The organism is Micromonospora sp. NPDC005197 (assembly GCF_040608295.1).
Lineage (GTDB): Bacteria > Actinomycetota > Actinomycetes > Mycobacteriales > Micromonosporaceae > Micromonospora.
Map to the genome: position 1 here is coordinate 1 of NZ_JBEXHY010000030.1, position 56,778 is coordinate 56,778.

51 protein-coding genes are annotated in these 56,778 nt (G+C 71.4%); 25 read left to right on the forward strand and 26 right to left on the reverse strand.

Annotation, left to right across the window (positions count from 1 at the left end; translation table 11 throughout):
- On the reverse strand, positions 1–1,350 hold a 1,350-nt coding region (gene eccB / locus ABZU46_RS13245), incomplete at its 3' end, for a type VII secretion protein EccB (protein ID WP_354857141.1).
- 128 nt (positions 1,351–1,478) lie between these two features.
- On the opposite strand from eccB, the gene ABZU46_RS13250 reads away from it, so the two are divergent.
- Positions 1,479–2,192, forward strand: a complete 714-nt coding sequence (locus tag ABZU46_RS13250; protein ID WP_354857144.1) for a spermidine synthase — start codon at positions 1,479–1,481, stop codon at positions 2,190–2,192.
- A 96-nt stretch (positions 2,193–2,288) separates the two neighbouring features.
- Positions 2,289–2,465, forward strand: a complete 177-nt coding sequence (locus tag ABZU46_RS13255) for a hypothetical protein (protein WP_354857146.1) — start codon at positions 2,289–2,291, stop codon at positions 2,463–2,465.
- Positions 2,466–2,477: 12 nt separating this feature from the next.
- Here the strand turns inward: ABZU46_RS13255 and ABZU46_RS13260 are convergent, their stop codons facing one another.
- Entirely contained in the window at positions 2,478–4,280 is a 1,803-nt protein-coding gene (locus ABZU46_RS13260) for an acyl-CoA dehydrogenase (protein WP_354857149.1), read from the reverse strand.
- 143 nt (positions 4,281–4,423) lie between these two features.
- Here ABZU46_RS13260 and ABZU46_RS13265 point away from each other — a divergent pair, with 143 nt between their 5' ends.
- The 5 genes from ABZU46_RS13265 (at position 4,424) to ABZU46_RS13285 (ending at position 7,780) form a co-directional block, all read left to right on the forward strand.
- On the forward strand, positions 4,424–4,834 hold the full coding sequence (locus tag ABZU46_RS13265) for an MmcQ/YjbR family DNA-binding protein (protein WP_354857150.1): 411 nt from the start codon (positions 4,424–4,426) through the stop codon (positions 4,832–4,834).
- A gap of 113 nt (positions 4,835–4,947) precedes the next feature.
- On the forward strand, positions 4,948–5,985 hold the full coding sequence (locus ABZU46_RS13270; RefSeq protein ID WP_354857152.1) for an L-dopachrome tautomerase-related protein: 1,038 nt from the start codon (positions 4,948–4,950) through the stop codon (positions 5,983–5,985).
- Between the two features lie 50 nt (positions 5,986–6,035).
- Complete coding sequence (locus ABZU46_RS13275; protein WP_354857155.1) at positions 6,036–6,641, forward strand: DUF4291 domain-containing protein; 606 nt, start codon at positions 6,036–6,038, stop codon at positions 6,639–6,641.
- A 23-nt stretch (positions 6,642–6,664) separates the two neighbouring features.
- Positions 6,665–7,045, forward strand: coding sequence for a VOC family protein (locus ABZU46_RS13280; protein ID WP_354857157.1), 381 nt, complete (start codon positions 6,665–6,667; stop codon positions 7,043–7,045).
- A gap of 39 nt (positions 7,046–7,084) precedes the next feature.
- Entirely contained in the window at positions 7,085–7,780 is a 696-nt protein-coding gene (locus tag ABZU46_RS13285; protein ID WP_354857159.1) for an alpha/beta hydrolase, read from the forward strand.
- 41 nt (positions 7,781–7,821) lie between these two features.
- Here the strand turns inward: ABZU46_RS13285 and ABZU46_RS13290 are convergent, their stop codons facing one another.
- The 3 genes from ABZU46_RS13290 to ABZU46_RS13300 are packed head-to-tail and all read right to left on the reverse strand — an operon-like array spanning position 7,822 to position 11,324.
- Positions 7,822–9,078 (reverse strand): MFS transporter, encoded by a 1,257-nt coding sequence (locus ABZU46_RS13290; RefSeq protein ID WP_354857162.1) that lies wholly within the window; start codon positions 9,076–9,078, stop codon positions 7,822–7,824.
- Positions 9,075–9,671, reverse strand: a complete 597-nt coding sequence (locus ABZU46_RS13295; protein ID WP_354857163.1) for a helix-turn-helix domain-containing protein — start codon at positions 9,669–9,671, stop codon at positions 9,075–9,077. The genes ABZU46_RS13290 and ABZU46_RS13295 overlap by 4 nt, the downstream gene beginning before the upstream one ends.
- 60 nt (positions 9,672–9,731) lie before the next feature.
- Positions 9,732–11,324: an LLM class flavin-dependent oxidoreductase gene (locus ABZU46_RS13300; protein WP_354857166.1), complete on the reverse strand. Its 1,593-nt coding sequence runs from the start codon at positions 11,322–11,324 to the stop codon at positions 9,732–9,734.
- Positions 11,325–11,439: 115 nt separating this feature from the next.
- Between ABZU46_RS13300 and ABZU46_RS13305 the strand changes: the two genes are divergently transcribed.
- The gene (locus ABZU46_RS13305) at positions 11,440–12,033 is read left to right on the forward strand and encodes a MarR family winged helix-turn-helix transcriptional regulator (RefSeq protein ID WP_354857169.1); all 594 of its coding nucleotides are present in this window, start codon (positions 11,440–11,442) and stop codon (positions 12,031–12,033) included.
- 109 nt (positions 12,034–12,142) lie between these two features.
- Here the strand turns inward: ABZU46_RS13305 and ABZU46_RS13310 are convergent, their stop codons facing one another.
- Together ABZU46_RS13310 and ABZU46_RS13315 are read right to left on the reverse strand one after the other, a co-directional pair.
- Positions 12,143–13,651: a phosphoesterase gene (locus ABZU46_RS13310; RefSeq protein WP_354857172.1), complete on the reverse strand. Its 1,509-nt coding sequence runs from the start codon at positions 13,649–13,651 to the stop codon at positions 12,143–12,145.
- A 176-nt stretch (positions 13,652–13,827) separates the two neighbouring features.
- Positions 13,828–14,313: a hypothetical protein gene (locus ABZU46_RS13315; RefSeq protein WP_354857173.1), complete on the reverse strand. Its 486-nt coding sequence runs from the start codon at positions 14,311–14,313 to the stop codon at positions 13,828–13,830.
- On the opposite strand from ABZU46_RS13315, the gene ABZU46_RS13320 reads away from it, so the two are divergent.
- Entirely contained in the window at positions 14,314–14,949 is a 636-nt protein-coding gene (locus tag ABZU46_RS13320) for a helix-turn-helix transcriptional regulator (RefSeq protein ID WP_354857175.1), read from the forward strand.
- 49 nt (positions 14,950–14,998) lie between these two features.
- Entirely contained in the window at positions 14,999–15,388 is a 390-nt protein-coding gene (locus ABZU46_RS13325; RefSeq protein ID WP_354857177.1) for a VOC family protein, read from the forward strand.
- A gap of 25 nt (positions 15,389–15,413) precedes the next feature.
- Here the strand turns inward: ABZU46_RS13325 and ABZU46_RS13330 are convergent, their stop codons facing one another.
- The gene (locus tag ABZU46_RS13330) at positions 15,414–15,809 is read right to left on the reverse strand and encodes a helix-turn-helix domain-containing protein (RefSeq protein WP_354857180.1); all 396 of its coding nucleotides are present in this window, start codon (positions 15,807–15,809) and stop codon (positions 15,414–15,416) included.
- Positions 15,810–15,896: 87 nt separating this feature from the next.
- Here ABZU46_RS13330 and ABZU46_RS13335 point away from each other — a divergent pair, with 87 nt between their 5' ends.
- The 6 genes from ABZU46_RS13335 (at position 15,897) to ABZU46_RS13360 (ending at position 21,781) form a co-directional block, all read left to right on the forward strand.
- Positions 15,897–16,754, forward strand: coding sequence for an SDR family oxidoreductase (locus ABZU46_RS13335; protein WP_354857181.1), 858 nt, complete (start codon positions 15,897–15,899; stop codon positions 16,752–16,754).
- A 391-nt stretch (positions 16,755–17,145) separates the two neighbouring features.
- The gene (locus tag ABZU46_RS13340; protein WP_354857183.1) at positions 17,146–18,093 is read left to right on the forward strand and encodes an ion transporter; all 948 of its coding nucleotides are present in this window, start codon (positions 17,146–17,148) and stop codon (positions 18,091–18,093) included.
- Between the two features lie 79 nt (positions 18,094–18,172).
- Positions 18,173–19,342, forward strand: coding sequence for an acyl-CoA dehydrogenase family protein (locus ABZU46_RS13345; RefSeq protein WP_354857185.1), 1,170 nt, complete (start codon positions 18,173–18,175; stop codon positions 19,340–19,342).
- Positions 19,342–20,187, forward strand: a complete 846-nt coding sequence (locus ABZU46_RS13350) for a PhnD/SsuA/transferrin family substrate-binding protein (RefSeq protein ID WP_354857187.1) — start codon at positions 19,342–19,344, stop codon at positions 20,185–20,187. Before ABZU46_RS13345 ends, ABZU46_RS13350 begins: the two co-directional genes overlap by 1 nt.
- Positions 20,184–21,389 carry a ferritin-like domain-containing protein gene (locus tag ABZU46_RS13355; protein WP_354857190.1) on the forward strand — a complete coding sequence of 402 codons (1,206 nt, stop codon included), beginning with the start codon at positions 20,184–20,186 and terminating at the stop codon, positions 21,387–21,389. Before ABZU46_RS13350 ends, ABZU46_RS13355 begins: the two co-directional genes overlap by 4 nt.
- Positions 21,390–21,427: 38 nt before the next feature.
- Complete coding sequence (locus tag ABZU46_RS13360) at positions 21,428–21,781, forward strand: TraR/DksA C4-type zinc finger protein (protein ID WP_354857192.1); 354 nt, start codon at positions 21,428–21,430, stop codon at positions 21,779–21,781.
- Between the two features lie 54 nt (positions 21,782–21,835).
- On the opposite strand, the gene ABZU46_RS13365 is transcribed toward ABZU46_RS13360, so the two are convergent.
- Together ABZU46_RS13365 and ABZU46_RS13370 are read right to left on the reverse strand one after the other, a co-directional pair.
- Positions 21,836–23,242 carry an NAD(P)-binding domain-containing protein gene (locus ABZU46_RS13365; protein WP_354857195.1) on the reverse strand — a complete coding sequence of 469 codons (1,407 nt, stop codon included), beginning with the start codon at positions 23,240–23,242 and terminating at the stop codon, positions 21,836–21,838.
- Positions 23,243–23,256: 14 nt separating this feature from the next.
- Positions 23,257–23,754, reverse strand: coding sequence for an N-acetyltransferase family protein (locus ABZU46_RS13370; protein WP_354857198.1), 498 nt, complete (start codon positions 23,752–23,754; stop codon positions 23,257–23,259).
- Positions 23,755–23,852: 98 nt separating this feature from the next.
- Between ABZU46_RS13370 and ABZU46_RS13375 the strand changes: the two genes are divergently transcribed.
- The 5 genes from ABZU46_RS13375 to ABZU46_RS13395 all read left to right on the forward strand — a co-directional run bounded on the left by ABZU46_RS13375 (position 23,853) and on the right by ABZU46_RS13395 (position 28,364).
- Entirely contained in the window at positions 23,853–24,236 is a 384-nt protein-coding gene (locus ABZU46_RS13375; protein WP_354857201.1) for a metalloregulator ArsR/SmtB family transcription factor, read from the forward strand.
- The gene (gene arsB, locus ABZU46_RS13380; protein WP_354857203.1) at positions 24,227–25,333 is read left to right on the forward strand and encodes an ACR3 family arsenite efflux transporter; all 1,107 of its coding nucleotides are present in this window, start codon (positions 24,227–24,229) and stop codon (positions 25,331–25,333) included. The genes ABZU46_RS13375 and arsB overlap by 10 nt, the downstream gene beginning before the upstream one ends.
- Positions 25,330–25,737, forward strand: coding sequence for an arsenate reductase ArsC (locus tag ABZU46_RS13385; protein WP_354857206.1), 408 nt, complete (start codon positions 25,330–25,332; stop codon positions 25,735–25,737). The genes arsB and ABZU46_RS13385 overlap by 4 nt, the downstream gene beginning before the upstream one ends.
- 501 nt (positions 25,738–26,238) lie before the next feature.
- Entirely contained in the window at positions 26,239–27,633 is a 1,395-nt protein-coding gene (locus ABZU46_RS13390) for an enolase C-terminal domain-like protein (RefSeq protein ID WP_354857208.1), read from the forward strand.
- An 8-nt stretch (positions 27,634–27,641) separates the two neighbouring features.
- Entirely contained in the window at positions 27,642–28,364 is a 723-nt protein-coding gene (locus tag ABZU46_RS13395) for a FadR/GntR family transcriptional regulator (RefSeq protein ID WP_354857210.1), read from the forward strand.
- A 73-nt stretch (positions 28,365–28,437) separates the two neighbouring features.
- On the opposite strand, the gene ABZU46_RS13400 is transcribed toward ABZU46_RS13395, so the two are convergent.
- Genes ABZU46_RS13400 through ABZU46_RS13410 form a run of 3 tightly spaced genes read right to left on the reverse strand, consistent with a single transcriptional unit; the run spans position 28,438 to position 31,353 of the window.
- On the reverse strand, positions 28,438–29,253 hold the full coding sequence (locus ABZU46_RS13400) for an ATP-binding cassette domain-containing protein (RefSeq protein ID WP_354857211.1): 816 nt from the start codon (positions 29,251–29,253) through the stop codon (positions 28,438–28,440).
- Complete coding sequence (locus ABZU46_RS13405) at positions 29,253–30,305, reverse strand: ABC transporter substrate-binding protein (protein ID WP_354857214.1); 1,053 nt, start codon at positions 30,303–30,305, stop codon at positions 29,253–29,255. The genes ABZU46_RS13400 and ABZU46_RS13405 overlap by 1 nt, the downstream gene beginning before the upstream one ends.
- A gap of 40 nt (positions 30,306–30,345) precedes the next feature.
- On the reverse strand, positions 30,346–31,353 hold the full coding sequence (locus ABZU46_RS13410; RefSeq protein WP_354857216.1) for an ABC transporter permease: 1,008 nt from the start codon (positions 31,351–31,353) through the stop codon (positions 30,346–30,348).
- A 736-nt stretch (positions 31,354–32,089) separates the two neighbouring features.
- On the opposite strand from ABZU46_RS13410, the gene ABZU46_RS13415 reads away from it, so the two are divergent.
- Complete coding sequence (locus tag ABZU46_RS13415; RefSeq protein WP_354857219.1) at positions 32,090–33,520, forward strand: endo-1,4-beta-xylanase; 1,431 nt, start codon at positions 32,090–32,092, stop codon at positions 33,518–33,520.
- A 323-nt stretch (positions 33,521–33,843) separates the two neighbouring features.
- Here the strand turns inward: ABZU46_RS13415 and ABZU46_RS13420 are convergent, their stop codons facing one another.
- From ABZU46_RS13420 to ABZU46_RS13440, 5 genes are all read right to left on the reverse strand, one after another.
- Positions 33,844–34,095, reverse strand: coding sequence for a hypothetical protein (locus ABZU46_RS13420; protein WP_354857220.1), 252 nt, complete (start codon positions 34,093–34,095; stop codon positions 33,844–33,846).
- Between the two features lie 151 nt (positions 34,096–34,246).
- The gene (locus ABZU46_RS13425; protein WP_354857222.1) at positions 34,247–35,395 is read right to left on the reverse strand and encodes a serine hydrolase domain-containing protein; all 1,149 of its coding nucleotides are present in this window, start codon (positions 35,393–35,395) and stop codon (positions 34,247–34,249) included.
- Between the two features lie 3 nt (positions 35,396–35,398).
- The gene (locus ABZU46_RS13430; protein ID WP_354857223.1) at positions 35,399–36,223 is read right to left on the reverse strand and encodes a carbohydrate ABC transporter permease; all 825 of its coding nucleotides are present in this window, start codon (positions 36,221–36,223) and stop codon (positions 35,399–35,401) included.
- Positions 36,220–37,191, reverse strand: coding sequence for a sugar ABC transporter permease (locus tag ABZU46_RS13435; RefSeq protein WP_354857226.1), 972 nt, complete (start codon positions 37,189–37,191; stop codon positions 36,220–36,222). The genes ABZU46_RS13430 and ABZU46_RS13435 overlap by 4 nt, the downstream gene beginning before the upstream one ends.
- The gene (locus ABZU46_RS13440; protein WP_354857228.1) at positions 37,188–38,543 is read right to left on the reverse strand and encodes an extracellular solute-binding protein; all 1,356 of its coding nucleotides are present in this window, start codon (positions 38,541–38,543) and stop codon (positions 37,188–37,190) included. Before ABZU46_RS13440 ends, ABZU46_RS13435 begins: the two co-directional genes overlap by 4 nt.
- Before the next feature lie 372 nt (positions 38,544–38,915).
- Between ABZU46_RS13440 and ABZU46_RS13445 the strand changes: the two genes are divergently transcribed.
- Together ABZU46_RS13445 and ABZU46_RS13450 are read left to right on the forward strand one after the other, a co-directional pair.
- Positions 38,916–39,941, forward strand: a complete 1,026-nt coding sequence (locus ABZU46_RS13445) for a LacI family DNA-binding transcriptional regulator (protein WP_354857230.1) — start codon at positions 38,916–38,918, stop codon at positions 39,939–39,941.
- The gene (locus ABZU46_RS13450; protein ID WP_354857232.1) at positions 39,868–40,968 is read left to right on the forward strand and encodes a family 43 glycosylhydrolase; all 1,101 of its coding nucleotides are present in this window, start codon (positions 39,868–39,870) and stop codon (positions 40,966–40,968) included. The genes ABZU46_RS13445 and ABZU46_RS13450 overlap by 74 nt, the downstream gene beginning before the upstream one ends.
- A 130-nt stretch (positions 40,969–41,098) precedes the next feature.
- Here the strand turns inward: ABZU46_RS13450 and ABZU46_RS13455 are convergent, their stop codons facing one another.
- The 8 genes from ABZU46_RS13455 to ABZU46_RS13490 all read right to left on the reverse strand — a co-directional run bounded on the left by ABZU46_RS13455 (position 41,099) and on the right by ABZU46_RS13490 (position 52,614).
- Positions 41,099–42,778, reverse strand: coding sequence for a ricin-type beta-trefoil lectin domain protein (locus tag ABZU46_RS13455; RefSeq protein ID WP_354857234.1), 1,680 nt, complete (start codon positions 42,776–42,778; stop codon positions 41,099–41,101).
- Positions 42,779–42,994: 216 nt separating this feature from the next.
- The gene (locus tag ABZU46_RS13460; RefSeq protein WP_354857237.1) at positions 42,995–44,365 is read right to left on the reverse strand and encodes an RICIN domain-containing protein; all 1,371 of its coding nucleotides are present in this window, start codon (positions 44,363–44,365) and stop codon (positions 42,995–42,997) included.
- A gap of 170 nt (positions 44,366–44,535) precedes the next feature.
- Positions 44,536–46,932: an RICIN domain-containing protein gene (locus tag ABZU46_RS13465; protein WP_354857240.1), complete on the reverse strand. Its 2,397-nt coding sequence runs from the start codon at positions 46,930–46,932 to the stop codon at positions 44,536–44,538.
- Between the two features lie 106 nt (positions 46,933–47,038).
- Positions 47,039–47,890 carry a sugar phosphate isomerase/epimerase family protein gene (locus ABZU46_RS13470; protein WP_354857241.1) on the reverse strand — a complete coding sequence of 284 codons (852 nt, stop codon included), beginning with the start codon at positions 47,888–47,890 and terminating at the stop codon, positions 47,039–47,041.
- A 7-nt stretch (positions 47,891–47,897) separates the two neighbouring features.
- Complete coding sequence (locus ABZU46_RS13475; RefSeq protein ID WP_354857243.1) at positions 47,898–49,082, reverse strand: substrate-binding domain-containing protein; 1,185 nt, start codon at positions 49,080–49,082, stop codon at positions 47,898–47,900.
- Between the two features lie 10 nt (positions 49,083–49,092).
- Positions 49,093–50,070, reverse strand: a complete 978-nt coding sequence (locus tag ABZU46_RS13480; RefSeq protein ID WP_354857244.1) for an ABC transporter permease — start codon at positions 50,068–50,070, stop codon at positions 49,093–49,095.
- A 2-nt stretch (positions 50,071–50,072) separates the two neighbouring features.
- Positions 50,073–51,047, reverse strand: a complete 975-nt coding sequence (locus ABZU46_RS13485; RefSeq protein WP_354857246.1) for an ABC transporter permease — start codon at positions 51,045–51,047, stop codon at positions 50,073–50,075.
- Positions 51,048–51,102: 55 nt separating this feature from the next.
- Positions 51,103–52,614, reverse strand: coding sequence for a sugar ABC transporter ATP-binding protein (locus ABZU46_RS13490; RefSeq protein WP_354857248.1), 1,512 nt, complete (start codon positions 52,612–52,614; stop codon positions 51,103–51,105).
- Between the two features lie 523 nt (positions 52,615–53,137).
- Here ABZU46_RS13490 and ABZU46_RS13495 point away from each other — a divergent pair.
- Positions 53,138–56,689, forward strand: a complete 3,552-nt coding sequence (locus ABZU46_RS13495; protein ID WP_354857251.1) for a ThuA domain-containing protein — start codon at positions 53,138–53,140, stop codon at positions 56,687–56,689.
- Positions 56,690–56,778 lie beyond the last annotated feature (89 nt).

The window sequence follows — 56,778 nt, forward strand, 5'->3', positions numbered from 1 at the left end:
GGCCGCGGCCGGGTCCAGGGTGGCGCCGGCCGGCACGAGGCTGACCAGGCCGGCGGGCAGCCGCACCGGTCGCACGTCGCGGTAGCCGAGCATCGCCAGCACCTCCCGGTCGGCCAGCACGTACCGCCGGCCCAGGTCGGTGACCACGGACACCGCGCCTCCGGACGCGCCGGGCGCCGCGGCGGCCTCGACCACCGCGCCGCCACCCGGCTGCACCACCACGTGGTCGGCCAGCGCCGCGCCGCCGCTCGACGCGGTCCGTGGGACGGCCGCCAGGTCCGGCAGCCGTACGCCCCGCAGCACCTCGCCGGTGCCGCCGTCGTCCCCGACCCGGGCGCAGATCGCCGCGTCGTCGGAGCTGACGAGCGGGGGCGGCACGGGCGGCGGCGCGGTCGGGCCGCTCGGGGCGAGATCGGGCAACGTGGGCAGCGCGGCGAACCGGCCCAGCGTCATCGGTTCCGACTCCCCCTGCCCGGTGCGGGCCAGCAGCAGCCCGGCCTGCAACTCGGTGATCCCGGCCAGCCCGTCGTCGAGCGCCACCGCGTACTGCCGGCCGCCGCCGGAGTTGCGCACCAGGTAGACCTGACCGATCGTGGCGCCCGGCACGCGGGTGGCGGGTCGACCCTCGCCGGGCAGCGCCAGCGGGGCCAGATCGACGCCTGCGGGAAGCGCGTTGAGCAGGGCCGGCGCGACCGGCACCGCCCGCGTCCGGGTGGTCGCCAGCGCGGCCAGCACCCGGTTGGGATCGCGGACCAGGTACCGGCGCTGGTGCCACACGAGGTGCAGGCCGCCGTCCGGGTGGCGCAGCAGCAGCGCGTCGTCGCCCAGCGGCCGACCGCCGTCGGGATCGGTGCCGATCAGCAGCGCGGAGCGGGGGTCCTCGCCGCCGGCCGTCGAGCAGACCGTCCAGGCCGACGTCGCCAGCCGGCCCGGAGCGGGCAGCGAGTCCGGCGCGTCGGCGATGCCCAGGGGCAGGCCGCGCGGCACGTCGTCGATCGAGCGTCGGGAGACCAGCACGGTCTTCGACCGGTCCGCGCCGACGATCAGCAACGCCGACGCGTAGTTGAGCACCGGGTGCAGCTTCTGCTCCCGGTAGACGAACCGGGCGCCGGACTCCTTCTCCACGATCACCGCGCCGGGGTCGCGCCACCCCTTGCCACCGCCGGCGAACAGGCCGTAGAGCGCCGAACCCCCGAGCCCGATCGCCGCGACGAGGACGCTGGCCAGGCCCGCGCCCGCCAGCCGCCGAAACGGTGACTGGGCGGGGTCGGTCTCCCGCATCACCAGTGCGGCGACCGCCCGCTGGACGCTGAACTGGTAGGAGTGCAGCTGATCCTGCCGCGACGGCATGAGGTCCCTTCCGCTGGTTCGACCGGGCCACAGGATATGCGCTGCGTCGATGTCCCGTGGACCCTGCGTGGCGGGCCCGGCCCCGACCGGTACCATCCGGGGACGAATCCGGCGGCGAGAGGGCACCCGTGGGCGCGCGTTTCGAGGAGCTGGCCTGGCGGGAGACCCCGATCGGCGCGATCAGCCTGCGGCGGCGCCGCGATCCGGCGCTGCAGGTCGAGGTGTACGAGGTCAAGCTCGACGACGAGTACCTGATGTCCAGCCTCTTCCCCGTCGCCGAGATCGAGCTGGCCCGGCTGGGCCTGGCCGAACTGACCGGCGACGCCCTCGACGTGGTGGTCGGCGGCCTCGGGCTGGGCTACACCGCGTGCACCGCGCTGGCCGACCCACGGGTGCGAACACTCCTCGTGGTGGAGGCCATCGAGGACGTCATCGACTGGCACCGGCGGGGACTGCTGCCGTTCGCGGCCGGGCTCGCCGAGGACCCCCGGACCCGGTTCGCGCGAGCCGACTTCTTCGCCGCCGTGGCCGGTGACGACGGGTTCGACGCCGAGACGCCCGGACGTCGGTACGACGCCGTCCTGCTCGACGTCGACCACTCGCCGCGCAACGTCCTGCACCCGAGCCACGCCCCCTTCTACGCGCCGGACGGGCTACGCCGACTCGCCGCGCTGCTGCGACCGGAGGGCGTCTTCGCGCTGTGGTCGGACGACCCGCCGGACGACGAGTTCGTCGCGGCGCTCACGGAGGTGTTCGCGACCGCGCGGGCTCATGTCGTGCCGTTCGCCAACCCGCTGACCGGCGGCCAGTCCGCCAACACGGTCTACGTCGCCCGCCGCTGACTCCGCCTGGGGATGGCGTTTGAGGTTGGCGGAATCGGGGACGTGGAGCCCGGGGTCGCCGCATCTCGCGCCGCGGCCGGGTTACGGGAGGTCGCGATGCGTGCCCTGCTCTGGGTCGTCGGTGTGGTCGCCGGCGTGCTGATTCTGCTCGGGCTGATCCTCGAAGCGGTCCGCTGGCTGATCATCATCGGTCTGATCGCGCTGGTGATCGTGATCGTCCTGGGCGTGGTCAAGGGACGGCAGGCCATGCACCACCAGACCCGCCGACGGTGACGCCGGGGCCGTTCAGAACCAGTCGGCGCGCATGTCGAGCGTGGTCCGGTCGAGGCTGTCCAGCAGGTCGAACTGCGGGCCCGTCCGGGGCAGCTCGGCCGTGAAGAAGTAGCGGGCGGCCTGCCGCTTACCGGCGTGGAAGGCGTCGCCACCCTCCTGGGGCGGCAGCGCCAGCACCTGCTCCAGCCACATCCACGCGATCACCACGTGCCCGACCGCCTCCAGGTAGACGCTGGCGTTGGCCAGGGCGAGCACCGGATCACCGCCGGACCAGAGCCGGCGGGTGACCGCGACGACCCGATCCACCGCGCCGGCCAGCCGGTCGGCCAGCTCGGCCGCCTCGCCCCCGGCCCGGCGGCCCCGGCTGACGGTGTCGCCCATCCTCTCGGCCAGCAGGAGCAGGCCCGCGCCGTCGCGCATGGTCATCTTGCGCCCCAGCAGGTCCAGCGCCTGGATGCCGTGGGTGCCCTCGTGGATCGGGTTGAGCCGGTTGTCCCGGTAGTGCTGCTCCACGTCGTGGTCGCGGGTGTAGCCGGCGCCGCCGAGCACCTGGATCGCCAGGTCGTTGGCGACCAGGCACCACTGCGACGGCCAACTCTTGGTGATCGGGGTGAGCACGTCCAGCAGCAGGTGCGCCCGCTCGCGGTCGGTCTGCTCCGGGGCGGTCTGCTCCTCGTCAAGCAGCCGGGCGCAGTAGAGCACCAGGGCCAGGGCACCCTCCACGTAGCTCTTCTGCGCCAGCAGCATCCGCCGTACGTCCGGGTGGTCGATGATCGGCACCTGCGGCGCCGCCGGGTCCTTCGCGTCGACCGGCCGGCCCTGCGGCCGCTCGCGGGCGTACGCCAGGCTCTTGAGATAGCCGGTGTAGCCCAGCGCCATGGCACCGGCGCCGACACCGATCCGGGCCCCGTTCATCATGTGGAACATCTGGGCGAGCCCCTGGTGCGGCACGCCGACCAGATGGCCGACGGCGCCGGAGCGACCGGCCGGGGTGTGGCCGCCGTCGCCGAAGCTGAGCAGGGTGTTGGTGGTCCCCCGGAAGCCCATCTTGTGGTTGAGCCCGGCGAGTACCACGTCGTTGCGGTCGCCGAGCGATCCGTCCGGCTCGACGAGCACCTTGGGCACGATGAACAGCGAGATGCCCTTCACCCCGGGCGGCCCGCCGGGAATCCGCGCCAGCACCAGGTGGACGATGTTCTCGGCCAGCTCGTGATCACCGCCGGAGATCCACATCTTGGTGCCGAAGAGCCGGTACGTCCCGTCCGGCTGGGGCTCGGCCCGGGTGGTGATGTCGGCCAGCGAGCTGCCCGCGTGCGGCTCGGACAGGCACATGGTGCCGAAGAACCGGCCCTCCAGCATGGGTCGGACGTACGTGTCGACCTGCTCGGCGCTGCCGTGCGCCAACAACAGCTTCGCGTTGCCCAGGGTCAGCATCGGGTACGCCGAGGTGGCCACGTTGGCCGCCTGGAACCAGGCGAAGCAGGCGGCGGCGACGGCCTGCGGCAGTTGCAGGCCACCGACCGAGGCGTCCAACCCGGCCGTGAGCAGACCCGTCTCGGCGAAGCTGTCCAACGCCGCGCGCACCTGCGGGATCAGCCGCACCCGCTGCCCGTCGAACGTCGGTTCGGCAAGGTCGGCGGCCCGGTTGTGCGAGGCGAACTGCTCGGTGGCCACCCGCTCGGCGAGGTCCAGCGCGTCGTCGAAGGTCTCCCGGGAGTGCTCGGCGTAGCGAGAGCGCTCGGCGAGTTGCGACACCCGCAACCAGTCGTGCAGCAGGAAGTCCAGGTCACGGCGGGAGAGCAGGGTGGACGGCACGGAACTCCTCGGCGGGGCTCGGGTGTGTCGGTTCGGGGGCGGCGGCCCGGCGTCGCCCCGACCCATCCTGACCGATCCGCCGGGAGCACACCACCGCCCGCCGGCGGGCGTCAATGTCGTACCCGCCGAATAGGGTCCTGCCCGTGACCGCACCCGGAGACGTCGACCCCGAGGTTCTCGACCGGCTGCGCCCGATCTGCCGCGGATTGCCGGAGACCTACGAGGAGCCGGCCTGGGTGGGCACCCGTTGGCGGATCCGCCGGCGCACCTTCGCCCACGTGCTCACCGTCGACCCCGACCGTCAGGCGGTGCACGCGCGCGCCGCCGCGCTCGACCGGCCGGCCTGCCTGTTGGTCTTCCGGTCGCCGCTCGACGAGATCGCCGGTCTGCTGAGCGTCGGGCACCCCTTCTACAAGCCGGACTGGAGCCCGAACGTGCTGGGCATGATCCTGGACGAGGACACGGACTGGGACGAGGTCGGCGAGCTGCTCACCGAGAGCTACTGCGTGCAGGCGCCCAAACGGCTCGCCGCGCTGGTCGACCGGCCCGGCTGAGCGCACCCGGCGAGGCCGGGCGTTTCGCCCGGACCGGCTCGGGGATACCGCGCCAACGGTGGCGGATCATCGACGGGAATCGGCGACGCCGCCCGTCGCGCGAGGAGCGGCCCATGTCCAGGCTTGGGACCGAGGAGGATCCTCGGTTGACACCCGTGCTCGTCGAGGATCGGGTGTGCACGGGTGTGACCACCCTGCGGGGGCGGGTCTTCCTGAGCTACCCGTCGGCGGACGGGCCGGGCGTGCAGGTGGCGGAGGCGCTGCCGGACGGCGGTCGCAACCCGTACCCGGACGCCGCGTGGAACGAGCCGGACCAACCGCCGGACGGAGCGTTCGTGCACGTCAACGGGTTGCGGGCCGGCCCGGACGGCCGACTGTGGATCATCGATTCGGGGTCGCCGCAGCTTGGCGGGGAGCAGGTGCCCGGCGGCGCGCGGCTGATCGCCGTCGACGTCGACGCTGACCGGGTGGACCGGGTCTACCACCTCGACGACGCGGTGCGTCCGCGCAGCTACGTCGACGACGTCCGGTTTCACGGCGGCACCGCGTACCTCACCGACGCCGGCACGCCCGGCCTCATCGTGCTGGACCTCGACTCGGGCCGGTGCCGACGGGTGTTGGACGGGCACCCGAGCACGGTGGGCGGGCGCGTGGTCGCCGACGGCCGGGCGCTGCGGGATCCCGGCGGCGCCGAGGTGTGCCTGAACGCCGACCAGCTGGAGGTGTCGCCGGACGGTCGGTGGCTGTACTACCAGCCCGCCTCGGGTGGGATGTCCCGGATCGGCACCCGCTGGCTGGACGACCCGACGCTGTCCGCCGAGGAGTTGGCCCGGCGGGTCGAGCCCTGGTGGGACACGCCCAGCACCGGTGGCACGGCCATCGACGCGCTCGGCACCATCTACGTCAGCGATGTGGAGCGACGTCGCGTGCTCGCCCTGGGGCCGGACCGCAGCGTCCGTACGCTCGTCGCCGACCAGCGCCTGGCCTGGGTGGACGCGATGTGGCTCGACGCCGAGGGTCACCTCTGGCTGCCGGCGGCCCAGCTGCACCTGACCGCCGGGCTCAACGGCGGCCACTCGGCCGTCGACTATCCGGTCCGGATCTACCGGATGCCGGTCGACGCCGGTCCGCCCCCGCGCGACCACGCCTGACGGCGGTATTCCTGTGGAGCGGTCGAGGCCCGATCGGTGAGAATCGGGGCGTGTCCGTTCCCGCCCGTCAGATCCGCGCTCGCCATTCGGCCGACACGATCACCGTGTACCAGGCGTACCCCCCGGAGGTCGCGCTGCCGGCCGTGGCCGCCGGCCGCTTCGTGGCCCCCTTCAAGCGGGACCGCATGACCTGGATCAAGCCGTCGTTCCGGTGGATGATGTACCGCTGCGGCTGGGCCACCAAGCCCGGCCAGGAGCGCGTGCTGTCGATCGACATCGCGCGGGAGGGCTTCGAGTGGGCGCTGGCGCACGCCTGTCTGAGCCACTACGACCGGGACGTGCACGGTGACCGGGCGACCTGGTCGCGGCAGCTGAAGAGCAGCCCGGTACGGGTGCAGTGGGACCCGGAACGGACGGTGCGGATGGCCGCGCTGCCCCATCGGTCGCTGCAGGTCGGGTTGTCCGGTGCGGCGGTCGCCCGGTACGTCGACGACTGGATCGTGGCCGTCACGGACATCACCCCAACCGTCCACCGTGTACGGGAGCTGGTGCGGGCAGGCGATGAGCGAGCGGCGACGGACCACCTGCCGGTCGAGAGTCCCTACCCGCTACCGGCTCAGATCGCCGCTCGCCTCGGCGCGACGGGCGGTGGGTGAGAGTCCTCGATATCCTGCCTCGCATGCATCGAAGCCGTGTGTACGCGTTGCTGATCGACGCGCCCGAGGCGGAGGCCGCGCGGGCGGCGGAGTTCTGGTCGGCGGCACTCGGCGTCGGCACCCGGTCCCATCCGGCCGAGCCGCAGTTCGTCGGTCTGCACGAGGCGTTGCCGGGCCTGGTCACCGCCGTCCAGGCCGTCGACGACGCGCCGCGCTACCACCTCGACATCGAGACCGACGACGTGGCGGCCGAGACCGCTCGGCTGGTCGGCCTGGGCGCCACCGAGGTGTCGCAGTGGTTGGAGTGTCGGATTCTGCGGGCGCCCGGCGGGCACCTGCTCTGTGTGCTGCCGGTCGAGAGCCCACCTGAGGTGTTCGACGCCCAGTCCCGGACCTGGTCGTGACGCGCCGGGCCGTCAGAGGTCGGCGCTAGGGTGCCGGACATGGCGAATGTGATGTTGGTGGCGGGCGCGTGGCTGGGGTCGTGGGCGTGGGACGAGGTGGTGCCGGGGCTGCGGGCCGCCGGCCACCAGACCTGTCCCCTGACCCTCTCCGGTCTCGCCGAGAGGCCTGGCGTGCCCGCCGGGCAGCAGACCCATGTGCAGGACATCGTCGGCGAGATCGAGCGGCGCGACCTGCGCGACGTGGTGCTGGTCGGGCACAGCTACGCGGGCATCCCGGTGGGTCAGGCCGCCGCGCGGATCGGCGACCGGTTGACCCGGGTGGTCTACGTCGACGCGGAGGTGCCGGTCGACGGCGGGTCGTTCGCGTCCGGCTGGTGGCAGGGTCAGGCGGCGTTCGAGTCGGTGCTCGCCGACAACGGCGGCGACTGGCGGCCGCCCGACGCGGCCGAGTTCGACGGCCAGGGGCTCACCGACGAGCAGGTCGCGCGGCTGCTCAAGGGCGCCACCCCGCACCCGGGCGCCACGCTGACCGAACCGGCCGTGCTGGCCCGTCCGCTGGGCGAGCTGCCGACGACGTACGTCAAGTGTCTGCTCGACGGACCGGAGCCCAACGACACCGTGTCCGCGCTGCTGACCAGCGAGCACTGGCGGCTGGTCACGATGGCCACCGGCCACTGGCCGATGTTCTCCCAACCCGCCGAGCTGGCGCGGTTGCTGGTGGCGGAGATCGGCTGACCGCGCGGGCGACGACGGTCTCGGCGGGCCGGCCCGGCAGGTCAGGTCGCGGGGTCGTCGAGGGTGGTGATGTGGCGTACCGGGGACGCGAGCAGCCACAGGACGGCGAGCACGCCGCCCACTCCGGCGACGACCAGGGCCGGCCGCAGCCCGAGGGTGGTGCCCAGCGCGCCGCCGACCAGCGCGCCGAGCGGCCGGATGCCGTAGTTGACGGCGCTGTACGCGCCGGCCCGGCGACCGCGCGCGTCGTCGGGTGTGACGGCGGTGAGCAGGGCGTTGAGGTTGACGTCCATCAGCATCACGCCGACGCTGGAGACCATCTCGATGGCCGCCAGCATGGCCACCTTCGCCCAGGTCGGGCCGGCGATCAGCGCCGTCAACGCCAGCGGCGCGGGAAAGACCACAACGCCGATCATCGCGGTACGGCCCAACCCGATGGCCCGCGACAGGCGAGGCGCCAGGGCCGCGCCGGCCAGTCCGCCGAGCGCGCCGATGCCGAACGCGACGCCGATGGCGCCGGCCGACAGGCCGAGTTCACGGTTGGCGTAGAGCACCAGCAGCGCCGCGGCGATGAAGGTGAAGAAGTTGACGGTGGTGGTGCAGCCGAGCGCGGCGCGCAGCACCGGGTGGCGCAGCACCAGCACCAGGCCCTCGCGGACCAGGCCGAGGGTGGACGTCCGCCGTGGCGGCGGAGGCGACTCGGTGACCGGGATGCGCCGCAGCAGCAGCGCGGAGGCCAGGAAGGACACCGCGTCGACGAGGACCGCCACCGGCGCGCTGAGCGCCTGGACGAGCCCACCGCCGACGGCCGGGCCGGCGATGAACGAGAGGGACCGGCTCACGCTGAGTTTGCTGTTCGCGTCCACGTACGCCGACCGCGGCACCAGGGCGACGAAGAACGCCTGCTGTCCCAGGGTGAACACCACCGCCCCGGCGCCGCTGAGCAGCGCCACCAGGTAGAGCTGGGTGAGGGTGATCGCGCCGAACAGGTAGGCCACGGGCAGGCTGAGCAGCACGGCCGCGCGGGCGAGGTCCGCGATGATCAGGAGTCGACGCTTGTGGGTGCGCTGGTCCACCCACGCGCCGAGGAACAGGCCCAGCAGGTTGGGCAGCCAGATCAGCGCGGTGAGGACGCTGACCTGCACGGGCGTCGCGGCGAGCAGGGAGACGGCGATCAGCGGCAGGGCCAGTTCGCTGATCCGGTCGCCGAACGCCGAGATCGTCTCACCCATCCAGAAGGTGCGGAACCGCCGGTCGCGGCCCAGCGCCGGTGCGGGCGGGGCGTCGACGGCCGTCATGACGCGGGCGAATCGTCGCTGGATTCGGGCAGCAGGTAGCGCAGCATCCGGACGAGCTGGGCGCCGTCCGGCGTCGTCTCGTCGTCCTTGCGCCGCACGTACGGGGCGAGCAGCTCCTCGATCGCCTCTTCCAGGTGTCGCAGCTCGTCCGGTGTGGCGACGAAGCGGGTGTCGGCCACCCCGGCCAGCCCGCGCCACTCGGTGTTCAGCCGAGGCTCGTCGTGCAGCAGCCACTGCTGGGGTGCCTCGGCATAGCGGGCGAACATCTCGCCGCGCAACTGCCGGGCCGCGGCCTGCCCCTCGGCGTCGTCGGGCAGCGAGAAGCGGAACCCCCGGGCGGCTGCCTGCCACCAGCGTTCCCGCTTGCTGGTGGCGCCGTCCCAATCGGTGACCAGGCCGAACGTCGCGAGGTGGCGCAGGTGCCAGCTGACCACCGACGGCGTGGCGCCGACGTGCGGCGACAGTCCGGTGGCCGTGGCCGGGCCGTGTTGCTGGAGCCGGTCGAGGATGGCCAACCGAACAGGATGCGCCAGCGCCCGCAGCGCCTGCGGCTCGGTGATCTCGAAATCCCCGTACGGATTCTTGAGAGACATGTTTCGAAAGTAGCCTCTCAGATCCTGCGCAGCAACCCCCGGAGACGCCGGTTCCTCCGCTCAGCTCACCCCCAGGCGGGCCAGCGGCTCGACCAGTTCCCGCTCCTCGTAGCTGAGGTGCGACAGCAGGGCGTCGGTCAGCAGGTTCACCGCGGCGCGCAGCTCGGCCAGGCCGTCCGGCGCCCCGACGTACGCGACCAGCGCCTTGTCGACCCCCTCCAGCACGTCGTGGATGACGTGGTGCTCCTGCTCCAGCCGGTCGACGACCGGGCGCAGCCGCGGGTCGGCCTGCCGCAGCCGCGGAAAGAGGGCCTGGTCCTCGATGGTGTGGTGGGTGGTGACGATGCGGCAGTAGGACTCGCAGTAGGCGCCGAGCGTCCACCGGTTCTGCCGCATGGTCATCGTGTTGATCTGCGATCGCGCCACGCCGGCGTCGATCTCGCCCGCCGCGACCTGCTCGATCAGGTCGTGGATCTGGGCCAGTTCGCCGCGCAGGCCGTCGTGCACCTGCACCAGGTGCTGGCCGGTGGCCTGCTCGTGGGCGGTGTAGGTGCGCGTCGGGTCGGGCGCGGGCCCGGTGGGACGGGCCGACTCGTCCCAGACCTGCCGGTCGCTGAGCCGCCGGCCGTCGTCCGGGGTCGGCACCACCGCGAAGGCCCCGGCGGTCACCCTCGCGCGGGTCGGCCGCGCGGAGGGCGCGACGAGCGCCGCCGGCTCCGCGGCCACCACCGGCTCGGCGGGAGTACGCGTCGACGCGGCGCCACTGTCGCGTTCGGCCGCGACCAGTTCGCGCACGGCGGGGGCCACCTCGCCCGCGAACCGGCGCAGGTCGTCGGGGTCGTCGCTGGCGAGGATGAACGTGCCGACGCCCTCGCCCAGCGCCAACTCGACCAACTCCCGCACCCACTGCTCGGCGGGCCCGTGCAACGGGCCGCCCCCGGCCGACGAGAAGGTGCCGGAGATGTTCAGCAGCCGGCGGACGTCGCGGGGCGAGCGGCCCGCCTCCTGGGCAGCATCGTCGATGATCTTGTTGCCCCTGGCCAGGTCACCGGGCTGGAGGTAGTCCAGTGACGGCAGCCAGCCATCGGCCCGGCGACCGGTGAGCGCGAGCATGCGCGGCTTGTACGCCCCGAGCCAGATCGGCACCGCGTGGGCGGGGGCGGGGCCGCGCTTGGCGCCGACCACCCGGTGGAACTCGCCGTCGACCCGCACGCCGCCGCGCGCCTGGACGTCCCACGTCTGCCGGATGACGTCGATGCCCTCCTCCAGCGCCCGTACGCCCTCGCCGGGGGTCAGCCGCCGGCCGCCCATCGCCTCGATGGCGTCCCAGAACGCACCCGCGCCGAGACCCAGCGCGACCCGACCGCCGCTGAGCAGGTCGAGGCTGGCGACGCTGCGGGCGAGCACGGCGGGCGGGCGCAGCGGCAGGTTGGTGACGTTCGCCGAGAGGTGCACCCGGTCCGTCCGCGCCGCGACGAAGCTCAGCAGCGTCCAGGTGTCCAGAAATCGCGGCTGGTACGGATGGTCCTGGAAGGTGACCAGGTCCAGCCCGACCTGCTCGGCCAGGACCGCGAGCCCGACCGTGCGGTCCGGATCGTCGTTGCCGGGCGTGGTGAACGATCCGAAGACCAGGTCGTGGCCGTAGTCGCTCATCGTGCGAGCCTCCCGTCGTCCGCGACGCGTCGGACGATGCGTCGTGGCCTCGACCTTATGTCAGACAGAACATCTGTTGCCAACAAGGTTGGCTGTCCTGCGCTATTGTCGGGGCATGACGGGTGCCAGCGACCGGCCGGACCGGCCCGATCCCCTCGACGACGATCTGGGCTGGATGCTGGGGATCGTCTTCCGGGGCTACGTCCGGGCAGCCGAGCACACCCTGACCGATTTCCCCGGCGGCCCGCGCGGTTATCAGGTGCTCACCGCCGCGGCCACCGGGCCGGCCCGCAACCAGGGCGCGATCGCCGAGGAGCTGGGCATCGACCGGACGGTGCTCACGTACCTGATCGACGACCTCGAACGCCCGGGGTTCGTCGCCCGGCGGGCGGACCCGGCCGACCGGCGCAGCCGGCTGGTGGACGTCACCGACGCCGGGCGGGCGGCCTGGGAGCAGCGGCGCGAGGCGCTGCGGCAGGTCGAGGCGCACCTGCTGGGGGCGCTCACGCCGACCGAGTCGGCGACCCTGCGCGCACTGCTGCAACGGGTCGCCTGCTCGACCCAGGCGATCGACCCCCTGCGCGATCTCTGCCAGGCGGTGGCCGAGGTGCGGCCCGAGCCCGCTGCGCCGATGCCGAGCCGGCCGGGCGCAGCGTCCGAGCACGGTCGGCCGCGCGCCGCCCGGTCGCGCGGCCGCAGCGACGGCTGACCGGACGGTCGAACGGCGAGGTGGGCCCGCAGGCCCCTCCCCGACCATCGTGCGTCGAGGAATGCCGGCGGGCCCACCGTGTGGCGGCAGCGTCGCTTGCGGCGACGGGTCAGCGCACGTGCACGAACACCGGGTTCGAGTAGAACCACAGGTCGTCCCACGGGCTCTCCAGCCCGTCGGCGAGCGGCTCCGCCTCGTCGGTGCTGGTGCCGCGCACCCGCGCGTAGGTGTCGGCCTCGACGTTGCGCAGGGTGTGCCGGATGACGTAGTCCGCACCCTGGCGACGCCAGTCCCGCGGGCCGAACCGGGCCACCACAGTGGTGGTGGGGTTGGTGTCGGCGTCCGGGTTGGCGCTCGGCCCGGTGATCTGGCCGACGATCAGGTCCACCCGACGGACCTCCGGACGGTCCCCGTTGCCGTTCACACCGTCCAGTGGACGGAACGTGATCTCGATCTCGACGTCGGTGCGGCTGCGGCGACTGACCGTGATGGTCTCGCCGACCTCGGCCGTCTGCCCCTGGGACCTGGCGGTCACGTCGAGGCTGCGGATCAGGTCGCCGGTGGTCACCCAGATCCGGCCGTTGCGCAGGCCGTCCATGATGTCGCCGTAGTCCTGGCGGGCGTACACGTAGGTCTTGCTGTACTCGCCCGGCCAGAAGTCCGAGCCGCCGCGCGTCCAGTGCACGTGCGAGTCCGACGTCGCCGTGATCCACCAGCGCCGGCCCTCACCGAGCAGCGAGTCCCAGAGCCCACCGACCCGCGCGGTCATCTGGTCGAAGCCACCGTAGGTGGGGTGGTTGCCGTACCCGCCGCGCTTGCCGCCGTTGAGCGGACCGGCCTGGTGGCCGGGCGCGCCCTCGAAGCCGACGTAGACGTCCGGCGCGGCGTTGTTGCCGTTGCGGAACTCCCGCGGGGTGTCCTGGCCGTAGACACCGAGGCCGGGCGCCGACCGGGAGGCGTGGTGGGCGATCACCAGCGGCTTGTGCGGCATGCCCCGGGCGACCTTGAGGAACTCCACCATCTTGGCCTCGGTGTCGCGGGCCGGGTCGGTGGGGAACGCGTCGTACTTGGCGAACCGGCTCTCCAGCTCGAAGAGCTGCTTCGCCTCGTCGTCGTGGCGCGGGATCATCAGCGTGTGGTGGTCCAGCGAGGGCGCGTCGAACTCCATGCCCCAGAACTGGAGCACCTCGGGGACCAGCTTGCGCGAGCGCAACAGGTCGGGGTACGCCTGCTCGATGTTCACCTTCGAGTGCGTCGGTCCACCGTGGTCGGTGCACATCGCCCAGGTCAGACCGAAGTTCTTGGCCATGATCGCGTTGGTGACGATCGGGTAGACCGCGTCCGCGCCCTTGTGGAAGACGATCGGGCTCTTCGTGGTGTCGAACTCGCCGCTGTACTCGGAGTGCACGTGGTGGTCACCAGCGCGCCAGGACCGGTTCTTGGCGTTGCCCCGGTCGCTCGTGTCGTCGCCGGGTCGGCGCTCCTCGTCGGCCCACGCCGCGCCCGCGCCGACCAGCGGGCTGGCGGCGGCCAGCGTCGCGCCGACGCCGGCGTACTTGACCAGCTTGCGCCGCGACAACTGCGCGTGCTCGATCTCTTCGGCTTGCTTGTCTCGCACGTGAGAGCCTCTCCTCGATCAAGCGAATGCTCTTTCGATCAAGAAGCCTCGAAGAGGTTGGTGAACGTCCGCCGTACGACGGGCGGGTGCACGATGAACACCCTCGCGGAGCCCGTTGAAGGGCGCGCGAGGCGCGGCGGTGGGTCACGCGCCGACAGCGGGGCGTGCGCGTGTCGTCAGATTCGGGCGCGTGGCAGCCAGCCCAGGAAGCGGAGTCGTACTCGGGGCAGGGGCAGCGTCGGCAGATCCTGGGCGGCGGCCACGAGGCACGACCCGAGGTAGACGGCGAGCGCGGCACGCGCCCCGCCGAACTCGGCGAGCAGCTGGCTCTGCTTGGTCGCGCAGGGCCATTCGCGGCCACATCCGGTGCAGGTCCAGCTCGGCGGACTGGGCAGGTGCTCGGGCAGCGTGGTCCGTCGGTACCGGCCCACGACGCTGTTGTCCGCTCGCACGTCGCGTCGCCGGGGCTCGGGGCCCCCGTTGTGGTGCGCGGGTGGCCGCGGGGCGGGCAGATAGCGCCGGACGGTGCCGAGGAGCGCCCCGACGCGGACCAAAGCGTCCGGCCCCACCTGGTGGGCCAGCAACGCCGTGAGCAGGTAGTGCCCCAACAGGTCGGCCCCGGCGACGCCTTTCTCGTCACCCGTCCCGGTCAGCCGGTCCACGTGCGGTGGGACCCCGGCGAGGTGGAACTCTGCGTCCTGGACCTCGGCGTGTTGACGCAGGTGGCGACCGCCGCCACGGCCCGGAGGCCCGGCCAGATCCGGTTCACCGACCTCGGCGGAGTCAACGCGCCGCTCGCCCGGCAGTGGCACCGAACCACCAGTTACGTCAGCGATGTCGTGGCGAGCATCCCGAGCGCCAGCGCCCAGCCGTTGGTGATCGGCAACGCCGCACGGATGCTCGCCGCGGCAGCGCTCGCGATCTTCCCCAACACGGCGTTCACCGACGAGACCGCCGAGGACCGCCGCGACGCCAGCACCGCCACCCTGCGCCGCGCCGTCGCATTCATGGAGGAGAACGCCGACCGGGACATCAGCGCCGCCGACATCGCCAGCGCCGCCGCCGTCTCCCAGCGCGCGGTGCAGCTCGCCTTCCGCCGCCATCTCGGCACCACCCCGATGGCGTACCTGCGCAGGATCCGGCTCGATCGGGCCCACCACGACCTGGTCCGGGCCGACCCCGGACAGGAGACCGTGTCGGCCATCGCGAGTCGCTGGGGGTTCGCCAACCACAGCCGGTTCACCGCCCGCTACCACGCCAGCTACGGGGTGCCGCCTCGCGAGACGCTCCGCGCCTGACCGCGCCGCATGCCCCACGTCCGGACGGCCCGGCCGTAAGCTCGGTGCCATGCCGGACGGTTTACGGCTCGACCACTGTGTCATCGCGGTGACCGACTGGGCGAGGTCCACCGCCTTCTACCGGGATGTCCTGGGCGCCCAGATCGTCGACCAACCCGATGGTCGGGTCGCGTACCGGTTCGGCGACCAGCAGCTCAACGTGCACGGTCCGGGCCTGGACGTCGGCGCGTTGGTCGCCCGGCGTCCCGTCGAGGCCGGGGGCAGCGACCTCTGTCTCGTCTGGCCGGGCACCGCCGACGAGATCCTCGACCACCTGCGGCGGCACGGCGTCGAGGTGGAGGCCGGGCCGGTGGACCGCCACGGCGGACGCGGACCGGGCAGAAGTGTCTACTTCCGCGACCCCGACGGCTCGCTGTTGGAACTGATCAGCTACCGCTGACCGCCTCGGCGAACTCCGGCTCGGGTCAGCCCCGCTCCCGCTCGCCGGCGGTCTGCACCTCGGACACCGAGGCCTCCAGCAGGTCCGCGAGGCCGCGCAACTGATCGGCGACCCGGGCGCCGAGAGGGGTCAGCGAGTATTCGACGCGCGGCGGGATCGCGGTGAGCACCTCGCGGGTGAGCATGCCGTCGCGTTCGAGAGTCTGCAGGGTCTGGGAGAGCATCCGCTCGCTCACCCCGTCGATGCGCCGCCGCAGCGCGTTGAACCGGTAACTGCCCTCACCGAGCGCGAGCAGAGCGAGCGAGGCCCATTTCGAGGTGACGCTCTCGAAGGCGGCACGGGAGGTACAGCCGCGCGCGAAGACATCACTGACGAGTTCCTGGGTAGGCCCCGCCGGGTCCCGGGCCGGCATGTCGCTCATGTCACCAGCTTACCCGACGCTTACCTGAGAGCTTGTGCTGTAGATTCGTAAGTGCTTACGTTTCGTCACCGTCAATCGGAGGTCCCCATGCCCACGTATGCCGTCACCGGCGCCACCGGCCGGCTGGGTCGCCTGGTGATCGAGCACCTGCTCGGCGCCGGCGTGCCCGCCACCGAGATCGCCGCGATCGTCCGCAGCCCGGAGAAGGCCGCCGACCTGGCCGCGCGCGGGGTCGAGATCCGCCGGGCCGACTACGACGACCCGACGACGCTGCCCGGCGCCGTGGCCGGCGTACGCCGCCTGCTGCTCATCTCCGGCGACACGCCCGGGCAGCGGACCGCCCAGCACACCGCGGTCATCGAGGCCGCCACGCTCGCCGGGGTCGGCCGCGTGGTCTACACCAGCATCCTGAAGGCCGACACGACCACGAACCCGCTCGCACCGGAGCACAAGGCCACCGAGGAGGTCCTGGCCGCGTCGGGCCTGCCGTACACGGTGCTGCGCAACGGCTGGTACACCGAGAACTACACCGACCAGCTGCCGCAGTACCTGCAGAGCGGCACCATCCTCGGCGCCACCGGCGGCAGCAAGGTCTCCGCCGCGCCCCGGACCGACTACGCGGCCGCCGCGGCGGCGGCGCTGACCCGGGACGAGGAGGGCAACGCCGTCTACGAGCTGGGCGGCGCCGCGTTCACCTTCGACGAGCTGGCCGACGCCGTCACCGAGGTGACCGGCACCACTGTCGTCCACCGCGACCTGTCGGCCGCCGAGCTGGCCTCGGCGCTGGAGAACGTCGGGCTCGACGCCGGCACCGCCGGGTTCGTCGCCGCCCTCGACCACTCGATCGCCATCGGCGAGCTGGCCACCGACAGCGACGACCTCAGCCGGTTGATCGGCCGGCCGAGCACCCCGCTGCGCGACGCCATCCGGGCCGCGCGGGCCTGACCGGCCGCGGTCTCCTCACGGTTCGTCGATCGGGCGGGTGACAGGGTGTACGCCTCCGTCACCCGCCCGCCGGACCACCGCTCCGCTTCGCCCTCTGCGCCGCCTCTGCCTCAGTCGGGACCACGCGGGCCGGCGGAACGCCCCGACCGCCCCGTCAGCCCGCCTCCGGCGACGCGGCGAGCTACGGGTAGAGCGATCCGGTGCCGACGACCGCGCGCATCGACACCGCGACGAGCCCTCAGCTGTCGGCCAGGGCGATGGCGGCCTCCACGATGGCGTCCCGGCTGTGCGTCGTGACTAGGGTGGTGACCATGCCCCCGCACCGCCAGCCCGACGATGCGAGGTGGGCCCACGACGCCGCCTCGGCGCACACCGACGGGTCGGCCGCTTGATGAGCGGACCGCCCGCGCCCGCGCAGCGAGACGCACCGTCCACACCCCAGCGTGACCGGCCCGCGCTGGCCGACGCCTGCGCACGGCTCGCCCGTTCCCGCCCCTTCGAGATCGGCATCGTCGTCGTCATCCTCGCCAACGGGATCGTCCTCGGACTGGAGACGTACGACGGTCTGGTCCCCGCGACCCGGGCGCTGCACGGGCTGGAGGTGCTCTTCCGCGCCGTCTTCGTCGTCGAGATCGGCATCCGGCTGGCGGCCTACGGCCGACGTCCGCAGGACTTCTTCCGGCACGGCTGGAACGTCTTCGACTTCGTCGTGATCGCGGCCATCTTCATTCCGGGCCTGCACGGTGACTCGGCGCTGCTGCGCGTGGTGCGGGTCGCCCGGATGGTCCGGCTGGTGCGGTTCTCGCCGGGCCTGCGGACCATCGTGTCCGCGCTGTGGCGCAGCCTGCCCGGTGTCGGCGGGTTCCTCGCCCTGGCCGTGGTGACGCTCTACGTGTACGGGATGGCCGGCTGGCTGATCTTCGGCGACAGGTACCCGGACGAGTACGGCGACATCGGCCGGTCGCTGCTGACGTTGTTCGTGCTGCTCTCGCTGGAGACACTGCCGGACCTCATCGAGCAGGGCCTGGCCATCTCGCCGTGGACGCTGCTCTACTACGTCAGCTACGTGGTGATCACCGTCAACCTGCTGCTCAACATCCTCATCGCGGTCATCGTCAACTCGATGGAGGAGGCCCGCCGCCTGGAGATGACCGAGCGGTTGGCCCCCGGCTACGACGAGGACGGCGACGGCGTACCCGACGAGGTAGACCGCATCGCGCTCACCCAGCGGCTGGACGACCTGCGGGCGGTCATCGCCGAGTTGGAGCGGGAGTTGCGGATCGACCGGGACGACACGCACGCCCGGCCGCACCGCGAGGACACCCCCTCCCGACGGTGAGACCACACTCTCGATCATGACGGCCGGATCGGCTAGTCTCGATGGCGGTCCCGCCGGTCCGAATGAAGGGGCACCGCGCATGACGGCCAGTGTCGACAGTTTCCAGTCCCGCACCGACGTCCTGACCACACTCACCACCGTGATCGACGAGGTGATCCGCCCGCAGGCGGAGGCCGTCGACCGGGACGGCGCCTTCCCCCGCGAGGGCGTCGATGCCCTCGCCACGGCGGGCCTGCTCGGCCTGGCCTCCTCCCCCGAGGTCGGTGGCGGCGGCCAGGGCATGCGCGCGGTCGCCGACGTCATCGAACGGCTGGCCGCCGAGTGTGGGTCCACGGCGATGGTGGTTCTGATGCACTACGCGGCGACCGCCGTCATCGAGGCGCACGGCCCGCACGAGGTTCGCGCGGCCATCGCCGCCGGCCGTCACCTGACCACGTTGGCGTTCTCCGAGTTCGGATCCCGCAGCCACTTCTGGTCGCCCACCGGGTCGGCGACGGCGTCCGGTGATGCCGCGGTGCGACTCGACGCCCGCAAGAGTTGGGTCACCGCGGCGGGCGAGGCCGACAGCTACGTCTGGTCGAGCCTTGCGCTGGCGTCGGGGGCCGGGCCGATGACGCTGTGGCTTGTTCCGGCCGACAGCGCCGGGCTCCGCGTCGCCGGTGACTTCGACGGGCTGGGCCTGCGCGGCAACGGCTCCCGGCCGATGACGGCCGAGGGCGTGGTGGTCCCCGCCGACGCGATGCTGGGCACCGACGGCACCGGCCTCGACACCGCGCTCGGCGCCGTGCTCCCCTGGTTCCTGGTGCTCAACTCGGCGTTCTGTCTCGGCCTCGCCGACAGCGCCGTCGCCGAGGCGGCCCGGCACCTCACCGGCACCACGCTCACGCACACCGGCGCGGCGCTTCGCGACGCGCCCGTCGCCCGACGCGACTTCGCCCAGTTGAAGATCCGCACCGACGCCCTGCGCGCCTTCCTCGGTGACACCCTCACCGCGCTGGAGACCGGCCGGGACGACGCGACGCTGCGCGTGTTGCAGGTCAAGGCCCTGGCCGGCGAGACGGTCGCGGACGTCACCGACGGCGCGATGCGGCTCTGCGGTGGCAGCGCCTTTCGCAAGGAGTTGGGCCTGGAGCGCCGATTCCGCGACTCGCGAGCCGCCCGGGTGATGGCACCGACCACTGACGCTCTGCACGACTTCGTGGGCCGCGTCGCCACCGGCCTGCCGCTGCTCGACGAGGCCAACCGCTGATGCCGGCGCCGTCGGTCCTGATGGGCGCGGTCGCGTACGACCCCAAGGTCGTCACCATCTGGGAGGGCTTTCGCGGCTGGCTGCGCGGTCACGGCCTGGATTTCGACTTCGTCCTCTACTCGCACTACGAGCGACAGGTCGAGGACCTTGTCGCCGGCCGCATCGACGCCGCGTGGAACTCTCCGCTCGCGTGGCTGCGAGCCGACCGGCTGGCCACGGCCGCTGGCGGCTCCGTGCGCGCGCTCACGATGCGCGACACCGACCGGGACCTCACCTCGGTCGTGGTGGTGCGCGCCGACTCGCCGGTACACCGGGTCGAGGATCTCGCCGGAAGGGTGGTGGCGACCGGCGCGGTGGACAGTCCGCAGGCCACGCTGATCCCGCTCGGCCACCTCGCCGCGGCCGGAGTCCGGGTCGACGTGCGCCGGTTCGACGTCGGTGTCGGGCTGCACGGTGACCACGTCGGGGGCGAACGTGACGCCGCGCGCGCCCTGGCGGCCGGGGAGGTCGACGCCGCCTGCATGATCGACGCCAACCACCTGATGTTCGTGCAGGAGGGCACGCTGCCACCCGAGGGCACCCGGATCGTCGCGCAGACCGGGCGGTACGACCACTGCAACATGACGGTGCGCGAGCCGGCGTCCGACGGGGTCCGGCTCTTCGGCACCCTGCTGCGCGGCATGTCGTACGCCGATCCGCAGGTGCGCCCGCTGCTCGACCTGGAGGGCCTGACGGCCTGGCAGGACGGCCGTACGACCGGGTACGACGCCCTCGCCGAGGCGGTCGACGCGAGCGGGTTCTACGCCCCCGACGGGCGGGTGACCGCTGCGGACTATCGGCCGTGACCGCCGACGTCGAGATCGATCTCGGCGGCCTCGGCTTCGGCCGTGGCGCGCACCTGTTGGTGCAGCGCGCCCTGGCCGGGTTGCCGCCCGGCGGCCGGGTGGCGGTCTCCGGCACCGATGCGGCGTTGGGGGTGCACCTGCCGGCGTGGTGCCGAAGCCGGGGTCACCGGGTCGAATGGCCCGATCCCGCGGACCGGAGTCGCCTGGTGGCGGTCGTCGTCCGGGGCGCCGCCGACGACGACCGCTGGTTCGGCGCGGAGCGGGCCGGGCCTGCCCTGCCCTCGGCGCTGAGCAGCCGTCCACCGCCACGCTGGGGGCTCGGTGCCCGTGGCGCGCTGCTGGAGGCCGGCGGGCCCGAGGCCCGCTTCGACCTGGACGACCGCGATCTGGTGTGGGCCGACATCGCCCCCGCGCTGTACGCGCAGGCCGCCGCACGGCAGTGGGACCCGCAGACGGCGGTGCCGTGGGACGACGCGTTCGCGCTGCCGGCGGATGTCGAGGCCGCGGTCGTGCAGGTCATGACCTACCTGGTCGAGAACGAGCAGGCGGCTCTCGTCGTACCGGCCCGGTTCATCGGCCGTATCCACCCGCACTTTCGGGAGGTGGTGCAGCTCCTCGCGGTGCAGGTGGCCGACGAGGCCCGGCACATGGAGGTCTTCAGCCGGCGGGCGCTGCTGCGCGGCGCGGAGCTGGGCACGTCCTCGGCGGGTGGCCGGCAGTCGCTCTTCACGCTCGTCGCCGAGTCCGATTTCGCCCTGGCGTCGTTCCTGCTCTCCGTGCTCGGCGAGGGCAGCTTCGTCGACCTGCTGGGGTTCCTGGTGCGGCACGCTCCCGATCCGGTGACCCGCCGGATCTGCTGGCTGGCGATGCAGGACGAGCGCCGGCACGTGGTGTTCGGCATGGCCCATCTGGAGCACCAGGCGACGGTCGACCCGCTGCTGCGGGACCGACTCCGTGCCGCGATCCACCGTCGTCACGACGCGTTGGCCGACACCGCGGGCCTCAACGCGGACGTCTTCGACGCGCTGGTGCTGCTCGCGGCGGGCGGGTGGGACCCCGATGACGTGGCCGCCGGCTTCGACCACGTGCGTGCTCTGCAACAGGCGATGGACCAGGGCCGCCAGCGCCGACTCGTCCGGCTGGGCTTCCGGTCGGACGAGGCGGCCGCGCTCTCCGCCCTGCACACCCGCAACTTCATGTAGACCCCGGTGCGCGGCACCGGGCGTAGCCTGGAACCGCCATGGACACCGAATCCCGCGCGATTCGTGCGGATCTCCTCCGGCGGCGCGACGAGACCGCCGCTGAGGCCGCCGCGCTGGAGGGCGACCTGCGGAGCCTGTTCGAGGCGTCCCGGTCGTCGAACGCCGACGACGAACACGACCCCGAGGGCAGCACGATCGCGTTCGAACGGGCACAGCTCACTGCCGTCCTGGACGCGGCACGTCGACGCCTGGCCGAACTGGACGAGGCGGTGAGCCGCGTCGACGCCGGCAGCTACGGCGTCTGCGAACGATGCCTGCGCCCGATTCCCGCCGAGCGGCTCGCCGCCCGCCCGTCGGCGCGTACCTGCGTCGCCTGCGCCAGCCGCCGGTGACGGTGGCGGCGCCCGCGGGCCCGGGGGCCGGCGGACGCCGCCGTCGCGGGGACGTCAGCTGGCGCAGCAGCCGCCGGCCTGGCCATCGGCGGACGCGGTGTCGACGGCGACGAGGCTGAGCAGCCCGCCGGAGACGCCGGTGGCCAGCCCGCGTCGGGCCGGCTCGGCGGCCGGCGTCGGGCCGCAGCAGCTGTCGCCGCTCACCGAGTCGGCGGCGTTGCTGGAGCACACGCCGGTCTCGGGCAGGTCGAGCTGGACGTCGCGGGCGGCGGCCCAGTCTCCGGCCAGGGCGGCGACGACCGAGCGGACCTGCTCATAGCCGGTGGCCATGAGGAACGTCGGCGCCCGACCGTAGGACTTCATGCCGACGGCGTGGTAGCCGACCTCCGGGTGGGTGAGCTCGTCGATGCCGTGCGGAGGCACGGTGCCGCAGGAGTGCTCGTTCGGGTCGATCAGCGGGGCGAGCGCGCGGGTCGCGCCGAGCACCGGGTCGAGGTCCAGCCGCAGCTCGGCGGTGATCGAGTGGTCCGGGCGGAACCCGGTGGCCGCGACGACGCGGTCCACGAGCACCGACTCCTCGCCCCCGTCGGCGTGCCGGACGACCACCCGGACGCGCCCGTCGGCCGGTGTGAGGGCGTGCACCCAGAAGCCGGTGAGCAGCCGGACCCGGCCCGCGTCGACGTGCCCCCGCAGCCGCGCGCCGAGAGCGCCGCGCGCCGGCAGGGCGTCGGCGTCCCCGCCGCCGTACGTGCGCGCGGGCGAGGTGGTGCGGATCGCCCAGGTCACCTCGGTGCCCGGCTCGGTGGCGGCCAGGTCCGCCAGGGACAGCAGGGTGTTCGCCGCGGAGTGACCGGCGCCCACGACGAGCGTGTGGCGGCCGGCGAAGCGGTCCCGGTCGGCGCCGAGCACGTCCGGCAGCGCGTGTTCGAGGTACGCGGCCACGTCGGCCTCACCCCGGGCGGGCAGGCCGGACGCGCCGAGGACGTTCGGGGTGTCCCAGGTGCCGGAGGCGTCGAGCACGGCGCGGGCCAGCAGCTCGTCACCGTCGGCGAGGCGGACCAGGAACGGCGTGGTGTCGCGGCCGGCGGTGCGCAGCCGGTCGAGGCCGAGGCGGCTGATCGCCTGGACCCGGGCGCCGTAGCGGACGTGGGGCTTGAGCTGGGGCAGCTCCGCGAGCGGCTGGAGGTACGCGCGGACCAGCTCCGCCCCGGTCGGCAGGGCCTCCGGGTCGGGGGCGAGCCAGCCGGCGTCGTCGAGGATCCGGCGGGCGGCCGGGTCGATGTTGTAGCGCCAGGGCGAGAAGACCCGCACGTGGCCCCACTGGGCGACGGCGGCGCCGGGGGTGTCGCCCGCTTCCAGGACGATGAAGGGCAGGCCGCGTTCGTGCAGATGGGCGGCGGCGGCGAGGCCGGTCGGGCCAGCGCCGACGACCACGACGGGAAGGCTGTCCAGGGCGTTCATCGGGTAACTCCTTGTCAGGTGATGGTGGGGCTGCGGCGTTCCAGCAAAACCACGTCGCGCCAGCGGTCATGGTGGCGGCCGATCCGCTCCCGAACGCCGATGACACGGAACCCGGCCCGCCGGTGCAGGGCCAGACTGCTGGTGTTCTCCGGGAAGATGCCGGACTGGATGGTCCAGATGCCGGCCGCCTCGGTCGAGGTGATCAACGCGTCGAGCAACAGCCGGCCGACCCCGCGCCCCTGGGCCGCCGGGTCGACGTAGACGGAGTGCTCGACCACTCCGGCGTAGACCGGGCGGCTCGATGTCGGTGTGACGGCGACCCAGCCGAGGATGGCGTGGCTGCCGTCCACGGCCACGAAGCGGTGCGCGGTCAGCCGGGTGGCGTCGAACGCCGCCCAGGTCGGCGCGGTGGTCTCGAAGCTGGCGTCACCGCCGTCGAGGCCCGCCTGGTAGATCGTCAGGACGCGGTCGGCGTCGCCGGCGGTCATCGGGCGCGTGGTCAGGTCGGCCATCGGCGGGCTCCGTTCCGGTCTCGGACGAGGAGAGACTGTCTCGACGTCTGTCGAATCAGACAGTTGCACGCTGATTAGATGTCTGTCAACCTAGACTGATGTCGAAACAAGCGGCCGTGGACGTGCTGTGCTGTCCGCCCCTGTCCGAACGGCGTGTGCCGGCCGAGACCGCCGCCGCGCTCGCCCCCGCGTTCAAGGCCCTCGGCGACCCGGTCCGCCTGCAGCTCATGTCGATGATCGCCTCCGCCGAGGGCGGCGAGATCTGCGTCTGCGACCTCACCCCCGCGTTCGACCTGACCGGCCCGACCATCTCGCACCACCTCAGGACGCTGCGCGAGGCCGGGCTCGTCGACGCCGAGCGTCGCGGCACCTGGGTCTACTACCGCGCCCGGCCGACGGTTCTGCACCAACTCGCCGCACTGCTCACCGTCGTCCCGACCGAGGCAGGCCCCGCTCCCGCCGCCCGGTCGGAATGCTCGTGAGCACCGCCATCCGCCAGGCCGACCCGGCCGCGAGCGCCGTCGTCGGTCGCCTCTCCCGACTCGACCGGTTCCTGCCGGTCTGGATCGGGCTGGCCATGGTCGTCGGGCTGCTGCTCGGCCGTCTGATCCCCGGGCTCGACGACGCGCTGGACGCGGTGGCGGTCGGCGGGATCTCGCTGCCGATCGCGATCGGCCTGCTGGTCATGATGTATCCGGTGCTGGCGAAGGTCCGCTACGACCGGCTCGACACCGTGACCGGCGACCGCCGCCTGCTGATCTCGTCGCTGGTCCTCAACTGGCTGGTCGGCCCGGCCGTGATGTTCGCCCTGGCCTGGGTGTTCCTGGCCGACCAGCCCGCGTACCGCACCGGGTTGATCATCGTCGGCCTCGCCCGGTGCATCGCCATGGTCGTCATCTGGAACGACCTCGCGTGCGGCGACCGCGAGGCCGCGGCGGTCCTGGTCGCGCTCAACTCCGTCTTCCAGGTCCTCGCCTTCGGCCTGCTCGGCTGGTTCTACCTGTCGGTGCTGCCCGGCTGGCTCGGGTTGCCGGGCGCCGAGTTGCGCGTCTCGGTCTGGGAGATCGCCCGCAACGTGCTCATCTTCCTCGGCATCCCGCTGCTGGCCGGTTACCTCACCCGCCGCCTCGGCGAGCGCGCCCGGGGTCGCGCGTGGTACGAATCCCGCCTCCTGCCCCGCGTCGGCCCCGCCGCCCTGTACGGGCTGCTGTTCACCATCGTGATCCTGTTCGCCCTTCAGGGCGACGCCATCATCGGCCGGCCGTTCGACGTCGCCCGTATCGCCCTGCCGCTGCTGGTGTACTTCGCGCTGATGTGGGCCGGTTCCTACGCTCTCGGCCGGGCGCTCGACCTCGGCTACGCGCGCACGACCACCCTCGCGTTCACCGCCGCCGGCAACAACTTCGAACTCGCCATCGCCGTCGCGATCGGCACCTTCGGCGTGGCCTCCGGTCAGGCGCTGGCCGGGGTCGTCGGGCCGCTGATCGAGGTGCCCGTACTGGTCGGCCTCGTCCACGTCTCGCTCCGGGCACGCCGCCGCTTCTTCACCCCACCCCTTGACCGAGAGGCGTCACGATGAGCGACAAACCCAGCGTCCTGTTCGTCTGCGTCCACAACGCCGGCCGCTCCCAGATGGCCGCCGGCTGGCTGCGCCACCTCGCCGGCGACACCGTCGAGGTTCGCTCGGCCGGCTCCGCCCCGGCCGAGACGATCAACCCCGCCGCCGTCCAGGCCATGCGCGAGGTCGGCATCGACATCACCGACCAGACCCCCACCCTCCTGGAGTACGCCACCGCGGAGTCCTCCGACGTCATCGTGACCATGGGCTGCGGCGACGCCTGCCCGGTCTTTCCCGGCAAGCGCTACGAGGACTGGAAGCTCGACGACCCGGCCGGCAGGGGCGTCGACGCCGTCCGCCCGATCCGCGACGACATCCGGACCCGGGTGGAGCAGCTCGTCGCCGATCTGGCCACCCTCGGCTGAGCACGGACAAGGCCGACACACGCCACCGCCGGCCGGCACCAGGACGGGACTCACCGACGGCAACGGCGTCCACATAGATGTGATGTATCGCCTCAGCGGCACCGGTGCGGCCGGCCTGAGCCGACGTCGGCCATCGGGGTGAACATCTAATCTTCATCGGGCCCCGGCCGATGTTCACGGCACCACCCGGCCCCGGCCGGGGCGGTGCCGGCCGACGCGGCCCGCAGCGCGGCGGAGCAGGTCGACCGCCCTGAGAGAGGGTCGGCAAGCAGCGCCGGTGTCACACGAAACCCGTCGCGCCCTCGCCGTGTCGATCCGTCCATCCGGCCGGGCGGACGCCCCGGCGGGCGAGGAACGGACGCGGTAACCGGACGCCGCCAGAGAGCGTAAAACATTAGATCTATATTGGCACGGGTCGATCGATGTCGTTGACGCAGCCGATCGAGCCTCCGTATACTCCAAATGATCATCAGATCTTTAGCCTAGTCGGGCGAGGAGCGCATGCCGCAGATCACTGGCGTCACCGTCGAGGACGTCCGCTTCCCCACCTCGCTGACCGCTGACGGGTCCGACGCCATGAACAAGGACGGCGACTACTCGGCGGCCTACGTCATCCTGCACACCGACGGCCTCGACAGCGCCGGCGCACCGCTCGCCGGTCACGGCCTCACCTTCACCATCGGCCGGGGCAACGACATCGTCGTCGCGGCGGCGGTGCACCAGGCCCACCGCCTGGTGGGCATGGACGTGACGACGATGGCCGCCGACATGGGGGCCGTCTACCGCCTGCTCACCTCCGACTCCCAGCTGCGCTGGCTCGGGCCGGAGAAGGGCGTCATCCACCTGTCGCTGGCGGCCGTGCTGAACGCGGCCTGGGATCTGGCCGCGCGACTCGCGGACAAGCCGCTGTGGCGGCTGCTCACCGACATGTCCCCCGAGCAACTCGTCGACATCGCCGACCTGCGCTACCTGTCCGACGCGCTGACCCGGGACGAGGCACTGGCCATCCTGCGCGCCAAGCAGAGCACGAAGGCCGACCGTCTGGCCGAGCTGGCGCGCACCGGCTACCCGGCCTACACCACCTCGGCGGGCTGGCTCGGCTACGGCGACGACAAGCTGCGCCGGCTGTGCCAGGAGGCCGTCGACTCCGGCTACGGCTACGTCAAGCTCAAGGTCGGCGCCGACCTCGACGACGACATCCGGCGGTGCCGGATCGCCCGGGAGATCCTCGGCCCGCACCGCAACCTGATGATCGACGCCAACCAGGTGTGGGACGTCGACCAGGCCATCGAGTGGGTCAAGGCCCTCGCCCAGTTCTCACCACTGTGGATCGAGGAACCGACCAGCCCGGACGACATCCTGGGCCACGCGGCCGTACGCCGTGCCGTCGCTCCTGTCGGCGTCGCCACCGGCGAGCACTGCCACAACCGGGTGATGTTCAAGCAGCTGTTCCAGGCCGAGGCCATCGACTTCTGCCAGTTGGACACCGGCCGGCTGGCCAGCATCAACGAGATCGTCGCCGTGCTGCTGCTCGCCGCGAAGTTCGACGTCCCGGTGTGCCCGCACGCCGGCGGTGTCGGGCTCTGTGAGATGGTCCAACACGTGTCGGTGCTCGACTACGTCGCCATCTCAGGGGATCTCACCGGCCGCGTGACCGAGTTCGTCGACCACCTGCACGAGCACTTCACCGACCCGTGTGTCGTCCGGGACACCGGCTGGGGCAGCGGTTACGTTCTGCCCAGCACGCCCGGCTACTCCACCCGGATGCACCCCGAGTCGATCGCGCGGTACCGGTTCCCCGACGGCCTCTACTGGGCCGCGGCAGACCCGGCTACGGTGTCATCTCCGGAGCCGTACGTGATCGCGGGTGGGACGGCCACCCCCGCCGGCCGCTAGGAGGTGTCATGTCCCGCACCGACGAAGTGGTGAACGGCATCAAGCGGATGATCCTGGAAGGGACGTTCAAGCCCGGGGATCGGCTGCCCATCGAGAAGGACCTCGCCGAGTCCCTCGGCGTCTCGCGGGGATCGCTGCGCGAGGGGATGTCGGCGCTGTCGATCCTCGGCATCGTCAACATCCGCCAGGGCGACGGCACGTACGTCACCAACCTCGACGCGCCGCAGCTGCTTGCCCCGATGGGCTTCGTCGTCGACTTCCAGGGCCAGGGCGACGGGCGGCACATCCACACCGTCCGCCGCCTGCTGGAGTGCGAGGCCGCCCGGTTGGCGGCGACCAGGATCACCGACGAGGCCCTCGCCCAGGCCGGGGAGCTGCTCGACGAGGCAGCCCGGATCGCCGGTCGGTCGCCGCAGGACCATGAGCGGATCATGGAAATCGACATCGCGTTCCACCGGATCATCGCCGCACACGCCGACAACCCGGTGCTCATCGGCCTGATCGAGGCGTTCGCCGGGCGCACCCTGCGCGGGCGACTCTGGCGGAGCCTGCACGAGGAGGGCGCGGACCGGCGTACCCACGACGAGCACGTGGCGATCCTCAAGGCCCTCCGGGCGCGCGACCCGGAGCGGGCCCGCACCCGGATGGCCAACCACCTGATCGGTGTGGAGGAGTCGCTACAGGGGTTGCCCGACGAGGGTGAGACGGGCGTCGACGCGCAGGCGCAGTGATCGCCCGCCCGCTCCGCGCGCCAACGGAACCGATGCCGGCCCCTCGCGCTCGGTCACGGGCGGGCGACCGCCGTCACCGCTCGTCCCGCTCCGCGCCGGTGCTCCCGGTCATCGCCGCGACCAGGTCGTCGGTGGTGACCTCGTCGGCACGCAGCCGGGCCGCCCGTCGGCCCAGGCGCAGCACCTCCACCCGGTCGGCGATCTCGAGCACCTGCGGCATGTTGTGGCTGACCAGCACCACCGACATGCCAGCGTCACGGGCCCGGCGGACGACGTCGAGCACCCGCCCGGTCTGCACGACGCCCAACGCCGCGGTCGGCTCGTCGAGGATGACCACGTTCGTCGCCCAGATGATCGCCCGCGCCACCGCCACGCACTGCCGCTGCCCACCGGACAGCATCGCGATCGGCGTGGTGACCCGGGGAATCCGCACACCCAGCTCGGCGAGCGCCGCGGCGGCCCCCTGCCGCATGGCGCGCTTGTCGAGAAGCCCCAGCCGGCCGAGCGGCCCGGAGCGCAGGATCTCCCGCCCGAGGTAGAGGTTGGCGGCGACGCTGAGATCGTCGGCGACCGCGAGATCCTGGTAGACGGTCTCCACTCCCGCGCGCCGGGCGTCCACCGGCGTCGCGAAGTGGACGGGACGACCGCCCACCCGGATCTCACCCTCGTCGGGCGGGTGCACACCGGACAGCGTCTTGATCAGCGTGCTCTTTCCGGCGCCGTTGTCGCCGATGAGGGCGACGACCTCGCCCTTGTGGACGGTGAAGTCCGCGCCGCGCAGCGCCTCGACGTGGCCGAACCGCTTGACGATGCCACGGGCTTCGAGCACCGGCGGTTCGTCGGCGGCCGGCTGGTCGGTCTCGACGGTGGTCGTCGGGGCGGCGTCCATCACTGCACCGGAGGGTTGGCGCAGCTGGGCTCGAGCACCGCCTTGATCTCCGCCGAGTCGATGTTCTTCTTGGTGACGAACGTGACGCCGGTGTCGGCCGACGCCAGCGGCGCCTTGTCCCGAAGGTGCTTGACCATCTTGTCGACGCCGAAGTAGCCCATCTTGAACGGGTTCTGCACGACCAGCGCCGAGATCTGACCGCTGCGCAGCCCCGCGATCTCGTCGGGGGCGGCGTCCCAACCGATGATGACCACCTTGCCGGACTTGCCGGCCGCCTGGATGGCCTGCGCGGCGCCGAGCACGCTCGGCTCGTTGGCCGCGAAGATGCCGGCGAGGTTGGGGTTCGCGGTCAGGATGTTCTCGGTCACCCGCCGCGCCTCGTTGACGTCACTGCGGCTGGGCTGCTGCCCGACCAGCTTGAGGTTGGGGAACTGCGCGAGGCCCGCCTTGAAGCCGTCGACCCGCTCGGTGTTGGTCTGCGAGCCGGGTTGGAACTCCACAAGCGCCACGTCGTGGTTGCCGGGGCCCAGTTCGGTGGCGAGCAGTTTGGCCGCCTCGACGGCCGACGCCTTGTTGTCGGTGGCGAAGAGCGGCACGCTCGACGGCTGGGGGCTGGTGCCCGAGTCGATCATCGCGACCGGGATGTCGGCGCCGAGCGCCTGGTCGGTGGCCGGCGCCAACGCCCGGGAGTCGGTGGCCGCGTAGACGATGCCGTCGACCTTCTTGGTGACGAAGTTCTGGATCAGGTTGACCTGGCCCTCGACGTCCGTCTCGGTCGTCACCCCGTCCCACTGGACCGTGACGTCGCCGGCGCGCTGCGCGGCGCACTCGGCGCCCGCCTTCACCGTGTTCCAGTAGTCGGCCCCGACAGCCTTCGGCACGACGGCGAGCTTCAGCGGCCCGGCCGCGTCCTTGGTCGCGCCGTCGCCTCCGTCGCGGACCTCGACTCCGCCGCACGCGCTGAGCAGAGCGGTCGCCGCGGCGACGGCGACGATGACCTGTGCGCGCAGAAGACGCCCTCGTGGCCGTCGGCTGGTGGTGGTGTGTGACATGGTGTGCGTCCTTCCTCTGTCGAACTCCGGGAACGGCATGTCAGCCCCGTGACTCCAGCCGCCGACGGCGGTACTGGTCGAAGTAGACGGCGGCCCAGATGATCAGGCCGACGATCACCTGCTGGTAGTGGATGCTGATGTCGAGCAGGACGGCGCCGTTGCGGACCAGGGCGATGAGGAAGGCGCCGATGATGGTCCCGACGATCCGGCCCTGCCCTCCGAACAGGCTGGCGCCGCCGATGACCGCGGCGGCGATGACGTCGAGTTCCAGCGATATGCCGTAGTTCGGCTGGCCGGAGTTGACCCGGGAGGCGGCGATCATGCCACCCAGACCGACCAGCACACCCGCCAGGACGTACACGTACGTCAGGTGGCGGCCGACCCCGATGCCGGAGCGGCGGGCGGCTTCCAGGTTGGACCCCATGGCGTAGGTGTACTGCCCGAAGCGGGTCTGCGAGAGCAGAAACGCGACCCCGACGGCGACCACCGCGGTAATCACCACAGCGAACGGGATACCGATGATCTCGCCGTTGCCGAGCAGCTGGAACGATCGGGGCAGACCGTAGACGCCGACCGCCCCGGTGATGATGAAGACCAGGCCCCGGCCGACCGACATCGTCCCCAGCGTCGCGATGAACGGGGGTATCCGGGCGACGGTCACCAGCAGCCCGTTGAGCAGCCCGGCCAGGGCACCGACACCGATCGCGACCGCCGTCGCCGCCAGGAGCGGGAAACCCAGGTCACGGACGACCATCGCTCCCGCCACTCCGGCGAGAGCGGCGACCGAGCCGACCGACAGGTCGATGCCCCGGGTGATGATGACCATCGTCTGCGCGGCGGCGATGATGGCGATCACCGCGGTCTGCGCGCCGATGTTGAACAGGTTGTCGGCCGTCAGGAAGTAGGGACTGGCGAAACTCAACGCGATGAACAGGACGACGAGCGCGGTGGCCGCGGTGAACTCACTGAGCGCGTGCGAGATGCGCTCCCGCAACCAGTCGTTGAGCGCGCCGCCCTGGGGCTCCGCGGTCGCCTCGGCCGCACTCATCGGCGGGCCCGGCTCTCGTCCACTGTGTCCCCGGCTCGACGCGCGTCCCCGCCGGTGATCGACGCATTCCTCAGCAACCGGACCTCCCCAGGACGTCACACACGGGCCACTCCCCGCAGCGCCTGCGCGATAGATCGGATGTTTCCTGCGATCAGGCGTTACCTTCCCACGGTCACACTCATGTTGCCAAGGGCTTACAGGCATGTTGTGGCATCGTTATGCACGCTTCGGGCACCATACGTCCGACCAAAAAAGCGTTGCCGGCAAAGGGCTGCGGCGAACGCCCTTCGTCCACCATCGACCCGCCGTCGGATCAGGCCAGTGTTAGCGGTAACGCCTGGAACTCGCCGCGCGGGCGTCATAGCCGGAGAGGCTCGCTGCCCGGCCATCGCTCACCTTGAGCATGTTATCGATAACATGCTATGTTCCGCCACGGAGTCGAGGGCACGTCCCTCCCGCTCGGAGTCACCGGCACCTCGAAGGGCATCGGGTCCCGCGACCCGGTCGACGGTCGGTGACCTGTCCGAGCCACACCTGTCCGGCGTACGCCGTGTTCCCGCGTCCGCGCACGCGGTCGCTCCGTCGTGACGTCCGCCCTCAGGCATCGCCGTTGGCGACCTGTCGCACCGTCCCCGGGCCCGCCCACATCCACCCCGAGCGGTTTCCCACGGGCAGCCCACCGCCGGTCTGGCAGCGACCCTCGACTCCGGCCGCCACCACCTCGAAAGGCAGGACCATGGACAAGATCCCCGACGAACGCGCACCGCGACCCCGGTTCCGGGGCCGTCGGGTGCTGATGCCGCTCGCGGCCACCCTCGCGGCGGTCGCCGCGACGGTGGCGGTGACCTCCGCCGCCAACGCCGGCACCACTCTGGGTGCCTCGGCGGCCGAGAAGGGCCGTTACTACGGTGCGGCGGTACCCGCCTTCAAGCTGTCCGACAGCCAGTTCGCCACCATCGTGAACCGGGAGTTCAACCAGCTCACTCCCGAGAACGAGATGAAGTGGGACGCCACCGAGCCGCAGCAGGGTCGGTTCAGCTACAGCGGCGGGGACCAGATCGTCGCCCACGCCCAGTCGCACGGCATGATCGTCCGCGGCCACACGCTGCTGTGGTACCAGCAGCAGCCGGGTTGGGCGCAGGGCATGTCCGGCACCGCGCTGCGCAACGCCGCGATCAATCACGTCACCCAGGTCGCCACCCACTACCGCGGCAAGATCTACGCCTGGGACGTGGTGAACGAGGCCTTCGCCGACGGCGGCAGCGGCGGCCGACGGGACTCGAACCTGCAGCGCACCGGCAACGACTGGATCGAGGCCGCGTTCCGCGCCGCCCGCGCCGCCGACCCCGGCGCCAAGCTCTGCTACAACGACTACAACACCGACGGCATCAACGCGAAGTCCACCGGCATCTACAACATGGTGCGCGACTTCAAGTCCCGCGGCGTGCCGATCGACTGCGTCGGCTTCCAGTCCCACCTCGGCACCTCGGTGCCCAGTGACTACCAGGCCAACCTGCAGCGCTTCGCCGACCTCGGCGTCGACGTGCAGATCACCGAGCTGGACATCACCCAGGGCTCCAACCAGGCCAACGCCTACGCCCAGGTCACGCGGGCCTGCCTGGCCATTCCCCGCTGCACCGGCATCACGGTGTGGGGTGTCCGGGACAGCGACTCGTGGCGCGGCAACGACAACCCCCTGCTGTTCGACCGCTCGGGCAACAAGAAGGCGGCGTACACCTCGGTCCTCAATGCCCTGAACTCCGGCGGAACCCCCACCCCGACCACCCCGCCGCCCACGACCCCGCCGCCCACCACCCCGCCGCCGACCACTCCGCCGCCGACCACTCCGCCGCCCACGACCCCGCCGCCGACCGGTGCCGGATGCTCGGCCTCGGTGTCGCTGAACTCCTGGAACGGCGGCTTCGTCGCCACCGTCAAGGTCACCGCCGGTTCTACGGCCCTGCGGGGTTGGACGGTCCGGATCACGCTGCCCTCGGGCACCGCAGTCACCAACACCTGGAGCGCGCAGGCCAGCGGCTCGTCGGGCACTGTGGACTTCCGCAACGTCGACTACAACGGCCAGGTCGGCGCGGGAGCCAGCACCGAGTTCGGCTTCCAGGGCACCGGTGCCAGCCCGTCCGGCACCCCCGCCTGCACCGCGAGCTGATCCGTCCCCTCTCAGCTCACCACCCCGGCACCCCCGGGGCGTCGCGGACGTGCCGCGCGCCCCGGGGGTGCCGTACTACCAGAAGATCAGATGGACGGCGTACGGACGCCTGGCCGTCCTGCTCCCGGGCCAGAGCCAGCGGGCCGGCCAGGCGTCGTCGACGTCGCCGCGCCACCGCCCGTACGCCAAGAAGCAGGAGCAGCAGCGCGAGGTGCACCCACGGCGGGGCCCAGGTGGTGACAGCGACGGACGTCCGGCGCAGGTCGGCGCCTGCTCACACCCGAGTCCTCTGGACCACCCTGGCAACCAGGGCCTCCGCGACGTCACGCACCTTGCGGGCCCCGATCCTGCTCGTACTGCCGCTCGTCCAGCTCGCGGGCCAGATCGCCGGTGAACGCGGCGGTCCAACCCGCGCGATTCCGGACCAGGGTGACCGAGACCTCCCTGGCGCCGGGAACGCTCCGGTTGGCCAGCGTGGCCACCCGGCGCAGCATGTCGTCGAGGCTGATCTCGTCGAGTCTGATCCGGCTCAACTCGGCCAGCGCCTGCGCGGGATCCACAGTCGGCTCGGTCATCGCCGACGTCCGTGTCGGCCGGCACCCGCCGGCAGGTGGGAGTCGCGCACAGTCGGTCACCCCGTCGGATCGTGGCGGCATCTCGCTGCGTGGCCGCCGTCGACGTCCTGCCTACCCCGTGCGGCGCCGACTCACACCGCAGCCGGCCGGCTCAGGCGTCCAGGCAGGAGCGGACGGCAGCGGTCAACCGGTTGGCGCGCTCGTCGCCCGCGGAGTACATCTGGTTGACCACGTAGCCGAACCCCACCTCGTGGTGCGCGTCGGCGAAGGCGAGGTTTCCTCCGGCGCCGTCGTGGCCGAAGCTGCGCTCCCCGAGCAGCGGCCGCGCCGGTGGGGAGTGCAGCAGAAAGCCGCTGCCCCAGCGCTGGCCGGTGTCGGGCGGGCCGTGTCGCTGCTGACCCTGGGAGCGGACGACGACCGCGTCGTCCACCGACGCCCCGGTGAGCAGGGGGCCACCCCGCAGGTCGGACACGCAGGCCGCGTAGAGCCGCGCCAAGCCGTCCGCGGTGCTCACCGCGCCCGCGCCCGGGATGCCGGCGGCCTGGATGGCGGGGTCGTTGAAGCTGACCAGACCGTCGGCGTCGGCGGGGAAGGCGAACGCGCCACCCATGGTGATGCCCCGTTCGGCGACCGGGTCGACGAACGGATCGGCGTCCGGCGGTGGCGCCAGATCCCAGGCGACGGTGTCGCGCTCGCTGGCGGGGAGCCCGAGCCAGGTCCGCAGTCCCAGCGGCCGCGCGAGGGTGTCGTGGAAGTACGCGCCGGGCAGCTGGCCGGTGACGCGGTGGATGACCTCGCCGACGAGCCACCCGTAGGTCATCGAGTGGTAGCTGTGCGCGGTGCCCGGCTGCCACAGCGGCGCCTGCGCCTCGATCGCCGCGACGACCGGGTCCCAGGCGAGCACCTCGTCGAGGGTCAGGGGTCGGTCCAGCGCCGGCAGGCCGGCCTGGTGGGTGAGCAGCCAGCGTACGGGGATGTCCGCCTTGCCGTGCTGACCGAACTCCGGCCAGTAGCGCGTCACGGGCGCGTCGAGGTCCAGCCGCCCCTGCTGCGCCAGCAGGTACGCGCAGATCGCCAGGATTCCCTTGGTGCAGGAGAAGACGACGGCCGGCGTGTGCGCCGTCCAGGGCCGTCCGGTGCGGGTGTCGGCCAGCCCGCCGTACAGGTCGACGACCTTGCGGCCCCGCACGTAGAGGGTGACCGCGGCGCCGACCTCGCCCCGGGAGGTGAAGTTGTCGCGGAACGCGTCGGCGACGCGCCCGTAGCGTTCGTCGACGTCGCCGTGGATCTGCGTGGCCACTGCCTATCCCTTCAGTGAGCCCTGGATCAGGGCCTTGATGAACTGTCGCTGGAAGATCAGGAACACGATGAGGGTAGGGGTGAGGATCAGTAGCGAACCAGCGCACAGCAGCACCAGGTCGGTGCCCCACTGGCCCTGGAAAGCACCGAGCGCCCCGGCCATCGTGCGTTTGGTGGCGTCGTCGACGAGAACGATCGCGAGCAGGAACTGGTTCCACGTCCACAGGAACATCAGGATCGTCAGCGACGCGATGGCCGGTCGGGCGAGCGGCACCTGGACCCGCCAGAACAGCTGCCAGGTGCTGCTGCCGTCCACCCGGGCGGCCTCGGACAGCTCGACCGGCACGTTGGTGAAGTGGGCACGCATCCAGAACACCGCGAACGGCATGTAGAGGCCGATCAGCGGCAGGATGATGGCCCACCGGGTGTTGAGCAGCCCGAGGTCCTGCATCTGGTAGTAGAGCGGGGTGACCACGGCCTCGAACGGCAGGGTGAGTCCGAGCAGCAGCAGGCCGAAGACGAGCCGGCCGCCGGGCACCCGCAACTGGCCCAGCCCGAAGCCGGCCATGGTGGCGATGAGCACCGACACCGGTACGACGCCGGCCACGATGAGCAGACTGGAGCGCAGCAGCGCGCCCATGTTGGCGGCGGTGAACGCGTCGGCGAAGTTTCCCCACTGCGGGTCGGACGGCCAGGCCAGCCCGTCGGGTACGGTGCCGCGCGGTTGCAGGGCGGCCGAGAGCATGCTCACGAACGGCAGCAAGGTGACGAGGATCAGGGCGATCAGGAAGACTCGCCCGGTCACCTGCTCACGTCGGCTCAGGTTCACGGCTTCTCCTTGCGGGTCAGTCGCTGGATCGGCAGCACGAACGCCAGCACCAGCAGCATGAGCACGACGGCGAGCGCCGAGGCCAGCCCGACCTGACGCTGCGAGAAGGCGAGGCGGTAGATCTCCAGGCCGGGAACGGTGGTCTGCAGACCCGGGCCTCCGCTGGTGGAGATGTAGACGATGTCGAAGCTCGCCAGAGCGGCAATGATCGTGACGGTGAGGCAGACCCCGATCTCCTGGCGCAGGCTGGGCAGGGTCACCGCGAGGAACTCACGGACCGGCCCCGCGCCGTCCAGCCGGGCGGCCTCGTAGAGCGCCGGGTCGATCTTGCTCATGCCGGTAACCAGCAGAATCGTGCAGAGACCGAGCAGGACCCAGGCGCCGATCACCCCGACGGCGGGCAGCGCCGTGTCGAAGTCGCCGAGCCACGCGCGGGCGAGGCCACCCAACCCGAGCGCGCGCAACACCTGGTTGACCAGCCCGTTGGTCGAGAGCAGCCAACTCCACGCGATGCCGGCCGCGACGAGTGGGATGACCTGTGGCAGGAACAGGATCGTCCGGACGACCGTCCCGAACGCGCCGGTGGTGATCCGGCGGACCATGCTCGCCACCAGCAGCCCGAGCGCGACCGGGATGAAACTGAAGAAGACGATCAGGATGATCGCGTTGGAGATGATCTTCAGCAGGTCGCTGTCGGTGAACACGGTGACGTAGTTGTCCAGGCCCGCCCAGCGGGCGACGCCGATTCCGTTCCAGTCGTAGAACGAGTACTGGACGGTCAGGGCGAGGGGGCGCAGGACGAAGACCGCGTACATCAGCAGGGCGGGCAGGACGTACAACCAGCCGGTCCCGGCCGCGCGGGCCCACCGGCGTCGGTGGGCCCGCGTGGACGTGGAACGGGCGGGACGACCCGTCGGCGACACCTGGTCGTCCCGCCCGGTTGGTGCGCTGCCGAGGGCAGACGTCATCGGGACAGTTCCTTCGCGTACTCGGCCTGGACCGCCTTCACGTATCCCTCGGGCGTCTGCTGGCCGGCGACCAGCTTCTGCATCTCCGGCGTGATCGCGGCGGCGAAGATGCCGCCGGTCGCGTTGGCGGTGAAGTCCACCGCGCCGTTCTCGGCCCCGAGCTGCTGCGCCGCCTTGAGGGTCTCGGCCAGCACCGTGTTCGGGGCGGCGGCCGGCACCGGCAGGTCGCTCGGGCCGCCCGGGCTGGAACCGCCGACCGTCACGGCGATCTCCCGCGCCTTGGCGTTGGTGTGGACCCAGTTCAGGAAGTACGCGGCGGTGTCCGGGTTCTTGGCCTTCGCGGAGACGCCGAAGGTGTTGGGGGCGGACATCGCGACGTGCTTGCCACCGGCGGTCTCGGCCGGGAACAGGAAGAAGCCCACGTTGCCGGGCATCGCCTTGTCCAGGTTGGCCGACTCCCAGTCGCCGTTGAACATGAACAGGCCGTTGCCCTTCTGGAACTGCCCCACCATGCCCGCGTAGTCCAGAGCGTTGGCGTCCTTCGGGAAGTAGCCGGCCTGGGCCCACTTCTGGATGGTCTGGGTGGCCTTCAACGCGGCCGGGGTGTCGAAGGTGGCCCCCGGCTTCTGGAAGATCCAGTCGGCGACCTGGGCCGGGTCACCGAACTGGTTCTGCAGCGCCTGGTGCGGGAAGTTGATTCCCGCGGTGTTCTTGTTGAACTGCATGATCGGCTGGACCCCGCTGGTCTTCGCCTTCGCCAGCAACTGCTCGAACTCGGCGACCGTGGCCGGCGGCTGGGTCATGCCGACCTGGCTGGCCAGCTTCTTGTTGTAGAAGACGCCGGTGACGCTGTAGCCGAGCCCCATGCCGTAGAGCGAGCCGGTGCCCCGGGTGTTGTCGCCGACGCGCAACTGCATGAGCTGCGAGGCCGGGAACTTGTCCCAGCCGTACGCGCTGACGTACGGGTCGAGGTTCTTGAGCAGGTCGTCCTTCACCAGGTCGACCATCGTGGGGAGCCGGATGATGTCGGGCGCGTTGTCCGAGGCCATGACGCGCGGCGCGTTCTCCACGATCACCGTGAACTGGTCCTCGCGGATGGCGAACGTGACGTTCGGGTGCTGCTTGGTGAACTCGTCGGCGAGCGCCTTGGCCAGCGGGAAGCCGGTCTCCGCGTACATCTCCAGCTTGATCGGCGCGGTGCCCAGGTCGGTCTTGACGGCGGCGTCGGGCCCGGCGGTCGACGACCGGTCGGCTCCCGGAGCGCTGCACGCCGTCGCGGCGAGCCCGATCACCAGCAACGGCGCGAGGATGACCGCTCTGCGTCGCGGGCTTTTCGTCAGCAATTCTGCCATTTTATGACTCCTAGATTCCTCCGCGCGTCCCGCGACCCAGGGCCGCGCGACGGCTCCACCGGGACCACCGCGACCGGCTGAACAGCCACGACAGGCACGTCGTGGCGGTCGCCCGGCCGCAGCAGACGTTCCGGCCACCGTTGACCCTCAGCACGGCGGCCGACGACGTCTCCAGACGCGCCAAAAGTGGTCGCTAAACTGATTTAGCAGAGCATGCGCGTGACACGGGAGGCTGTCAAGGACAACCTGGCAACGGTCCGGAAACATCGACTTCACACGACGCCCGACCCGACCGGGGCCAGAGTCCGGGCGCCGACGCATCATGATGGGCAGGAGCGGAGCCCGTGGCGCCGCGCCCGATTCGGAGGACTGATGGGCCGCAACAGAGCAACCCTGGCCGACGTCGCGCGGCGAGCCGGGCTGTCCAAGACCGCCGCGTCGATGGTGCTCAACGGCAGGGAGGGCACGCGGCTCTCGGCCGAGGCACACCAGCGCGTGTTCGCCGCCGCCGAGGAGCTGGGCTACCGGCCCAACCTCGCGGCGCGCAGCCTGCGTACCCGCAAGACCGCGACCATCGCGTTCGTCTCCGACATCGTCGCCACCACCCGCTTCGCCGGCGGTCTCATCCGCGGCGCGCTCGACGCGGCCCGCGAGCGTGACCACGTGCTGCTCATCACCGAGACGCAGGGTGACGCCACGTTCGAGCAGTACGCCATCGAGGCCATGCTCGACCGACAGGTCGACGGCGTGATCTACGCCGCCATGGCCACCCGGCGACTGACGGTGCCCCCGGCCATCCTCGGCGGCCCGGTGGTGCTGCTCAACGCCACCAGCGCCGACGGCCTGCCCTGCGTCCTTCCCGACGACGACCGGGCGGGTCGCACCGTCGCCACCGCCCTGCTGGAGCACGGCCACCGCGACGCCATCGCGCTGATCGGCCGCAACCGGCTCAAGGAGGGCGACCCGGAGATCTCCCTCGCCGCCCGGGCCCGCCTGCGCGGCATCCAGCAGGCGCTGGGCGACGCGGGCGTCAGCCTCCTCGCGGAGTGCTTCTGCACCGAGTGGCTGCCCGAGCACGGCTACGCCGCCATGCGCGGGCTCCTGAGCAGGCCGTCGCGACCCAGCGCGGTCATCTGCATGAACGACCGGCTGGCCTTCGGCGCCTACCAGGCGCTCGGCGAGGCGGGCCTGAGCGTCCCGGACGACATCTCGGTGATCTCGTTCGACGACGACCCGATAGCCGCCTGGCTGCGCCCCAGCCTGGCCACCACGGCGCTGCCCCACGAGCAGATGGGGCGGCGCGCGGTCGAGCTGCTCCTCGACGGTGGCCCCGCCGAGCCGTCACTCGTCGCGATGCCGCTGCGCCGACGGCGGTCCCTCGCGCCCCCCGCCGGCTGACCCGAGCGCCCTACGACGTGGGCGGGGTCGACGCCTCCGTCAGCTAAACCGGTTTAGTGCTACGTTTCCGGCCATGCTTCGTCTAGCCGACCACTGGGTGTGGGACAGCTGGTACGCGCGGGACGACAACGGCCTCTGGCACGTGTTCTTCCTGCGCGCGTCCCGCGCCCTGCACGACCCGCACCGCCGCCACCGCCGCGCCTCGATCGGCCACGCCGTCTCGACGGACCTGCACACGTGGCGTCTGGTCGCCGACGCCGTGGTACCCGCCGACGCGCCGGCCTGGGACGACCTCGCGACCTGGACCGGGTGCACCGTCCGCGGCCCGGACGGGCGGTGGTACCTCTACTACACCGGGGTCTCCCGCGCCGAGGACGGGCTCGTCCAACGGATCGGTCTGGCCGTATCCGACGACCTGATCACCTGGCATCGTCACGGTTGCGAGCCGGTCGTGCAGGCCGACCCGACGTGGTACGAACTGCTCGACACCGACCTGTGGTACGAGCAGGCGTGGCGCGACCCCTGGGTGTTTCCCGACCCGGACGGCGACGGCTGGCACATGCTCATCACGGCACGCGCCAACACGGGAACGGCGGACACGCGGGGCGTCGTCGGCCACGCCACTTCCCCCGACCTGCTCACCTGGACCGTCCGACCGCCGCTGTCGACGCCGGCGGGGTTCGGTCACCTGGAGGTGCCCCAGGTCGCGGTCGTCGACGGGCAGCCCCTGCTGCTGTTCTCCACCGACGCGACCGCCAGCGCCCGACGCGACGACCACCGGATCTGGGTGGCGACCGGGCGGAGCGTCCGCGGGCCGTGGGACATCGCGGCCGCCCGGCCGGTCACCCACCCGCACCTGTACGCGCCCCGGCTGGTCCCCGGACCGGCCGACGACTGGTCGCTCATCGGCTTCCTCGACCACGTCGACGGGTCGTTCGTCGGTGAACTCACCGACCCCATTCCGGTGCGCTACGACGCGTCGACCGGGCTGACCATCCAGGCGGCGGGGACGGTCGCCGCGACCTGATTCGCGGGCCCACCGCGACCACGCCCGACCCGGTCGCCGGCGGACCGGTCAGCGTCCGGCCGCAGGACCGCGACGACGCAGGTCCGGGCCGGGGCGACTCCGCCCCGGCCCGGACCTGTCGGTACTGCCGTCAGCGCTGGGTCCAGCGTTGGTTGGCGGCCCCGGTGCAGGACCAGAGGAGCACCGTGGTGCCGTTGGCGGTCCCGTTGTTGTTGACGTCGAGGCACAGGCCGGACTGCGCCCCGCTGATCGTGCCGTTCGCGTTGAGGGTCCACCGCTGGTTGGCCCCGCCGTTGCAGTCCCAGATCTGGACCTTGCTGCCCGCCGTGGCGTTGGTGGGCGCGTCCAGGCACTTGCCGAGCGACTGGAGGGTCTGCCCGTTGGCCGTCCAGCGCTGGTTGGCGGCCCCGTTGCAGTCCCAGATCACCGGCTGGGTGCCATTGGTGGTGTTGCTCTGCGGGATGTCCAGGCAGCGGCCCGAGGCGACGCTGGCCAGCGCGAAGGAGGTGGTCGACGGCGGGGGCGTCGACGGCGGCGGCGTCGTCGGCGGCGGGGTGCTGGTGCCGCCGCCGCTGACCCGGTACACCACAGTGCCGTGCGCCGGGACGCTGGCCGAGATGCTGCCGGTGCTGGTGGTGGTGGCGTTGCTCCAGGCGTCCACCAGGGTGAAGGAGCTGCCGGACTTGCCGACGGCGGCGGCCGTGGTGGAGATCGTCGTCGTCGAGCCGCCCTGGTTGAACAGGGCGACGGCGACGTCACCGTTGGCCAGCCGCTTGGCGAGCACGCGGCGGGTGCCGTCGAACGAGACCTGGCTGGCCTGCAACCCGAGTGAGTCCTGGTTGATGGCGATCAGGTTGCCGTTCTTGAGGATGGTCTGCGTCGCCGAGTTCATGCTGCGCACGTCGTTGCCGGCGATCAGCGGCGACGCCATGACGGCCCACATCGCGAAGTGGCTGCGCATCTCGGTGTCGTTCATGCCGCCCCGGCCGACCTCCATCATGTCCGGGTCGGTGAACGCACCCGGTCGCGCGTAGGGCGCCAGGGGGACGTTGACGTTGATGATGTTCTGGATGCCCATCGGGTAGCCGTTGGTCTGCCCGGTGTCCCACGCGTTGGTGATGTCCTCGGTGGTCCGCCAGATGTTCGCCACGTCGCCCCAGTTGCGCTGCGGACCGGTCTTGGCGTGGATGCTGTTGGGGTTGATGCTGTAGACGATCGGCCGGCCGGTCGCGGCCAGCGCGTCACGCATCTTCGCGAACGTGGTGACCTGATCGTTGATGCTGCCGTTGGGGGAGCACCAGTCGTACTTGAGGTAGTCGACGCCCCAGGCGGCGAACTGCCGGGCGTCCTGCGCCTCGTGGCCCTGACTGCCGGTCGCGCCCGGGTAGCTGTTGAAGTACTGGGCGCAGGTCTTGTCGACCGGCACCTGGTAGAGGCCGAACTTCAGCCCTCGGGCGTGCAGGTAGTCGCCGAGCGCCTTCATCCCGCTGGGGAAGCGGGTCGGGTCGCCCTGGAGGTTGCCGGAGCTGTCGCGGTTCGGGTTGAACCAGCAGTCGTCGACCACGACGTACTGGTAGCCCAGATCGCGCATGCCGTTGCTGACCATCGCATCGGCCGTCTGCCGGATCAGCCCCTCGTTGATGTTGCAACCGAACGAGTTCCAACTGTTCCACCCCATCGGGGGTGTCCGGGCGACGCCGTTCTCCAGTGCCTGGGCCACCGGGGCGCGCAGGCCCACGAGGACGGCGGCCAGGAGCAGCCCGGCCGCCGCTGCCCGCCCCCAGTGCCGGGCTCGGACGATTCGCTTCATGCGGGAGCATCCTTTCGTGATGCCGTCCTTCAAGGGACAGCCGCCCGGATGAGGCGGGCATCATAAATGTCTACGCGCCCACTGTTAGCGTTAACAGCAGACGCCGGCCATATTACGGAGCCGTTTCGTCGAATTCAACTACTTCCATGTTTCGACGTGCCGCCCGTCGACGTCCAGGCGTCGACGCGACAGTGTCGCGGTCGCCGAGCGGGACCGCTAGAACTGCGCGAAGAACCGCCACACCTCGCCCTTGGTCCAGGTCGTGATGCCGCTCTCGGCGTACGTGCCGTCCACCGGCCCCGGCATGTGGCCGTTGTCGAACGCCGCCCACTGCACCGGATATCCGGCCCGGCACCCGGAGTAGGCGGTGGTGATGTGCGTACGGCTGCCCGAGGCCGGCTCCCGCGGGCTCTGCGCGGCGCAGCCGTTGGTGCGGACGAACGTGTCCCGCAACGACCGCCCCGAGGAGATGGGAAGCACCGAGTCGGTGATGCCGTGCAGACCGAAGTACGCGATGGGCTGGGTGCCGCCGCTGCACCCGCTGAGCTGGGCGCCGCTGAACACCGCCACCGCCCGGAACACGTTCGCCCGCGCACACGCCAGCGCGTAGCTCATGCCACCGCCGTAGCTGAAACCGAGCGCGAAACGCTGCGCCGTGTTGACGCAGAGGTCGCCCTCGATCAACCGGATCATGTCGTCGACGAAGGTGATGTCCTCGCCGCCGGAGTTGGCCCAGCCGTTGCCGAGGCCCTGCGGCGCGACGAGGATCGCCGTGTTGTTCGACTGCTCCTGCTGCCCGTAGTAGGACCACGGCGTCCCACTCGTGCCGCCCGAGTTGACCTCGGCCGCGGTGCCGCCCCGCCAGTGGAACGCGAAGATCAACCGATAGCGGGTGCTGCTGGAGTAGGTGGCGGGAAGCCGCAGGATGAAGCTGCGGCTCTTGCCGTTGCTCTGGATCGTGTGGGTGCCGTTGGCCAGCGTGGGGCTCTTGCCGCATCCTCCACCGGTCCCGGTGTCACCCGACACCTTGGCCAGCTGCCACTGCTGGTTGGCGCCGTTGAGGTCGGCGTACTGAACGACGTTGGCGCCATCGGCGGTCGAGGCGCCCTGGACCTCCACGGCCTTGCCGCTCTGCCGACCGATCAACCGGACGTTTCCGGCGTCGGAGTCGGCCAGCCGGAACTGTTGGTTGGCCGCGTTGTTGTCGGTCCACTGCACGATCGCCGCCCCGTCGGCGGTCGACGCGCCGCTGACGTCGAGGACCTTGCCGGAGAGGCGCGACTTCAACCGGTAGAAACCGCCGCCGGAATCCACGAACTGCCACTGCTGGTTGCTGCCGTTGTTGCGCGTCCACTGGGTGATCCGCGCGCCGTCGTTGGTGGCCTGGCCGTACACGTCCAACGCCTTGCCGCTGGTGCGGTTGACCAGGACGTACCAGGCGTTGGTGTCCACCGTCGCCGCCGCCGCGGGCGCCGCGTTCACCCCGACGAGGGTGCCGGCGGCGAGCAGGGTCGCCGCCACCGCGGCCAGCCCCGACCGCCAGCGCTTCGGTGGGGCGGCGGGATGAAGCGCACCGTTGGTTTCCATGAATTCACTCCCATGCTGGGGTACGCCCCTGGGGCGGGCGTGACCTGTTTCGGGTTAGCGTTAACACTTCTGCTGGTCGATGACCGGCAGCAATGACGGGCCCCGATCTATCGGCGGCCTGCCGCCGGGGCGCCCCGGCCGGGGTGCGGCCGGCCGGGGCGAACCAGATGTCAGCTACGCAGCTGCCACTGCTGGTTGGTGCCGCCGTTGCACGCCCAGAGGATGAGCTTCGTGCCGTTCGCCGTCGCGGCGCCGTTGGCGTCCAGGCAGAGACCCGACTGCGCGCCGGTGATCGTGCCGTTGGCGTTGACGTTCCACTGCTGGTTGGCCTGGCCGTTGCAGTCCCAGATCACCACGGCGGTGCCGTTGGTGGTGCCCTGACCCGAGGCGTCCAGGCACTTGGTGCCGTACACCATGAGCTGCCGGCTCGCGGTGTGGGTCCACCGCTGGTTGGCGGCGCCGCTGATGCAGTCCCAGAGCTGGGCCTGTGTCCCGTTGGTGGTGCTGGAGTTGCCGATCTCGGCGCAGCGACCCGACTGGACGCCGACGAGCTGCACGTTCTGCGGGTTGGTGCTGCCGCCGCTCTGCACGCCGGCAGCGTTGATCACCGTCTGCGCGCCGGACGGCCAACTGCCGTTCGAGACCGTGACGTTGCCGTTGACGACGTTGCCGCGGTCGCCGTTGGTCACGTTCGTGCTGCCGTTGGTCGACCAGTTGTTGGTGACCGTGAAGTTGCCCATGTTCTCGGCGTAGTAGTAGTTGGCGGTGGCCCAGGTGCCGGTGGAGGAGAACACGTTGTTGCGGGCGGTGTAGTAGCGCGAGCCCTCGTCGAAGTAGAGCCCGAACCAGCCGTTGGTCCGCAGGCAGTAGTTCTCGTTGATGGTCCCGCCCTGGTTCGCCGACAGCGTGTAGATGCAGCCGCCGTCGGTCATCTGCTGCATCACGTCGTGGATGTAGTTGCCGATGACCTGGTTGTTGGCGGCGGTGGTCGCCGTGGAGTAGCGGGGCTGGTAGTTGTAGAGACCCCGGTTGGCGTAGTGGTTGCTGCCGCCGGCGTCGTTGGCGCCCCAGCCGTACCCGACCGAGAGGCCGGTGTACGGCATGTTGTAGACCTCGTTGTGCGAGACCAGCGCGGTGTTCACGTAGGTGGTCAGGATCGAGACCACGCCGCGGTACTCCAGGCCGAGGTCGTGCACCCGGTTGTTGCTGATGGTGATGTTCCGGTTGACCATCCGCTGGTCGCTGGGGTGGTGGGCGTCGGCGCGCACGCCGCCGACCACGATGCCGCCGGCCGAGTTGCGGGCGATCTCGGAACGGGTGACAGTGATGTTGCTGGCGCCCAGGCCGACGCCGCTGGCGTGGGCGTTGGCGTCGTTGCCGATACCGATGGCCGTCTGCCCCAGGTTGACGAACTGGGAGTCGCTGAAGGCGATGGTGTTGGCCGCCGAGACCTGCACGGCGGCCGGCATCTGGGCCCAGCTCGGGCGGGTGGCCTCGAACAGCGGGCAACCCTCCTGGCAGGAGGTCAACGCGTCGGACGGGCGGGCCCAGGTGCCGACGATGTGCGCCCCGGTCTGCTGGTCGGCGAAACCGTTGCTGCTGCTCGGGCCGAGCCAGCTGGTGCCGGTGAAGGTGATCCCGCTGAACGAGATGTGGTGCGCGGGCGCGTCGTAGGTGCCGCCGACGTTGACCAGGGACTGCAGCTGCGGCAGCTCCACGCTGACGGAGCTCATGCTCTGCCCGGCCAGCGGGATGTAGTTGAGCTGGCCGCTGCCGGGGTTGAGATACCACTCGCCCGGCGAGTCGAGGAACTCGTACGCGTTGGCCAGGTAGAACGGGCCGGCCCGGTGCGGGCGGGACAGGGTGTCGAAGCCGAACGTGTTGTTGTTCCAGGCCGGCTGCTGCATGGTCAGGAAGTTGCCGCTGATGCTCTGCACCGGCGAGTACCGGTCGGTGAACGAGCCGACGCTCTCCACCTCGACCCGGTTCTGGTTGCCGAGGTTGTTGAGGTAGTTCAGCGCGCTGTTGCTGAACCGCATGCCCGACGTGGTGAAGGTGAAGTCGGCGCGATTCACGGCCGTCCGCGCCCGGGTGGCGACGGCGCCGTTGACGTAGAGCTGGCGGCTGTCGAGCCCGGCGGGGACGCTGGCCCGCCAGATGTTCTTTCCGGAGTCGACGAGCGACCACCCGGTGACCGCCCGCGCGCCGCTGATCGTCGGGCGGGCCGAGGCCGCCGCCCGCCAGATCACCTGGTAGCTGTTGGTGCCGGAGTCGGCGGCGGTCAGCCGCATCGGCGAGGTCAGCCGGTACACGCCGTCGGCCAGTTCCACGACGATGTCGCCGGACATGGAGCTGTTGAGCGTCCGTACCGCTGCCTGCGCGCCGGCCAGCGAACACGGCTGGCTGGCGGAGCAGGTGCTGCCGCTGCCGGACGGGGACGCGTAGAGGGTGGTGGTCGCCGCGGAGGCCGGTGTGGCCGAGGCGGTCACGGCGACCAGAGCGGTCAGTGCCGCCGTGGCGGCGCCGGCGAAGAGCCTGCGCGCCACGGAGATGGATGAGAGGGACACGGGACGGTCTCCTGTGGTGGTGGGGGTGGGGGACGCCTCGACGAGGCGGGCTCGGAGGGTGGCGGGTGGTGGTTAGCGCTAACAACGTGGGCGTGCCGACGCCAGGTCAGGCGACGACCTTCCGTAGGTGGTGCAGGCCGTCGACGGCGAGGCGGTCCTGGGAGGGGGCCAGGGGCCGCCAGATCGACGCCGCGGTGGCGATTGTCGCGTTGTCTGCCGTGAACGACTCGATGCAGACCGCGCCCCGGTAACCGGTGCCCCGCAGGACGGAGAAGAAGCGGGGCCAGTCAAAGTGATCCGCGCCGGGCGCGCCCCGGTCGGTGCCGCTGACCTGGACGTGCTTGATGTGCGGACCGGCCAGCGCGAGGGCGGCGTAGGGGTCGGCCTCCTCGATGTTCATGTGATACGTGTCGATCATGATGCCGACGCTCGGGGGCAGGCCGTCGATCAGCTCGATCGTCTGCTCGACGGTGTTGACCACGCTCGTCTCGTAGCGGTTCAGCGCCTCGACGCCGATGCTCACGCCGCACTCGCCGGCCCGGTCGGCGACCGGCGCGAGAGCCCGCCGGAAGTCGGCGTAGCAGGCCGCCCGGGCCGCCGCCGACATCCGCCAGGTGCGGCCGACCGCCGCGTACACCGGGCCGCCGACGCAGGGCGCGCCGACCGCCGCCGCGCTCGCCACACACCCCATGAGGTACGCGACGGTCGACTCGACGACGGCCGGCGTGGCATCCACCAGGTCCCGCCCGGGCGGGGTCACCGCGCAGACCCCGGCCGCGACGAGGCCGTGCGCGGCCAGCAGGTCCCGCGTGCGGACCGGATCCCAGTCGCCGGGCTGCTCGATCGGCAGTTCGACCGCGTCGAACCCGAAGGAGGCGATCCGCGGGATCAGCCGGGCGAGGGCCTCGTCGTCGACCGGCGAGGCCCACACCCAGGGGTTGACGCCGATGGCGTACACCGCGAACCTACTTCCAGCGCTGCGGATAGCCGGGCAGGTCGCGGCAGCCGCACATCGCGTAGTGCAGCGGCGGCATGCTCGCGTCGAGGTACTGGTCCAGGTTGTCCTGGGTGATCGTGGGCTGCGGCAGCTTCCACGGGTTGGAGACCTGGGTTCCGTCGAGAATGCTCAGCGCGGCGATGATCGGCGTCCGCCACTGGTACGTCGGGTAGGTCGGCGCGATGGCGGTGAGCTTCTTGTCCTTCCACAGCTTCAGGAAGTCGAGCTGGTCCTCGCCGTTCATCGGCGGTACGGGCTTGCCAGCGTCCTGGAACGCCTCGACCGCCGCCACGGCTACCGCTCCGGCGTCCATCCAGACCCCGTCGATCGTGCCGTACCGCTGGATGTAGTCGTTCACGATCTTCTTGGTCTTGGCCGGGTCGCCGTCGGTGAACTCGACCCCGACGACGTCGACCTTCGCCTTGTCCAGCGCGATCTTCGCGGCGGACCAGCGGGTCTCCAGCACGTCGACGCCCGGCAGGATGCGCAGGGCCAGCAGCTTGCCGCCCGGCTTCATCTTCTGGCTGACGAACTCCGCGCCCACGTGGCCGAAGCCGTAGCCGCCCACCGGGTTGATGAAGGTCACCGGGCAGGTGGTGTTGACCCCCCGGTCGAAGACGACCACCGGAAGGCCCGCCTGGCAGGCGGCCTCGACGGCCGGGGTGAGCGTGGCGGTGGTGTTCGGCGAGACGATGAGGGCGTCGCACTTCTTGCCGAGCAGATCGTTGATGTCGGCGATCTGCTTCTGGTCCTTGCCCTCGGCGTCGACGTGCACGAACTCGCTGATCCGGCTCCGCTGCGCCTCGACCTCGGCCTGCATGGTCTTGAACCCGACCTGCCGCCAGGGGTTGTTCAGCGCCGCGTTGGAGAAGCAGATCTTGTGCTTGCCGGGCTTCTTGAACTTCGCGGTGTCCACCATCTTCGGGTTGAGCACCTGCTCCCACGGCTTGTCGGCCGGGCCCGTCGGGGCGGCGTCGAGCAGGGCCAGCTCATTGTCGTAGTCGGCCTGCACGAAGAACTTGGACTGCTCCCCGGTCCCCGACCCGGCCGCCGCGGAGGCGGTGCCCGAGGGTGACGCCGTCGGCTCGTCGGTGGCGCATCCCGCGAGCACCAGGACACTCGCCGCGGCCAGGGCGGTCATGGTTCGTCTCATCGAATCACCTTTATCTGGAGGAGGAGGAACGCAGGGACGAGACCGCCACGGCGAGCAGGATGATCACGCCCTGGACGGTCGATCTGAGGGCACCGGAGACGCCGGTGAAGTTCATCAGCGCGAAGAGCGTCTCGAGGGTCAGGGCACCGAGCATCGCCCCGACGACCGAGCCGCGGCCGCCGCCGAGGGCGACCCCACCCAGCACGACCGCGGTGATCGCGCCGAACTCCAGCCCGACGCCGGCCTGGAACGACACACCGCTGTACCCGCCCAGGAGGATCGCCGCGACCGCCGCCGCGAGGCCGCTGAGCATGAACGCGATCGTCTTGGTACGCGCGACCCGTACGCCGCTCAGCTCGGCGGTGCGCGGATTGTCGCCGACGGCGACCAGCGTACGACCGAAGTCGGAGCGCGTCAGCACGACGGCGATCGCGGCGACGACCACCAGGACGAGCAGCGCGTACGGGATCCGGCCCAGCAGCGGCACGTCCTCTATGGACCGTCGGCCGAAGCGGCGGAACTCCTCGGAGAGCCCGCCCTTCGGAGCGCCGTCGGACCACAGGTACACGGCGCCGACGAGGATCAGGAACATGCCGAGGGTGGTGATGAAGGACGGCACCCGCAGCACCGTCGTGACCAGACCGTTGACCAGCCCGACGAGCGCGCCGCCGGCGAGCAGCAGCAGGACCACCGGCCAGGTGCGCGACGGATCGCTGTCGATGAGCCGGGCGGCGACGACGACCTGCGCCGTGACCAGGGAGCCGACCGAGAGGTCGAACTCTCCGCAGACGATCACGAAGTACTGACCGGCGGCGAGCAGGATGATCGGCGCGGAGCGCCCGAGGAACGACATCAGCGACGACGGCGCGAGGAAGTCGGGCTGGACGAACGCGACGAGGATCAGCAGAACCGCCAGGAGCGCGACGATCGGCGCGATCCCGTCGGTGCGGATCCGCAGTGGCAGCGGACGACGTTCGGCGACCCGCATGGTCAGGACCCCGCCTTTCGCATGGCCCGTCGGGCGTAGACGGCGACCGCGGCGATGATGATCACGCCGCGGATCACCTGCTTGAAGAACGCGTCGACCTCGAGTTGGTTGAACACCGCGTCGATGCTGGCGAGCAGCAGCACGCCGCCGACCGTGCCGAGCACTCCCCCGCGCCCGCCCGCGAGGGCGGTGCCGCCGAGGACCACCGCGGCGATCGACTCCAGGTCGTACAGCCCCTCGGTGCCCACCCGTGGGGCGCCGGAGCCGAGTCGGCTGGCCAGGTAGACGCCGGCCAGGCCAGCGCAGAGGGAGCACAGCACGTGGGCGGTGATGAGGACCCGGTCGTTGCGGACGCCGGAGAGCCGGGCGACCTCCGGATCGCCGCCGACGGCGACGAGGTGATGGCCGAAGCGGGTACGCGCCAGCGCGAACCAGGCCACCGCGGTCACGGCGAGCAGCAGCAGGAAGGACACCGGGACCGGCCCGATCCGCTGGTACCCCAGAGTCCGCACGAGAGCCGGGGCGCTCTCGCCGGCCGGGCCGTCATAGCCGTTGTCGAGATAGCCCTTGAGCAGCAACCCGACGCCGAGGGTCGCGATGAACGCGTTGATCCGCAGCTTGGTGACGAGCACACCGTTGAGCAGCCCGATCGCGGCGCTGACCGCGAGCGCCAGCCCGATCGCCGGAAGCAACGCGCCGTCGCTGCCGTTCATCGCCTCGGCCGCCACGAGGGTGCTCAGGCTGATCACGAACGCCACCGAGAGGTCGAGCGAACCGCCGAGGATGACCAGGGTCTGCCCGACGGCGACGAGCCCGAGGCCGGCCGCGACGTGCAGCAGACTCACCGTCGTCGACTGGTTGAAGAGCTGGCCGCCGTCGAGCATGACGACCAGCCAGCCGATGACCAGGGTGAGGGCCAGGGCCACGAACACGCCCGGTACGGCACGTCGAGCCGGACGAAGCGACAGGGCGGTCACAGAGCGATCTCCATTCGCGACTGCGGGGCTCGCACACCCGGCTCACTCCTCGCGCTCACGCGGCGGCCTCCCGGACGGCGCCGACCGCGAGGGCGACGACGTCCTCCTCGGTCGCGCCGGCGGGCAGCTCGCCCGCGATCCGGCCGTCCCGCAGGACGACGATCCGGTCGCTCATGCCGAGCAGCTCCGGTAACTCCGACGAGATCATCAGGACGGCCGCGCCGTCAGTCGCGAGGCGGCGGACGAGATCATGGATGGCCGACTTCGCGCCCACGTCGATGCCCCGGGTCGGCTCGTCGAAGAGCAGGATCCGTGGTGTCAGCGCGAGCCATCGGGCCAGGACGACCTTCTGCTGGTTGCCGCCGGAGAGGAAGCGGATCTCCTGGTCGTCACCGGCGGCACGGACCTCCACGGCGTCGAGCAGCTCACGCACGCGTGCGGTCCGGGCGGCGCGACCGGACCGTGCCGCGAACACGGCCCGGCTGGCGAGCAGCGCGTTGTCCAGCACCGACTGCCGGGCCACGATGCCCTCACCCTTGCGGTCCTCGGTGACGTACGCGATGCCCGCCCGCATCGCGGCACGCGGCGAGCGCAGCCGCACCGGCTCGCCGTCGAGCTCGACGTCGCCGGTCGTGAACGGGGCCACCCCGAAGAGCGCACGGGCCAGCGCCGATCGTCCGGAACCCTGCAGGCCGCCGACGCCGAGCACCTCGCCGGAGCGCAACTCGAGGTCCACCCCCCGCAGCTTCCGGTTGCCCCCGCCGCGGACGGTGAGTCGCACCGGCCCGCGGTCGCCGGGGTCGGCCCGCGGCGGGTAGTAGCTGGACAGCTCGCGGCCGACCATGTGTCGCACCAGCTCGTCCGTGTTGGTCCGCTCGGTGTCCACGGTGGTCACCCGGCGGCCGTCCTTGAGGACCGTGATCCGGCTGGACAGGTCGAAGACCTCGGTGAGCCGGTGCGAGACGTACAGCAGGCCGATGCCGCGTTCCTGGAGCCGGCGGACCAGCCCGTAGAGCAGCTCGACCTCCTGGTCTGCAAGCGCCGCGGTCGGCTCGTCCATGATGAGCAGCCGCGCGTCCAGGGCGAGCGCCTTGGCGATCTCGACGACCTGTTGCTGGGCGACGCCGAGCCGCCCCACCCGGGAGTCGGCTGGCAGCGCGGTCTCCCCGATCGAGGTGAGCAGGCGCCGGGTGCGGTCGAGCATCTCGCGGCGGTCGACCAGCCCGCGCCGGACCGGCTCGTGGCCCAGATAGACGTTCTCCGCGACGGTGCGCTCGGGCAGCAGGTTGAACTCCTGGTGGATGATGCCGACGCCGGCCCGCTGCGCGTCGCGGGGGCCGTGGAACGCGCGCGGCTCGCCGGCGAACTCCACGGTGCCCTCGTCCGGGGCGTACCCACCAGAAATGATCTTCATGAGCGTCGACTTTCCGGCGCCGTTCTCACCGACGACCGCATGCACCTCGCCCGGCGCCACGTCAAGGTCGACACCGTCGAGGACGCGCACGCCGAGGAAGGACTTGCCGATGCCCCGCAGGGCCAGCAGCGGTGCCGGTGGTGGGTCTGACATCCCGATAGCCCTTACAGATAGTAGTCATCGACGAGGTCGGCACAGCGGCCGGTAGGCCGTTCGATGCGCTGAGCGACGCACTTTCGCAGGCTGCTGCAGAACTTGCGTTTTTATGGTGCAAACATTTCCTTGACATCGAGGAAACATCACACGTATGAAGATAGATGTTTGGATGCGGGTCCGCAATCCTCGATCTGCGGCGACTGCCAGGCCCGGCACTCGATCGGCTCGACTGCCGGCTCAGGCGGCTCAGACCCGACCACTCCTACTCGGAGGTAACATCAGACGCTCGACGTTACATTGACACCTATCAGTGGATAGCCCATCCTGACCTCGCAGACCAGGGACGCACACACAGCCCACGTCACGCTGTGTGACGTCCTGCGGGGCTGACTGCCGTTTCGGCGGACGGCACGACGACCGCGACCAGCACATTCGTGGCCCACGCGCGCCCAGGCACAACCTGACGCGCGCCGGACCCGTGCGCGCAAACGGAGTTGCCCGCCCAGACCTAGGAGACGGCATGCGTCGCCCCACAATGATCATAGGAATGATCGTCGGCCTGTTACTGGCCCTCGGCCTGGCCCCGCCGGCGTCGGCCGCCCCGGCCTTCCGCGCCCTGTTGTTCACCAAGACCGTCGGCTACCGGCACGACTCGATCCCGGCCGGAATCTCCATGTTCCAGCAGCAGGCGGCCGCGAACAACTTCGAGCTGGTGGCGACCGAGGACGCGAGTGTCTTCACGCCCGCCAACCTCGCCACCTTCGACGTCATCATCATGTTCCAGACCTCCGGCATGGTCTGGACCTCGGCAGCCCAGCGCCAGGCCGTGGAGGGTTACCTGGCCAGCGGCAAGGGCATCGTGGGCATCCACAACGCCCTGGACATGGGCATCGAGGGTGAGTACCCCTGGTGGGACCAGACCCTCAACGGCGGCGCCCACATGCCCGAGCACTCCCCCGGCGTGCTCCCCGGCACCGCCATCGTCGCCGACAAGCAGCACCCGTCGACGGTCGGCCTGCCGGACCGCTGGAACCGCAGCGAGGAGTGGTACAACTTCGACTCCAACCCGCGTGGCAACGTGCACGTCCTGGTGACCGCCGACGAGCGCACGTACAACCCGGGCTCCCGGGCCATGGGCCCGGACCACCCGATCTCGTGGTGTCGCAACGCCGGTGGCGGCCGGGTGTGGGCCACCGCGATGGGCCACGCGATCGAGTCGTACAGCGAGACGAACTTCCGCAACCACGTCCTCGGTGGCGTCAAGTGGGCCGCCGGCAACCAGCCCGGGGACTGCGGCGGCACCGTCTGGAGCAACTTCGAGAAGCGCACCCTGGACGACAACACCGCCGACCCGATGGCGCTGGCGGTGCTGCCCGACGGCCGCGTGCTCTACGTCCAGCGCGGCGGACAGGTCAAGCTCTTCAAGCCGAGCACGAACAGCACCGTCACCGCCGCCACGCTGAGCGTCTACACCGGCGGTGAGGACGGCCTCACCGGCGTCGCGCTGGATCCGGCATTCGCCAGCAACGGGTACGTGTACGTCTACCATTCGCCGGCGAGCAGCACGACCGACGTCAACCGGGTCTCCCGCTACACGCTCACCGGTGACACCCTGAACCTGGCCAGCGAGGCCCGGATCATCGACATCCCGGCGACCCGCGACCGGACCTTCGCCGAGCCCGGCCACACCGGCGGCTACATCGAGTTCGGCCCGGACGGCAACCTCTACATCGGCACCGGCGACGACACCCCGCCCAACCTCGACCCCAACTGGCAGGGCTACGCCCCGCTGGACTGGCGGTCGGGCAAGGCCAACCTGGACGCCGCCCGATCCGCCGGCAACACCAACGACCTGCGCGGCAAGCTGCTGCGCATCCGGCCGTCGGCCAGCGGTGGCTACACCATCCCGACGGGCAACCTCTACCCCCAGGGCACGGCGCAGACCCGACCCGAGGTCTACGCCATGGGCTTCCGCAACCCGTTCCGCTTCTCGATCGACCCATCCACCGGCTGGGTCTACCTGGCCGACTACGGCCCCGACCGCAACCCTCCGACGACCAACCGGGGCCCCGAGGGGCTCGTCGAGCTCAACGTGATCAAGGCCGCCGGCAACTACGGCTGGCCCTTCTGCCACGGCGACAACCAGCCGTACGCGCCGTTCAACCCGGACACCGGCGTCGTCGGGGCGAAGTTCAACTGCAACGCCCCGGTCAACAACTCGCCCAACAACACCGGCCTGGTCAACCTCAAGCCGATCGTCGCGCCCAACATGTGGTACGGCTACCCCGCCTCGACGACCTTCCCGGAGCTGGGCTCCGGCGGGTCGGCGCCGATGGGTGGGCCGGTCTACCGCTACAACGCGGCGAACCCCTCGGCGACGAAGTTCCCGGCCTACTACGACGGCGTGCACTTCTTCTACGAGTGGTCGCGCAACTACATCAAGGAGACGCACTTCGACTCGTCGACGGCGGTCACCCGGACCAACTCGTTCATGCCCGGCGGCAACTTCAACAAGCCGATGGACATGGAGTTCGGCCCGGACGGCTCGCTGTACCTGCTGGAGTGGGGCTCCAACTTCGGCGGCGGCAACAACGACTCCGGGCTCTACCGCATCGACTACATCCAGGGTGGACGCTCACCGATCGCGAAGGCCGTCGGCACGCCCACCAGCGGTAGCGCCCCGCTGACCGTCCAGTTCAGCAGCGCCGGCACGGCGGACCCGGACGCCGGTAACACCCTCAGCTACCAGTGGACCTTCGGTGACGGCGGCACGTCCACGGCAGCCAACCCGGCACACACCTACACCACCAACGGCAACTACACCGCGCAGCTGAAGGTCACCGACAACACCGGCAAGACCGGCTTCGCCAATGTGCAGATCACCGTCGGCAACACCGCCCCGGTCGTCACCATCACGGTGCCGCCCAACGGCGGCATGCTGAACTTCGGCGACAAGGTCTCGTACACGGTCAGTGTCTCCGACCCCGGCGGCGCGGCCATCGACTGCACCAAGGTGTTCGTCAACCCGGCACTCGGTCACGACGACCACGCGCACGAGACCACCGAGTACCCGGGCTGTTCGGGCACCATCTCCACCGACCTGCTCGGTGGGCACCCCGAGGGCGCGAACCTGTACTACGTGCTCAACGCCCGCTACACCGACAACGGTGGCTCGGGTGGCGCGGCGCCGCTGACCGGCTACGCCCAGGCGATCCTGCAACCCAAGCACAAGCAGGCCGAGTACTTCAGCAGCCAGTCCGGCGTGCGGATCGTCGACCAGGCCGCCGCGGAGAGCGGCAAGCGCGTCGGTGACATCTCCAACAACGACTGGGTGGCGTTCAACCCGATGAGCCTGTCGGGCATCAGCACCGTCAGCTACCGGCTGTCGTCACCGAGCGGTGGGGGTTCCATCGAGCTGCGGGCCGACTCGCCGACCGGCACGCTGCTGGCCACCACGACGGTGCCCAGCACCGGCGGCTGGGACAACTACCAGTCCACGCCGGCGGTGAGCGTCGCGGCCCTGTCCGGGACGCACACGCTCTACATGGTGTTCAAGGGCAGCTCGTCCAACTGGTTCGACCTCGACGCGTTCACCTTCGGTGGCAACGGCGTGGGGGTCCCCGGCACCGACGGCGGAGGGATCGCCGGCCGCACCTGGACCCTCACGGCGCAGCACAGCGGCAAGCTGATGGACGTCAGTGGCAACTCCACCGCCGACGGCGCCCAGGTCGTGCAGTGGGCGGCCACCGGCGGTAACAACCAGAGGTGGCAGGCGGTGGACGCTGGTGGCGGCGCCGTCTACCTCAAGGCGGTGCACAGCGGCAAGTGCCTGGACGTCACCGGCGGGTCCACCGCACAGGGCGCCTTCCTGCAACACAGCACCTGCACCAACGCCAACCAGCAGAAGTTCACCGTGACGGCGACCGGCACCGCCGGGATCTACACGGTCAAGAGCGCGCTGAGCGGGCTCTGCCTGGACGTCAACGGCGCCTCGACGGCCGACGGGGCCCGGCTGCTGCAGTGGGGCTGCCACAGCGCCACCAACCAGCAGTGGCGGTTCAGCGCGGTCTAACGACCGGACGGTAGGTAGCTGCGACAGGGCGCCGGCCCCACGGAACACACACACCAGTGGCCGCCCCACCCCGACAACAGAGTCTGCGG

What these genes read in the sequence shown, in the direction of transcription:
- arsB (WP_354857203.1), top strand. Translation starts at nt 24,227, where the DNA reads ATGCTCGTGAGCACCGCCATCCGCCAGGCCGACCCGGCCGCGAGCGCC.
- ABZU46_RS13445 (WP_354857230.1), top strand. Translation starts at nt 38,916, where the DNA reads ATGGGCCGCAACAGAGCAACCCTGGCCGACGTCGCGCGGCGAGCCGGG.
- ABZU46_RS13420 (WP_354857220.1), bottom strand. Translation starts at nt 34,095, where the DNA reads ATGACCGAGCCGACTGTGGATCCCGCGCAGGCGCTGGCCGAGTTGAGC.
- ABZU46_RS13475 (WP_354857243.1), bottom strand. Translation starts at nt 49,082, where the DNA reads ATGAGACGAACCATGACCGCCCTGGCCGCGGCGAGTGTCCTGGTGCTC.
- ABZU46_RS13340 (WP_354857183.1), top strand. Translation starts at nt 17,146, where the DNA reads ATGAGCGGACCGCCCGCGCCCGCGCAGCGAGACGCACCGTCCACACCC.
- ABZU46_RS13255 (WP_354857146.1), top strand. Translation starts at nt 2,289, where the DNA reads ATGCGTGCCCTGCTCTGGGTCGTCGGTGTGGTCGCCGGCGTGCTGATT.
- ABZU46_RS13330 (WP_354857180.1), bottom strand. Translation starts at nt 15,809, where the DNA reads ATGAGCGACATGCCGGCCCGGGACCCGGCGGGGCCTACCCAGGAACTC.
- ABZU46_RS13360 (WP_354857192.1), top strand. Translation starts at nt 21,428, where the DNA reads ATGGACACCGAATCCCGCGCGATTCGTGCGGATCTCCTCCGGCGGCGC.
- ABZU46_RS13395 (WP_354857210.1), top strand. Translation starts at nt 27,642, where the DNA reads ATGTCCCGCACCGACGAAGTGGTGAACGGCATCAAGCGGATGATCCTG.
- ABZU46_RS13290 (WP_354857162.1), bottom strand. Translation starts at nt 9,078, where the DNA reads ATGACGGCCGTCGACGCCCCGCCCGCACCGGCGCTGGGCCGCGACCGG.
- ABZU46_RS13325 (WP_354857177.1), top strand. Translation starts at nt 14,999, where the DNA reads ATGCCGGACGGTTTACGGCTCGACCACTGTGTCATCGCGGTGACCGAC.
- ABZU46_RS13305 (WP_354857169.1), top strand. Translation starts at nt 11,440, where the DNA reads ATGACGGGTGCCAGCGACCGGCCGGACCGGCCCGATCCCCTCGACGAC.
- ABZU46_RS13440 (WP_354857228.1), bottom strand. Translation starts at nt 38,543, where the DNA reads ATGGCAGAATTGCTGACGAAAAGCCCGCGACGCAGAGCGGTCATCCTC.
- ABZU46_RS13410 (WP_354857216.1), bottom strand. Translation starts at nt 31,353, where the DNA reads ATGAGTGCGGCCGAGGCGACCGCGGAGCCCCAGGGCGGCGCGCTCAAC.
- ABZU46_RS13415 (WP_354857219.1), top strand. Translation starts at nt 32,090, where the DNA reads ATGGACAAGATCCCCGACGAACGCGCACCGCGACCCCGGTTCCGGGGC.
- ABZU46_RS13280 (WP_354857157.1), top strand. Translation starts at nt 6,665, where the DNA reads ATGCATCGAAGCCGTGTGTACGCGTTGCTGATCGACGCGCCCGAGGCG.
- ABZU46_RS13300 (WP_354857166.1), bottom strand. Translation starts at nt 11,324, where the DNA reads ATGAGCGACTACGGCCACGACCTGGTCTTCGGATCGTTCACCACGCCC.
- ABZU46_RS13270 (WP_354857152.1), top strand. Translation starts at nt 4,948, where the DNA reads ATGTCCAGGCTTGGGACCGAGGAGGATCCTCGGTTGACACCCGTGCTC.
- ABZU46_RS13460 (WP_354857237.1), bottom strand. Translation starts at nt 44,365, where the DNA reads ATGGAAACCAACGGTGCGCTTCATCCCGCCGCCCCACCGAAGCGCTGG.
- ABZU46_RS13295 (WP_354857163.1), bottom strand. Translation starts at nt 9,671, where the DNA reads ATGTCTCTCAAGAATCCGTACGGGGATTTCGAGATCACCGAGCCGCAG.
- ABZU46_RS13405 (WP_354857214.1), bottom strand. Translation starts at nt 30,305, where the DNA reads ATGTCACACACCACCACCAGCCGACGGCCACGAGGGCGTCTTCTGCGC.
- ABZU46_RS13285 (WP_354857159.1), top strand. Translation starts at nt 7,085, where the DNA reads ATGGCGAATGTGATGTTGGTGGCGGGCGCGTGGCTGGGGTCGTGGGCG.
- ABZU46_RS13375 (WP_354857201.1), top strand. Translation starts at nt 23,853, where the DNA reads ATGTCGAAACAAGCGGCCGTGGACGTGCTGTGCTGTCCGCCCCTGTCC.
- ABZU46_RS13490 (WP_354857248.1), bottom strand. Translation starts at nt 52,614, where the DNA reads ATGTCAGACCCACCACCGGCACCGCTGCTGGCCCTGCGGGGCATCGGC.
- ABZU46_RS13400 (WP_354857211.1), bottom strand. Translation starts at nt 29,253, where the DNA reads ATGGACGCCGCCCCGACGACCACCGTCGAGACCGACCAGCCGGCCGCC.
- ABZU46_RS13350 (WP_354857187.1), top strand. Translation starts at nt 19,342, where the DNA reads ATGCCGGCGCCGTCGGTCCTGATGGGCGCGGTCGCGTACGACCCCAAG.
- ABZU46_RS13495 (WP_354857251.1), top strand. Translation starts at nt 53,138, where the DNA reads ATGCGTCGCCCCACAATGATCATAGGAATGATCGTCGGCCTGTTACTG.
- ABZU46_RS13370 (WP_354857198.1), bottom strand. Translation starts at nt 23,754, where the DNA reads ATGGCCGACCTGACCACGCGCCCGATGACCGCCGGCGACGCCGACCGC.
- ABZU46_RS13365 (WP_354857195.1), bottom strand. Translation starts at nt 23,242, where the DNA reads ATGAACGCCCTGGACAGCCTTCCCGTCGTGGTCGTCGGCGCTGGCCCG.
- ABZU46_RS13435 (WP_354857226.1), bottom strand. Translation starts at nt 37,191, where the DNA reads ATGACGTCTGCCCTCGGCAGCGCACCAACCGGGCGGGACGACCAGGTG.
- ABZU46_RS13335 (WP_354857181.1), top strand. Translation starts at nt 15,897, where the DNA reads ATGCCCACGTATGCCGTCACCGGCGCCACCGGCCGGCTGGGTCGCCTG.
- ABZU46_RS13390 (WP_354857208.1), top strand. Translation starts at nt 26,239, where the DNA reads ATGCCGCAGATCACTGGCGTCACCGTCGAGGACGTCCGCTTCCCCACC.
- ABZU46_RS13385 (WP_354857206.1), top strand. Translation starts at nt 25,330, where the DNA reads ATGAGCGACAAACCCAGCGTCCTGTTCGTCTGCGTCCACAACGCCGGC.
- ABZU46_RS13455 (WP_354857234.1), bottom strand. Translation starts at nt 42,778, where the DNA reads ATGAAGCGAATCGTCCGAGCCCGGCACTGGGGGCGGGCAGCGGCGGCC.
- ABZU46_RS13480 (WP_354857244.1), bottom strand. Translation starts at nt 50,070, where the DNA reads ATGCGGGTCGCCGAACGTCGTCCGCTGCCACTGCGGATCCGCACCGAC.
- ABZU46_RS13345 (WP_354857185.1), top strand. Translation starts at nt 18,173, where the DNA reads ATGACGGCCAGTGTCGACAGTTTCCAGTCCCGCACCGACGTCCTGACC.